We start from the raw sequence: 57,671 nt of genomic DNA, 5'->3' as shown, positions 1-57,671 counted from the left end.
TCGGACTTGACGGTGGGGACGCCCACGCGGTCGCCCCAGGTGGCCAGCTGCTCGGCGGCGGCTGCGCGGAAGGTATCTGCGGCGCCAAGGAGGACGTCCTTGTTCTCGGCAACCAGCACGCGTGCCATCTTGCCGATCGTGGTGGTCTTGCCGACGCCGTTGACGCCAACCACCATGATCACGTTGGGGCGGTCTGCGTGGCGGACGGGGATGAAGTTGCGGTCCATGGTCGGGTCAACCAGCTTGATGAGCTCCTCACGCAGCATGTCGTGCACGCGCTGGGGGTCTCGGCTGCCTTCAACCTTGACGCGCTCGCGCAGGGCATCCACCAGTTCGAGGGTCGGTTCGGTTCCCAAGTCGGCCAGGAGCAAGGTCTCTTCGATTTCGTCCCAGACGTCTTCATCAATCTTGTCTTGGCTCAACAGGGCCAGCAGGCCCTTGCCCAGGACGTTGTTTGACTTGGTCAGGCGGGCCCGCAGGCGTGCCAGGCGTCCCTGGACGGGCTCGGGGACATCGAAGGGGACGCGGACCTTGACGGCGGTTTCGTCGACAACCTCGGCCTCGGGGACTTCGGGGCTTTCAACCGGCGCCGCCATTTCGGGGGCTTCGGTGGACGGTGCATCCGTGGTGAGCGTGGGCGCTGGGTCGTTGGAGTCACGGGGACCGGTGTACGTTCCCTTGGGTGCCTTGCGGCCCCGGACGAGGAAGAAAGCAGCACCAATACCGATGACGGCAACCACTGCAACGAGGACAATGATCAAGTTAAGTTGTTCTGACACCTTCCTAGCTTCTCACAGACTAAACTTGTCTTACTTATGCCTAAGAATGCCTCGACCTCCAATTTCCCGGAAAAGTCGGTTAATACCGACTCCGGAAAACTGCCGTCGGTACCCCGTGAAATCCGCGTGCTTGTTGCGGCCGCCTTCGTCGTCGCGCTGGGATTCGGGCTCATTGCGCCGATCCTGCCGCAATTTGCCACGAGCTTTAACGTCGGTGTTGCGGCCGCCAGCGTCATCGTCAGCATCTTTGCCTTTGCGCGCCTGATTTTCGCCCCGGTCAGCGGTCGGCTCACCGACTGGCTGGGCGAGCCGACCGTGTATGTCACTGGGGTGCTGATCGTTGCCGCCTCGACAATCCTGTGTGGCTTTGCCCAGTCCTACACCCAGCTGCTCATCTTCCGCGGCCTCGGCGGCCTAGGCTCGACCATGTTCACGGTCTCGGCCATGGCATTGATTGCCCGCATGTCGCCGCCGCAAATCCGAGGCCGCATCGCCGGGTTGTACTCCGGCTCGTTCCTGCTCGGAAATGTAGCAGGGCCGGTGCTAGGGTCCCTGGCCGCGGGCATGGGGTTCCGGATCCCGTTCTTCATTTACGGTGGCGCACTCGTTGTTGCAGCCTCGATTGTCTACTTCTCCCTTTCCCATTCGCGACGGGCAACCGTGAAAAGCGCGACAGAGGAAGCGGCTCCCGCGGTGGATCGCATTCCTTTGTCCGAGGCGTGGGGCGCGGCGTCCTTCAAGGCCGCCTTGGTCTCAGGATTCACCAATGGCTGGATGGCCTTTGGCGTCCGGATGTCCTTGATTCCACTCTTTGCCGTTGCAGCCTTCTCTTCGAAGGGGACGCTGTTGGCGGGTCTGGCGCTGGCAATCTTTGCCGTGGGCAATGGTGCCGCCCTGACCGTCGCGGGGAAGCTCACCGATACCTACGGACGCCGCCTTCCGATCCTTGTGGGATTGGCCATTGCCTCACTCTCCACCGCGGCGATTGGCTGGGTGGATAACATCCCCCTCTTCATCGCCTTGTCGATTATTGGCGGCATCGGAACCGGACTGATGGGCCCGGCCCAGCAGGCAGCCATTGCCGACGTGGTCGGACAGGGCCGCAACGGCGGAAAGGTCATGGCCACCTTCCAGATGGCCACCGACTTCGGTTCCATCATTGGACCGATTCTTGCCGGGTTCATCGCCGACCGGGCCGGCTTTGGGTGGGCCTTCACGGTCAGTGGGGCCCTGGGCCTGCTTGGCGTCATCGCGTGGCTGCCGGTCAAGGAGAAGCGCGAGCCTGCCACCCAGGAATCCGCGGGGCAATAGTCCCGGTCCGGCCTCGTGCCGGATCCCCCTTAACGTACTGTGCCCCTCACCGGTCGTCTCCGGGAGGGGCACACTAGGTTGGTGGCAACCGGAGGTGGTTACCGCAGGGCGGAGATCTCGGCGCGGTACTCGGCGCGCAGCGGGCCCTCGGCGGGAGCCACCGGCAGGGCGTCGCGCAACAGGTCCAAGTCGATGCGCAGTTCAGGAAGGGTGGCGTGGGCGCCGAAGACGGCAAGGTCGGTGGTGGCCAGGTCTTCCTTGGAGATCTGCACGCGGCTGACGGCTTCGCGGTCAAGGCAGGTGAAGAAGTCCTCGAACTTGAAGTCCTTGCCGCCGAGCTGGTGGTCGGTCACGTCCAGCCAGACCCACGGCACCCCGTAGGCCTGGGCCACGATGAGCCCGTGCAGCGAGCTGGAGACCACGGCGCTGGCCCCGGCCAGCTGCTCGACGACAGTCTTGACGTCGCCGCGTACATCGACGAGACGCCCGTCGATTCCCTGCTGGTCGAGCTGCGGCAGGTGCACGTAGTGCGGGACCACCGCAACCTGTCCGTGTGGGGTGCCGGTCGGCCGGATGATGTCGGGCAACAGCAGTGCCGGGTCCCCGTACACCTCCGGGACGTCCCAGCCGAGGGACTCCTGCAGCTCGCGACGGGTGTCCTTGCCTCTCACGGCGTGAATCTTGACACCTTTGAGTGCCGAGCGCACCTCGATCTCCTTGGCGGTCAGCGGCCGCATCAGGCCGCTGCCCCAGACATCGACGTTGTTGCGGGTGACTCTGTGCAGGATCGAGCCGACGCTGTACAGCACCCGGCCGCCGACCCCGGGCCGGTCCGACTGCACGGGCTGGCGCCCGGTGTACGCCTGGACGAGCTGCGGTCCGATCCAGTCACCGAAGTTGAACTTGGCCGAGTACCAGTGCATGGCCACGGTGCTTCCCGGGGCGAAGTCGCCGGCTTCTTCCTGGCGGCGCAGGGCCAGTGCTGTCCCGGCGGCCCGCACGATGGCCTCGGCCAGAAGGCCGCCGGGCACGCCGTGTTCCATTACGTGCATCGGGTTGCCTGCCGCGTCGAAGCCCACGGACACCTTGGTGGTGAACACGTCGTTGAGCCACTTGAGGGCTGCGGCGTTCAGGGCGACGAAACCGACCATGTAGCCGGTGGCGTCCGGTACTGCACGCACCGCGACCGTGGAACCGAGGATCGGCAGCGTCGCCCGCACGGCGTCCTCGCCGGTGGTGAAGCTGGTGAAGAGCCGTTCCGCGTCAGGCCTGTTGGCCAATTCCGATACCAGCAGTCGCATCGTTCCAGCATTCATCAAGATAAGTTCTTTCGCCCGGGGTGTCCGTGGACCGCATCGCGGTCCACGCGTTCAATCGGAAGCCGCCCGCGGCGGCCCCGGGTGACCAGCCTACCAACAGGCCGACGGGGAGCAGGACAGGGAACCGTCAGCCGGCCTTGCGCACATCGATGCTGAAGAACCCGTGCGCCGTGCGGTAATAGCGCACCTTGTTGGAGTCCGTCGCAGGGGTTTCGCCATCCATCGCGACGCGCCGCAGGTCGGTGGCGTCGGTGTTGTAGGAAAGCCACACGTTGCCCAGGCGCTGCAGTGACGCTGCCATCGCGGCACCGTCCAGCTCGGCGTGCAGCAGCCCGTCTTCCCCGCCGGCCTCCAGTGGAACGCCGGTCTTCTGGCCACTGTCGCGATCCTCGATGACCAGTTCGCGCGCCGTGCGGTCCGTCGCGTAGCTTCGCACCTGGATCCGGACCCCGGACCCGGAAGGATCCAGGGTGACCAAATCCGGATTCCGGCCATTGTCGACGTCGGCCTCGGCCAATAGAACCAGCTCGTCTAGCCGCCCTGCGCGGATCGCGGCGACCCGTACCCGATGCACGCCGTCAAACAGGCCCGTGGTGTCCCCCGGCAGGAACCGGTCCAGCAGCTGCGCATGCGCACCCATCCACTGGCCGCGGCCCTCGTCGTCGTAGTCCAGGAACCGCTTGCCCTCGTAGAAACGCAGGCCCTTGCGGATGAACAGGGCGGCCACCAGCTGCCGTGCGCGCTCAGCGTCTGTCACGTGTTCGGTCACGATCCGGGCGATCTCGGTCAGCGAGCCTACATAACCAAGCGGCTCGATGAGCCGGATGCTGATGTTTTGCCCGTCGCTGCGCGAACGTGCCTGGTAGTAGTCGTAGTCGGCGAGGATCGAGATGCGCCCGGCAGCCATGTAAGCCTCGGTGACGGCCATGCCGTCCTCCAGTCGCACCGGCTCCTCCTTGAAGCGGATCCCTTGCTCGAGCATGAGCGAGCGGCGGATGAGCTTGATGGGGTTCAGCGAGCGCAGCGCGACCTCCAACGGGGTGTCCAGCCGCGTGGCCCGGTAGAGACCGGACATGACCTTGCGTCCGCCCAGACCCACCATCTTGGGAATCAGGATGTCCACGTCATGGCGTTGCGCATACTCGGCCATGCGGCGCAGCGCCTCGCGCCCCAACACGTCGTCGCCGTCGCAGAAGAAGACGTAATCACCACGGGCCACATCGACCCCGACGTTGCGCGGCTTGCCCGGCCACCCGCTATTGGCCTGGTGGACCACGCGGAAGTTCGCGTTGCGCTTGGCGTACACGTCCAGGATCTCACCGCTATAGTCGGTCGAGCCGTCATTGACAGCGATGACCTCGAAGCGGTTCTTGTCCATGTCCTGGGCCTCGAGCGAGTTCAGCAACTCGGTCAGGTACGGCATGGTGTTGTAGACCGGGATGATGACGCTGATAACGCAGCTGTCCGTCTCGGCCGGAGCCACGGATTCCGTTGCGGCCGGAGCCACGGAATCGGTCGCCCGGGCCGGAGTGGATGGAGGATCCACCTCGGGGTTCACCATGGCCTTGGTGTCGCTGGCTCTCGACGAATTCCTGCCAAAACCGAACAAGCCCATGCCCACCCTTTAACGTATAAATCGAAGATTGACAAGCATCATATCAGTTCGGCTTCGTGTGCCAGGCGGTCGATGCGCTGGCTAATCACCATGGAAACGCCGTCTCCGCGCATGGTGACCCCGTAAAGCGCATCTGCCACTTCCATGGTGCGCTTTTGGTGCGTGATCACAATCAGCTGGCTCGATTCGCGCAGCTCCTCGAAGATCGTGATCAATCGGCCCAGGTTGGTGTCGTCCAGGGCGGCTTCCACCTCATCCATGACGTAGAAGGGGGAAGGCCGGGCCTTGAAGATGGCCACCAGCAGCGCGACCGCGGTCAGCGACCTCTCGCCGCCGGAGAGCAAGGAAAGGCGCTTGATCTTTTTTCCTGCAGGACGTGCCTCCACCTCGATGCCGGTGGTCAGCATGTTCTCCGGATCGGTGAGGACCAGGCGCCCCTCTCCCCCGGGGAACAGCCGCCCGAACACCCGCTCGAATTGTGCAGCGGTGTCGGTGTAGGCCTCCGTGAAGGCATGTTCAACACGAGCGTCGACGTCCTTGATGATGTCGAGCAGGTCTTTGCGGCTTTTCTTCAGATCCTCGAGCTGCGAGGTCAGGAACTGGTGCCGTTCCTCAAGGGCGGCAAACTCTTCCAACGCCAGCGGGTTCACCCGGCCCAAGGCCGAAAGATCCCGTTCGGCCCGCTTCAGCCGTTTTTCCTGGTCGACCCGGTCGAAGGGAATTCCTTCTGGAATGACATTGCCGTCGCCATCGACTTCCTGGCGGAGGGCTGCCCATTTGTCGTCTTCGGCCGCCTGCTGCGGCACCGGCAGGTGCGGACCGAAGTTCTCAATGAGGTGCTCGCTGGTCAACCCGAGTTCCTCGATGGATCGGTTTTCCAGCGTTTCAATGCGCATGCGCTGTTCGGCCCGCGCCATCTCATCGCGGTGCACCGAGTTGGTCAGTTCCGCCAGCTCATGGCCCAACTTGTCGACACTGCCACGGACTACGGACAGCTCTGCTTCCAGTTCCTCGCGACGTGCCTGGAATTGTTCCCGTTCCCGGTCGGCCAGCTCGATGGAAATGTCCATGAAGGACACAACTCGCTCGACCTTGGCCGAGACCTCGCGGGCCGCAATTGCCTGCTTGCGGCGGATCTCGGCCCGGCGTTGTGCCTCGGCACGGGCGCGGCGTTCGGTCTCCGCCGCGCGCTTCAGCGACTCGACACGGCCACGCAGCCCGTTGGCGCGTTCCTCCGCGCTGCGCAGGGCCAAGCGGGCGTCCAGCTCCTTTTGCCGGGCGGTTGAGGCGGCCGCGGCCAGTTCGTCGCGCCTGTCGGTCTCGGGTTCGTGGTCCTCGGGTGCTTCCTGGGCCATGTCGAGGCGTTCGATGAGCTCGGCGAGCTTCTCCTGCTCCACCTCCAGCTTCTCCTGGGCAACGGCAATCTGCTGTTCGAGGCGCTCGCGTTCCTCATGACCTTGGCGCAGCAGGGATCCCAGCTGTTCCATTCGCTGGGACACGGCCGAGATCCTGGCATCCGAGTCGTGCAATCGGCTCAGTGCCGCGTCGGCCGCCTCCTCGGCGGTCATGAGCCGGGCGGTGAGGTCGGCTGCTTCCAGCCTCAGGGAGGCGAGGCTCGCTTCGACCGCAGCCAGTTCGGCTTCGGTTTCGGTGATCGCAGCATTCTGTTCGATCAACGAAGGGGCTGCGGTGGTGCCGCCGCTTGCAGAACCCGCGGTGAGAATGTCTCCGGCCAATGTCACGGCCCGGGCATTCGCATCCAGGGAGAGGACCTGCCGAGCCTCGGCGAGGTCCGTGGCAACCACCGTGCTGCCCAGCAGATGCGCCAGCGTGCCGCGCAATGCTTCCGGTACGCTGATGACTTCCAGCACGTGCTTCCCGAGGTGCGCCGTGGATTTGTCGTGGGCAGCAGCGTCAAGATTTCCACTGATCAAATGGACTCGTCCGCCGTCGGATTCCCGGAGCCCGCCAAGGATCGCCAGCGCATGGTCCAGTTCCTGGACGGCAATGGCTTCCGCAATCGGACCCAAGGCGGCTGCAACGGCAACTTCAAATCCCGGTTCGACTTCCAGGTGTTGAGAGAGGCGACCCAACAGGCCCTCATGCCCGCCGGCAAGGATGTCTTCCGAGGCATCCTTGCGGACAGCTCCCTCGCGCAAGGCCTCAAGTCTTCCGCGCAGGGAACCCAGCTGTGTTGCAAGTTCTTGTTCGGTCTTGCGCTGGCTATCCATCGTCGCAACCAAGGCCTCGTGGCGGTCGGCAGCATGTTCGTAGGCCGTATCCAGATCTTCCTCGCCATCCTGGACGGAAGCGGCCTGCTGCTCCAGGGCGGCAAACTCGTTGGCGGTGCCTTCGCGGCGTGCCGCCCAGCCCTGAAGGGACTCGCGCAGCCGACCCAGTTCCCCCTCGGCGGCCTCGACCTTGCTGCGCGAGGCGCCCACCTGGCCGGCGAGCCGGGCGAGCCCTTCCCTGCGGTCCGCTGCCACCCGCAATTCGTTGGTCAGGCGCTGCTGCTCGGCATGGGCGGCTGCCTCGGCGTCCGACTTGGCCTCGAGAGCCACTTCAAGCAGGTCTTGGCGCATCTCGAGGTTTTCCTCGAGTTCCTCCAGCTCGTCATGCAGCCGCTCTGCCTGGGCCTCCAGCCGGTCGGGGTCGCGGCTCGGGTCGAATTCAACGGTGTCGGTTCCGAGCAGGCGGGAGCGTTCGGCCGACAGCGCGCCCAGGGACCGGAATCGCTCGCGCGTCGAGGTCAGCCCAAACCAAAGATCCCGCGCCTTGTTCAGGGCCGGGGTGGCGTGTGCCGCGGCCACCTCAAGCTTGGTCAGTTCGGCCCGGGTCTCCTCAAGCCGCCCCTGGACCACGTGCTGGGAAGCCCGCTGTGCCGCCTCGTCCGCAATGTCCTTGTCCAGGGCACTGCGCAGGGTCACCAGGTCATCGGCCATGAGCCTGGATTTGGCGTCCCGTACCTCGAATTGGACGCTCTGCGCGCGGCGGGCGATCTTGGCCTGTTTGCCCAGCGGCGTGAGCTGGCGGCGGATTTCGCTGGTCAGGTCCTCGAGCCGGTTCAGGTTGCCCTGCATGGCGTCGAGCTTTCGTACGGTCTTTTCCTTGCGCCTGCGGTGCTTGAGCACCCCGGCGGCCTCTTCGATGAAGCCGCGGCGGTCCTCGGGTGTGGCGTGCAGGATCCGGTCGAGCTGTCCTTGGCCGACGATCACGTGCATTTCCCGGCCCAGGCCGGAGTCGGAGAGGAGCTCCTGGATGTCCAGGAGCCTGCAGGAATTGCCATTGATGGCGTATTCGGAGCCGCCCGCGCGAAACAACGTCCTGGAGATGGTGACTTCGGCGTATTCGATGGGCAGCGCGCCGTCGCTGTTGTCGATCGTCAGTGAGACGTGGGCGCGGCCAAGCGGGGCGCGGCCGGAGGTGCCCGCGAAGATGACATCTTCCATCTTCCCGCCACGCAGGGTCTTAGCGCCCTGCTCCCCCATGACCCAGGCCAGTGCGTCAACAACGTTTGACTTGCCCGAACCGTTGGGACCGACCACTGCGGTGACACCCGGTTCGAATTCGAAGGTCGTTGCCGAGGCAAACGACTTGAATCCGCGAACGGTGAGTGTTTTCAAATGCACGTGGAAGCGTCCTGGGTTTTTGGTGGCTAAAGTGGTCGGTGGGCTGGCCTCCATCCTATCGAGTCGCCTTGGCTCAATGGCGTAGGTCAAGCCCGGCAGACAGGTATTTTCATCAAGAATGCTAGGAGAAGACCCCTTGAAGAGTCTTTTGGCCATTGATTCATGGCCTTCGACACACGCGGCCTCGGCCGTGGTTGCTGCTGACGGCGCCGTCCTGGGCTCACACGGCGATGCGGATCATCGCTTTGCTCTGGCCTCGGTCACCAAGCTGCTCAGCACCTACGCATTCCTGGTGGCGTTGGAGGAGGGTGCATTCGAGCTGGACACCCCGGCCGGCCCCGAGGGTTCCACTGTCAAACACCTCTTGGCACACACCTCCGGCTACGATTTTGCCGAACGCAAGGTGCGCTTTGCCCCCGGTGACCGGCGGTTGTATTCGAATGTCGGCTTTGAGGTCCTTGCCGAGACCCTGGAGGAGGCCACGGAGATGAGCTTCGCGGACTACCTGGGTGAAGCGGTCCTGCAGCCCCTGGGCATGACATCCACGTCGCTGGATGGCAGTGCTGCCGCGGACGGCGTCTCCACGCTCGGGGATCTCGTGACGTTCGCGACCGAATTACAGAGCCCCACGTTGCTGGACGTGCAAACCCATTCCCAGGCCACGCACGTGGTGTACCCGGATCTCCCCGGGATCCTCCCCGGCTACGGACGTCAAACGAACAACACCTGGGGCCTGGGGTTTGAAATCCGTTCCGAAAAGTCTCCGCACTGGACCGGCCTGCTGAACTCACCGGAGACCTACGGGCACTTTGGCCAGGCGGGCACTTTCCTCTGGGTTGACCCGGTATTGGGTGCCGCGTGCGTGACGCTGACCGACAAGCCCTTTGGCCCATGGGCAGTCGAAACGTGGACGCCGTTCAACGACACGGTGGTTTCGGAGATCCAGGGCCGGTAGCGACTAGGTCCCGCTGGGCCAATCAACTCAGCGGGGCTTGCGCTGGCACCTGGGGCAGCTGTACGAGGAGCGCCCCATGAAGGGATCCCGACGGATCACCGAGACCAGACCTTCCTCGGCGCAGCGGTGGCAGTCCTTGCCTTCGCGGCCATAGGCGTTGAGGGACCTGTCAAAGTACCCGGAGGCACCATTGACGTTCACATAGAGCGCATCGAAGCTGGTGCCGCCGGCATCCAGCGCGCGGCCCATGACATCAACGAGGGCGGCGTGAAGTCGGGCCACGTCCGGGCGCCGGATTGTGGCGGTGGAGCGCAGCCCGTGGAGCTTGGCGGCCCAAAGTGCTTCGTCGGCATAGATGTTACCGACACCTGAAATGACCTGCTGGTCGAGGATGCCACGCTTGAGTTGTGTGTTTTTCTTGCGCAAGGCCAGGTAGAGGGCTGCCGGTGTGGAAGCCGGATCCAGGACGTCTCGGGCAATGTGCGCCGCGGCCGCCGGTATCCAGGGAAGTTCGGCACCTACGCCGCCGGGAAATTGGTCGTCGGTGGGCACCAGGTGCGAGAGAAACATGCCGCCAAAGATTCTTTGGTCAATGAAGCGCAATTGGTTGGGCTTGTTGGCCTCGGGAGAAAGCTCAAGGCGGACCTTTAGGTGCTTCTCATCCGGGGCGGCGGGCTCCTCCACCAACAGCTGTCCACTCATGCCCAAGTGGGCCACCAGTGCGCTCGGCGTGGGCAGTCCGTCCAGGAGCATCCACAGGAACTTCCCGCGGCGCACGGCCGCGCCAATGCGGGTGTGGGCGAGGCTTGCGGCGAAGTCAGCCGGGCCCTCGAGGTGCCGGCGAACCGATCGCGGATCAACGACCTGGACCGATTCGACGGTGCGGCCTACGACCCAGTCGTCCAGGCCTCGTCGAACCACCTCGACTTCCGGCAGTTCAGGCATGGCTTACTTGGCCTTGGACGTGTCGTCCTGCGGGCTAACCATTTTCCAGGTCACCGCCGCTGATTCCTGTTCGGCTTCCTTCTTCGAAGGACCGCTTCCCTGGCCATAGGGGGTGCCGCCAATATGAAGCACGGCCACGTAGGTGCGTGCGTGGTCCGGGCCGGAACCCGTGACGCGGTATTCGATGGTTCCCAGCTTCTTGGCCGCGGCAATCTCCTGGATGGCGGTCTTCCAGTCGGTGCCGGCTCCCAATACGTCCACGTCGTGCAGCAGCGGCAGGATCAGGCGCATGACCATTGCCCGGGCCACTTCAATCCCGTGGTTCAGGAAGGTCGCACCAATAAGGGACTCCATGGTGTCGGCAAGTATGGATGACTTGTCCTTGCCATTTGTCAGGATTTCTCCCTGGCCCAGCAGGATGAATTCGCCCACGCCAAGGGAACGTGCGATGCCCGCCAGGGCACGGGTGCTGACCACGGCTGAACGACGCTTGGCCAGATCGCCTTCGGGCAAGGTCGGGTAATTCTTGTAGAGGTGGTCGGTGACGGCATAGCCGAGGACCGAGTCACCCAGGAATTCCAGGCGTTCGTTGGTGGGGATGCCACCGTGCTCGTAGGCGTAGGAACGGTGTGTGAGTGCAAGACGAAGCGTCTCGGGGTCAATAGTGACCCCGAGACGCTCCAAAAGCTCTTCTGTTGAAGGCATCAGACAGACTTACGCGTCTGCGACCTTGCGACCCTTGTATTCAAGGAACAACTCGGTGCCTGCGGAATCCGTAACGACCTTGGCCTGGTGCGGCAGGCTGTAGGTGACCTGACCGTTTTCCATGGTCTTCACCAGGGTAGGCGCGGTTGCCTTCCACTGGGCGCGACGGGCGCGAGTGTTTGAGCGGGACATCTTCCTCTTCGGGACAGCCACGGCTACTTCTCTTCTCTCTCGACTGAATGTGTACTCTGTGTCGCGTCCTCTGCGACGATGTCGGTCAGCCCGGCAAGCGCTGCCCAACGAGGATCCAAGACCTCATGGTGATGCTCAGGATCCTCATTCAGGCTTTTTCCACATTCGGAGCAAAGCCCTGCACAGTCTTCCCGGCATACCGGTTGGAACGGCAGTGCGGTCACCACTGCATTCCGGAGCACCGGTTCGAGATCGATACGATCATCTACAACCTGGTACTGGTCAAGCTCTTCTTCTTCGGTGAACTCGTGTAAGCCCTCGTAGTAGAAGAGTTCTTGAATGTCGGCATCGAAGTCATACGCGATGGCTTCCAAGCACCGTCCGCATTCACCGTTGATCTCAACAGTGGCGGTTCCGGAAACCAGAATGCCCTCGTGCACGGCTTCGAATCGCAGATCCAGATCAACTTCTGATCCTTCACGGACTCCGATGAGTGCCACACCAATTTCAGCGGGTGCGGCGACCACCTCATCAAGGGTCGTCATGTTTCCTGGGCTTCGCCCAAGATCCTTGGTTAAGAAAACCATGGGCGAACTGCGATCGATGCCGTGTGACGACGAACGATCTGAACGCTTTTCGCTAATGATGACTCCTGTAGAACATAGACCGACATTACATCCTAGCGCGGTTTGCGACGGGAGCCAAAACCACTGCGGATCGAGCGTTGCGTCACAGGCATGCCGCCGAAAATCTCATCGACCACCCTGCCCGCGGATTCACCATCGTCGTGGGGCGCAAATCTTGCGATGAACCCGTCGCTGGGTCCGGATTCCTCAAGCTCACCGTCGAGGGCGCCTCTGAGGGCCCGCCAAAGCTGGTCCTCGTCGGTGACGATGGGTCCCGGGAGTTCTTTCTCGTAGTCCATGTAGAAGCCCCGCAGGTTATCGCGGTAGTTTTCAAGATCGTAGGCGAAAAAGAGGATCGGCCTGCGCAAGAGCGCGAAATCAAAGAAGACGGACGAGTAGTCGGTGATCAGGACATCGCTTGCGAGGTAGAGATCTTGGATCTCGGGGTAGGCCGAAACGTTGACGATCCTCCCCCGAAGTTCCTCGGGAATCTGCAGCCCGGAACTGACCAAGACATGCATCCGCAGCAGCAATACGGTGTCTTCCCCGAAGCGCTCGTTGAATGACTCGAGAGCAAAGGGGAGCTCAAAGGTAAACCGGCCCTTGCCATTGCTGGCATCATCCCGGAACGTGGGCGCGTAGAGTACAACCTTGTGGCCTTCGGGGATCCCCAAGGTGGTCTTGATCTCCCGGGCCCGGACCCCCGCCTCCGGCCGGAGCAAGGGGTCGTTCCGCGGGTACCCGAGTTCCAGAACCGGGCCTTGGTACGCGAAGGCGCTGCGCATCGCCTCCGTTGCGTAGGGGCTTGGAGACAAGAGGTGGGTCCACTGTCCGATGGCGCGCGTGACGCGGTCCAGATAGCCTTCGTCGCGCCCGTGGATGTCGTCAATGTCGTTGAGCATGCGCTTGAGCGGCGTTCCGTGCCAGGTCTGGACATAGACGCCGTTCTTACGCCGCGTCATGTAAGAGGGCAGGTTCTGATTCACCACCCAGTACTTGGCACGGGCCAGGTGCCAGAAGTACGCCGGCGACAGGCGCTTTACCGTGGTTGTGTTCGGATCGGTGAATGCATGCGTTCCGGTGTAGACCCAAACCTTCTTGCGCGGGTCCCCTCGCCGAACCAGTTCCTCATAGATATAGCGCGGAGAGTCCGCATATTGCTTGCCGAGGCCAGATTCGAAGACAACCAGGTCGTTGTCGGCGGGCAATCGGCTGGCAAGGACCTGCATGCGTTTCATCAGCGGAAAATAGAAGCGACTGTTCCGGAAGCGATTCTGTGCACGGTCGATCAATTCGCTGTCGCGCGGGCCCTTGATGTCCACCAGGGGCAGACGCATTTCCCTCACGGCCTCGAAGACCCGGGAGGAATGGGTGCGGTCCCGGGCCACGATGAACTTGGATGCACGGTCGCGATATGTGGTGTCCATCTGCATCTTGCGCCGCACCGACAAAGCCAGGGATTCCATCAATGCCTCCCGGGTGAAGGAAATCCGTCCCGGCAATTCGCGATCAAGGTCGAGGTGCGATCCCATTTTTCCCAGGAACCGGTCACGGTCAAACTGGAAGTAATGGACCGGCTTGTCAAGGAAGCTGAAGTCGAAGCCAACACTTGAGTAGTCGGTGACCATGGCCGCGCTCTGCTTCATCAGGAACTGGACATCGACTTCGCCCTGCTCCACGATTCGCACGGGAGCTCCCGCGAAGAAGGACCGAAGATGCTGCATGTTCGGGTGCAGACAGAAGATCAGTTCCAGCTCGTATTCACGCACCAGCTTGGCCAACTCAGGATCATGCAGGAACTCGTTCCACTGCTGGAAGTAGTCGGACTCGAGGAATGCCTCTTCGTTTTGGAGCCAGTCCCTCCACGTGGGAATGATGAGGACCTGCCGAGGTTCAACCAGAACGTCGGTGTTAAACAACGCGTCAAAGCGGGGCAGGCCGGTCACGACCACTTCGCCGGGCTCGTAGCCGAAGTCCTTGACGATGTAGGACTTTTCACGCTCCGATGAAACGCAGAAAAGGTCCGTCTGGAATCCGGCGGATTTCTTCCCGTAGTTCGGCACCATCCATTTGGTTCCCATGACGCCGTGCTGCAGGAAGACCTTCCCGGCACGGGACTTCGCCAGGAATGATGGATGCCGCGTTGGGTAAAGGTAGTCGGGGTGGTGCGATCCGATGATCCGGTCGGCGGCCAGCGCGATCTCGAAGTGTTCCTTTGACTGGTACCCGATAACGTTTCCGAGCTGACGGACGTTCTCGTACTCGGGCGAGGCCAGGTCAATGACGTAGTAGGCGTCGACCTCGGGATGGTTTTCGCGGACGTACCGGAAGAAGTGGTAGCCGTTGTCCTGGGCCTTGTACGGCAATTCACCGATCAGCCAGACCGGCTTGCGTCCGCGGCCGCCCAGCAGGTGCCTGGAAGGGCTGAAGTCCTTCAGGACCTTGAAGGAAGCTTCGTCAACCACCTCAAGAATCAAGGACGTGGCCTTGCCCTTGAAGGTGTAGTAGGGATTGACGACCAAGGTCTTGCCGTCGCGGGTGAAATCGCCCGCTCGCGTGGTGGCTCGAATGGCATACGGCGTTCTGGCCACGCGCACACGCTTCGGTTCTTCAACGCCCTCGATGGTGAACTCGAGGTGGAGGTCGAAGTTGTCTGCTGTCTCGATAATTTCCCAGTCCACGTCGGCAAGGGCGGCCTCCGCGGCCCACGTGTACCTGCCGAAACCATAACGCTGACGGGATTGTTCCTGCATCAGCCGAAGGTCCACCACGCCGCTGAATTCCTGGCCGCTTCGTCGCCCGAGGACCACCAGGCGGGCGGAAGCGAGGCGCGAACTCCTGCTGTAGGCGATGCCGGAAAGCCGAAGGTTGCCCGCAACGACCGAAATTGCGTCAGTGCGCAACGTGACGCTGTGCCGGATCTCGCGGTTCATGGCAATGACGAGTTCGCCACGCTTGTTGATGTAGGGACGTGCGATTCCGTCGCGCGCTTCGTGTCTCGCGAGAACGCCCAGGTCCGTGTCCGAGGCCCGTCCGACGACGCGGTGGAACCGTACCGGCTCCCCCACCTCGACCGAGCCCTCGTCCACGGACTCATTGACCTCGGCGCGCGTCAGGGTGCCTTCGGTTCCGGCAATCTCGATCGCTGCAACGCCGAGCGGAAGTGCGCCGACTTCGCCTTCATATTCGAGGCACACGCGAACCATGCCCTCGGCGGCCTCGTCGTCCGGTTCGTCCAAGAGCTCAGGGGCCTCTGCATTCCATCGCACGCACAGCAGCTCGAGGTCAATGGCACCGGAAGATGCGAAGGCATCAGGACCCGATTCCTCCAACGAGTCAATTGAGGAGCGTGTGATGACGGTTTTTCCGTAAAGCACACTCAGCCCCAGCGGCTTTTGGCTTGTTACGGCACTGACCTGAAGAAAACGCCCCTCCTGGCTGACCGTGAGGGAGACCGAACCCTTGAGGGTCCGGGTCTTCCGTCGTGCGTCCTTCCGGTGGAGGCCCTTTCCGTACAGGTCCTGGACCATGCTCGCCAAGGTCTTGGGTGTTTGCTTCACAAAGCAACCTTTCAATCTGGAAAATTCTCTGGGGCGGGGATCACGGTGCTCTGCAACCGTCCACGTACTTCGCTGCCAACAGGAGCCGGTTATGCGTGCCGTGCGTCAGTTGGCGGCCATGCGATCCTGGAAGGCTCTGTCATTCGGCCCGGCCTTCGGCATGTTGCCCGGCGACCGATTCAAAGGATGAAGGCCAGGGGAACACATGCTGCAGGAACTCCTGGACCGTCGAGGTGCGATCAACGTGTTGATGCTGGTTGACACTGACTTCATTGAGGCAGAACATCTGGGGACGCTTCTGCAGGAACAGCCTGGCCAGTTTGAGGTGCACATCCTCGGAGGCGAGATCGACGTATCGGTAGTCAATCTCACCGGGGAACGCCATGCCCAGTGCACAGCCGTAGTAATGCGCAAGTGCCGAGGGAATGGACAGGTCAGTCTCGCTTCGAAACCTTGCCCTGGCGGTCTGTCCGGTTTCCACCGGATGCTGCAGCGCGATGGTCCTCAACGTTGATTTGAGTTGGGCATGGGCCACGTGCTTGAACTTGTGGGCCGCTGATTTTCCAAACGCTGCTTCCAACAGCCGGTTGTTGTTCAGGGCAGCGATGTTCACCGGCAGGTTCTGGGTTTCTTCGAGATCGAATCGCCCCTCGGAGAGCGCGAACTTTGGGTAGCCCGTCGGTGTGTAGAAAACCTGCTGTCCCAGCAACCGGCCAAAGAAGACGTCGTCATTGACGTACAGGAAGCGTTCGGCCAGGTTGGGGATCCGGTGAAGTTGGGACTCTATGGCATGGGAGTTGAAGGTCGGGAGCCCGTCTTGGTCCTCAAAGATCTCCCTGTGGTCAATCAGCGAGATCCTCGGATTGGCCACGTTGAGCCATTCGGGGCGCTGTCCCGCCGTCACCACATAGATGTGGTTGACCCAGGGAAGGAACGCTTCGGCAGACCGCAGCGAATAGCGCAGTTCGTCATGCGAGGCGTACCTGGCCTGGTCGTCGGCGGTTGGCAGAAGCTCGCCTGACATCTGCGCCTGGGTTTCGCTTCGACGCTTTTGCCAGGCTTCGTCGGCACCGTCCACCCACGTATAGACGAGGTCTATGGGCTCGGAAATCTCGAGGACGTTCCGCACGGCCGGCGCCTTGCCATCGGGGACCACCAGCAGGCGCACCCCGATTGCTTCGACGAGGTCGTTGCGGCGACCTGTCTGGGCCTTTGTCGCGCAACTCCAGCCGGACACTGCCCCGGGCACCAGTGCATCCTTGGCGATCGGCACGAGGGCAAAGCCCTGGGCCTTCAACCCGGAATACAGCTTTGGTGCTTCACGCTCATCTACGTGGACCCGCGCAGTGTCACCTTGCCATTGGATTTGATATGCGGACCCCACCACGCTTCCTTCGAAGGCAATGGCCTGCAACCGCCTGAGGTCGGCAATCGAAGAAGCCGAAGCCGGAGTCTTGTTGTCAATGAGTTCGATGGCCCGTCGCCAGTAGCCGGGCGGAACCATGGCACCAACGCGGCCTTTCCAACCGGACTCAAGACTCATAGGCACATCCTTCAAGGTATCGCTTTCAACGTGCGCAGGTACGTTTGGCGCCCAACCAGTCTATTCATTTTCGCCGGGGAGTTCCGACATCCGGACGCCAGCGCTCCCCGGGGCGCACATAGGATGGTCTGGTGACCACCTTCGATGTCCTGTTGCGACAGTCCCAACTCATGTCCACGAAACTCCATGCCATGGCTGTGGAGAAAAGGGTCGCCAACGCTCTTCGGAACAACGCTCCCGGACCCACCGAGGCCGTTGATTTCGTGATCTTCTTCGCCGACGGGCCCGGCCAAAGCTACCAGCTGGAACAATGGATCGCCCCCTTCGAGGCCCTTCAGCGCAGCGGGCACGGCGTATGCCTGGTGGTCATGAATGCACTCACCGCCCGCCTCGTGGCCCAGCGGACCGGCCTGCCGATTCTTCTTTCGCGTTCCATGGAGCGCATCGAGGCCACCCTGGCAGTCTGGGGGACGTCCGGTGTTTTCTACGTGAACAACTCACAGGCCAATTTCACCATGCTGCGCATCAGCGGTCCGGCGCATGTGCACCTGAGCCACGGCGAGAGCGAAAAATCGTCGATGGTCTCCAACCAGCTCAAGGCCTATGATTTTGCCTTCATTGCCGGCCAAGCGGCCCGGACCCGAATCCTGGAGAGCATCCCCCGCTTTGATCCGGCCAAACTTGTCGAGATCGGCAGGCCACAGCTCGACGTCGCGGCGGCTGGGCCCGTGGAACCGCATCCCGCCCCGCGCATCAGGGTCCTGTACGCACCGACGTGGGAGGGCGACGGGAAGAACATGGCCTACACGTCCATCACCTCGGTCGGGGCCAGGCTTGTCGAGGCATTGCTGGCCGATGATCGCTTCACCCTGGTGTTTCGGCCACACCCCAAGACGGGCAGCTGGTCGGTAACCGCGCGGCAGGAACTTGCCCGCATTGAAAAGGCCCTCGAAGCCGCCACTAAGGATCAGGGCGCCGGGCACCGTGTCGAGGTGTCGGGCGATTCATCACGAAGCATCATGGACGCGGACGTCGTGGTGTGCGACATCTCGGCCATGGCAATGGATGCCATCGGACTGGACAAGCCGCTGCTGCTGCTGCACAGCACTGACACCCCGATGATCCACGAGCTGGCTCCTGAGCAATCGCTGTCCCTGGAACAGGCCGGCGCGCTGCTGCTCGAGGAACACGGACGGGAATTCCTCAGCACCGTCGCGAGCCTGGCTATGGCCATCCCATCCGAGCAGCAACGCTCGCTGCGCAGCAATGCGTTTGGCGATCCGGCATTGGGCCGGGCCACGGAGCGGTTCATCGCCGCTGCGATCGCCGTCACCGGCGCCGCCGAACGAGCCTAGTCCCCGGCCGGAGGCCGCCGACGCCCGAACGACGCGGTCTACTCCCCCACGCCCGGTCAAGGGCGACCCAGCAGGGATCCTGCTAGGTAATCTTCTCCAAAGCCTTGTCGAAATCCTTTTCCAGGAACGGAGCCAGGGTCTTGGCATAGGTAGCGGTGATATGGGATGCGTCGAAGTATACGACGACCCCTCCGATCACCGCGGGGCAGGTGCCGTCCTGGCAGAAATACCGAGTGGGGTCGATGACCGCGACGTCGTCGTACTCGCCCTGTCTTGCCTCATCCGCCAAGGGATCCATCCACTCCCATCTGTCGGTACTACCCGAACACTCTGCATTGGCGTCCGTTGCCGTGGCAACGCAATCAGGAATGTTCTGCAGCGTTGCGCCGGGGTACGGCGTGTCGCGGATGACCACGATCGGTGTATCGGAGGCGGTCCATTGACCCAGGTAATTCTCGTATCCACCGCGGGCCGGGCCCTCGGTCGTTGCAAAAGAATGCCCAACGACCGGAACCGATTGCCGCTCGGAGGTAACGATGAGATCGAACTGGCCCTGGGCTGTCTGGTCCAGGACCCATTTGCCATAGTCGGCGCAGCCCTGTGATTTGTCTTCGGCGTCGAACTTCAGCGCGGCGGCGGTCGGATTGCACCGCGACACCAGGAAGGTGGTGATGGTCCAGTCCTTTTCCGCAGCCATCTTTTCCAGTGCCGGAAGCCAATGCCCCGCGTGCGAGTTGCCTACCAACGCCACCTGAGTCTTGCCGGTGCCGTAGGTGCAAGTTGGCTTCTTCTCGAACGGTGCATTGGACCAGCATCCATCGACATAGGCGGCAGACTTGTCGGTTTTCGCAAGCGCCGGGGACAGGATGAGCTCCTGGTTCGCCTCGTATTGGCAATCGCCACTTAGGTCCGAGAGCGCCGCCGCGCCGAAGCAGGGAACTCCGCCGTTGAGCGCGGCCTTAAGGGAAACCGATGAGGTCTCCTCCCGCTTTTGGGCTTCTCCTGCGACACCCGCTGCGACCAGCGCGACGGAGGCCGTGGCGACCACAAGGAACCGCAGCGGCGTCACCATGGTCGAGACATCAAGCGTCTTGCGGAATGCGTCCTCGACATACTTCTTGGTGAGCATCGACAGCAGGATGGTTGCCAGGGCCACGGCCACAAGGTCGAATGCGCCCAGGGTGTCGGATACGAACGGCAGAAGGACGAGGATCGGCCAGTGCCACAGGTAGATCGAGTAGGAGTGGGCCCCCAAGAACTGGAAGGGCCTCGAGGCGAGCAATGCGGTTGGCGAGAATCGAGAGCTCGCCGCAGCCCAGATCACCAGCGCCGTCCCCACAACCGGCAGGGCCGCCTGGTAGCCGGGGAACGGCGTGGCCGAGTCGTAAGCGATGCCGGCGCCAATGATCCCGGCAAGGCCGACCCAGGCAATAGCGGCACCGGCCGGCGAGGAACTGAAACGCTGCCGCGGGGCGGGGACCAGCGCCACCACGGCGCCCAGGGCAAGTTCCCAGGCCCGGGTGAAGGTGGAGAAGTAGGCAACCCCGGGATCAACGGAGGTCAGGTAGATCGAATAGGCACAGGAAAGAGCGACAATCAGCGAAACACCAACAAGCACGAATCTCTTGGGTATGAGCTTCTTCCTGACCGCAAACCACCAGAGGGCGGCGATGCACAGAGGCCATACGAGGTAGAACTGTTCCTCGACCGCCAGCGACCAATAATGCTGGACGGCCGTGGGCGCGTTGTCCTCCGCCAAATAGTCCACGCTGGTGGCCAACAGGAACCAGTTCTGCGAGTAGAACGCAGAGGCAATCGCCTGGAACGTGTTGTCCCGCCAAAACGATTCCGGTGTCAGAACCCGAACCGCGATGACGGTAGTGAACAGCACCAGCATTGATGCCGGAATGAGCCGCTTGATGCGGCGCAGCCAGAAGGTCCCGAACTCCTTGGGCCTGCGGGGTGGATGCTTGATCAGGTGGGAGGTGATCAGGTAGCCGGAGATTACGAAGAATACGTCCACACCCACGAAGCCGCCGGTGATGCTCTGCGGCAGCAGGTGGTAGATGACCACGAGTCCAACGGCAATGGCGCGCAGGCCTTGGATGTCGAGCCTGAATTGTGTTCGCGTAATCGAGTTGCTCATGATCTCTCGTTGCCTAATTTTGATTCCTTGCTCTGTTGCGCGGCCATGGCCGCGGTTCTTGGAGTGGACGGCCGATTCGCCGCACGACAAAGCTGCGCTTCATCGTGCCCGGGTCTCGGGATCACTTGGTCTGGCTTCCGCAGGGACACGGTGGGCTGTCTCGACCGTGCCGGGATTCCGGGTGGCGGCCACGCGGATGGCCAGCGTCCACCCTCAGAGATCGCCGGCGGGTACGGGATGGGGGACCTGCGTCGGTCGCGCTCGTGGCACGTCAAATAAGCCCGGAAACACCGAGCTCATGGCGCGAAGGCGAAAATCCCCTAGCTCAGTTCCTTGACGATCTGGCTCAGGCTATCGAGGGTGTCCTTCAGCTTGGCGACGTGGCGTTCGTCGAAGGCGCTGAGCACCCGCTTCAATTCCGTGGTGGAGATGCCCGAGGTGCGCGGAAGGTAGACGACCTCGACCTCGTCGCCAAGGTCGTCGAACTTGCCTTTCCAGTCCTCGCCAATGCCGAAGACATTGACACCATACTTGGCAATGTCCAGGCGCTTCTGCGCCCAGTTGTCTTCCGGGATGGCTTCATCGACGTACTTGATCGCCCTGACGATTTCGATGCGTTGCTCGAAGGGAACAATCGGCTTCTTGCCCTTGATGGCATTGAATTCGTCGGTTGATACGCCGACTATCAATCGGTCGCCTTTTTCCTTGAGGCGCTTGAGGATGTTCAAGTGCCCAATGTGAAAAAGATCAAACGTGCCATAAGTCAGGACTGTTTTTGCCATGTTCAACTCCATTTACTGCTTTGCTGCGCGTGGTGACGCAGGGATCGAAGATCTTAGATTACGGGTGGTCTGCCGGCCAGCATCATTCGCAGGTGGGTGGACCACTTAAGTTTTCGCCGCGGCGTCGAGTACCAGGGGCTTTCCCGCCAGCCGGAGAGCCAGCCGCTGAAGTACTGCCGCACCGCGTTGGGGTTCTTGCGCAGGCGCATGGCTTCCACCAAGGCCCAGCTGGACACGTAGATCCAGCTAAAGGGCCAGCGCAGGTTGCGCTTGGCCAGCCATACGCGGTTGCGGGCATTGAGTCGGTAGAACTCCTCGTGCCGCCGTTGGTCGACCACCGGGTGGCCGATCCTCATGTCACCGGCATACCAGACGTGATGCCCGGTGTCCCAGACGCGCCAGGCAAGCTCAATTCCCTCATGGGCGTACCAGAAACCGCCGGCCCAGCCGCCGGTCTCGTCGAAGATGTGTCGGGGCATCAACAGGCAGGTTTCGCCCACGTGGAAGACGCGGCTAGATTCTCCGGCCGTGCGCTTGTTCAGTCGCGGGATCCATCGAGTGGGGTCGTCGTCGCTTGCCGGGTCGGTGATCCGCGGCTGGAGAAGTCCCATCCGTGGATGGCTTTCGAACCTGGATATTGCCTCTTCGAGGAAGTCCGAGTCCAGGAACCATGAATCGTCATCCAGGAAACACAGGTACTCCCCCTTGGCCAAGGGGACGCCCGCATTGCGGCCGGCCGGGATGCCAAGGTTGTGTTCCAGATAGTGGCCACGCACGCCTGCGGGAAGCCCGACCGGATCCCAGCCGTTGCCCACGACGACCACGTCCAGTTCGACCTCTTGTTGGCCCAGGAGGCTCTTCAAGGCGCGGTTCAGTTCCTGGGGACGATTGCCCATGGTCAGGACCACGACACCGACCGAGGGAAGATTGCCTTCTGGATTGGTCAAGGGATCACCGCAACCGCGATGAGGCCATGGTGGAGACAAAATGCCCGATGTTGACAAGGAACACGGCAGGCAACAGGATCCAGAGCATCCACTTTTCGGCAATGCCCGGAACGCCCACGATGGCGGAGACAATCGACAGCGCCAGGATGAGGAGGCTGAGCTCCACGGCATGGAGCATCTTGTGGAAGGGCAGGAAGCGGGCGGCGGAGCGCAGTTTCCCGACCAGGCTGGTCTGCGACACAGCACGGGCCTCCGCGGTGTCGGGAAGCTTGCCCAGGCCCGCCATGCTGCGGGCGGCGTGGACCATGAGGCTCTGCGAGCGGTTCAACACCAGCAGCACCGAAAGAACGGCGGCGATGAAAAGCGTGGGCCATGCCTGGGCGGCGTCGGCTCCCTGGGTCTGCAACTCGGCGAAGACGCGGTAACCCACGGCAATGGGGATCAAGGCCTCGGTGGTGTGGTGCCCCACCATGTCGATGAAGATGCCGCGCGGCGACTGGGTGCCTCGCCAGCGCGCCACTTCCCCGTCGCTGCAGTCAAAGTAGAGCTGCACCTGGGACAAGACCACTGCCAGCAACGGTCCCCACACACCCGGGATCAGCAGGGCGGCCGACATGAGCCAGCCCGCCAGGATCATGAGTCCGGTGACGCCGTTGGCGCTGATGCGTGTGCGCACCAGGACGGCGGTCAGGTAGATGGAGATGTGGCGCAGGTAGAGCTCCGCGGTCCAGTGCTCGGCGTTGCGCCGGGCCCTGACCTCCGGGGGCTGGCACACCGCGCGCAGCTGCTCGAGCGTCGGGTTGCTGGGGCGGATGGTTTCATTGTTCATGAACGTACCCGCCCCCTGTCCAAGGTGCCCTGGGCGCCACGCACACGTCCCTTGACGAAGCCAATGGCCCACGGGAAGTGGATGGACGGGAAAACTCCGAGCATCAAAAGTTTCTCCTTCAAGGTGGTGCGCTTGCCCGTCAATGTCGCAAAGACCACCAGTCCGGCGTATCCCACCGGTGCAAGCTTCAACAGGTTCAAGACCAAGCGCACGGCACCGGGTGCCTCCGAGGTAAGCCACGGATCGATCAACCAGGCAACGGCACCCAAGGTGGTCCCGACAACCATGAGCGGCGGCAGGTCGTGGCGGATCGATTTTCCGTCCGGATAGCGGCGCGACAACTCGCCCCGCCACACGCCGGAGGCATATGACTGCGCGGCAAGGTCCTTGTAGGTATCGCGGGGGTAGTAGGCGGTCTGGAGTTCGGGGTCGAACCAGACCTTGTGCCCGGCCTGGCGGATGCGCAGGCAGAGTTCCCAGTCCTGGGCGCGGTGCAGCGACTCGTCGTAGTATCCGACCTCGTCGAAAACCTCACGGCGGAAAATGCCCAGGTAGGCCGATTCGGCCGGGCCCTCCGGCGCACCGCTGTGATAGGCGGCGCCACCGAGTCCCCAAGGGGAATGGTAGGCAGCGGCAATCGCACGCTGAAGCGGATTCTTGCCCCGCGCATCCATGAGCCCGCCGACATCGTGGGCACCAACGCGGAACATGGTGTCCACGCCGCGCGCCGTGTAGGTGGGGGCCAATTCGCTGTGGGCATCCACGCGCACCACGATTGGGTATTGCGAGGCCTTGATGGCGAGGTTCAACCCGATGGGCGTGCGCCCCTGCGGATTGTGTACCAACTTGACGCGGTGATCCTCGGCTGCCAGCTCCGCGGCCACTTCATCCGTGGAGTCGATGCTGGGGCCCAGGGCCAGGACAATTTCCTTGTCCCCGGCGTAGTCCTGGCCAAGAACACTGGCCACCGCATCGCGGAGGTACCCGGCCTCGTTGAGAACGGGCATGACATAGGAAACGCCCAAGGCCTGCGCAGCAGTCACTTCTTTTTGGCCTTATAGGCATTGACGACGGTCTTGGCGTCCCCGTCCATCATCAGGACGCCCTTTTCAATCCAGATCACCCGGTTGCAGGTATCAAGGATCGATCCCATCGAGTGGGAAACCAAGAAGATCGTGCCGGCGTTTTCCCGGATCTCGCGGATCTTGGCCTCACTGCGCTTGCGGAAACGGGCGTCGCCGACGGCCAAGGCTTCATCGACGATCAGGATGTCGTGCTGTTTGGAGGCAGCGATGGCGAACTTCAATCGGGCAGACATGCCGGAGCTGTAGGTACGCATGGGAAGGTCAATGAACTCCTCGAGTTCAGCGAACTTGGTGATGTCTTCGCGCATCTCGTTGATTTCCTGGCGGTCGTACCCAAGTGCCAGACCACCAAGCATGATGTTCTTGTCACCGGAAAGATCCGGAATCAGCGCCGCGCCGACGCCCAACATATTCGGGCGTGACGAGGCATAGACGGAACCCTCCGCCGGGCTGGTAAGGCCCGTAATCGTGCGCATGAGCGTCGACTTGCCTGAACCGTTCGAACCGATCACGCCGATCGACTCGTTCTCATAGGCAACGAAGGACACGCCCTTGACCGCGTGGACTTCCCGGATGCCGCGAGTCGATGACTGCAGCAGGCGTTTAGCCCCCGCGGCGCCAACTGACTTGCCACTCGAATAGACCTGGTACTTGACATGGAGGTTATCGACGATGACAACCGGCGTACGCGCCTCGTCCACCGCAACCGCCGCGCTGGCCGGTGGGGCTTCGGGCACCACATCGTACACAGGCTTGGGTTCGAACTTGCCATGCAAGCGTGGGTTGATCAGATCATCAAAATTAGTCAACTCGACCATAACGCTCCTCCGCAGCCCAGAAATAGATGGTGCCGCCAACCAAGGCTGCTACAGCCCAGACAGATAAGACGATCCAATAGAACGGTGGATACTCCACACCGTTCATGATGGAACCACGGGCAATTTGCAGGGCCTGGTAGATCGGATGGAAATCAAACATAAGGACCAGCGCAGGGAATGCATTCAAGATGCGGTCGACCCCAAAAAGCACTCCCGAGGTGTAAAACAGGATTCTGGTGATCAACGGCAGAATCTGCGTGAAGTCGCGTATGTGAACCGTGAGTCGCGCGCAAATCAGTGCCATACCGGTATTGAACATCGTGAATAGGACCAGCAGCGGAATCATCAGGAGCCAGCTCCATTTTGGGGTGGTCCCCAAAATCATGCAGTAAATAAACATGACCCCAAGCATCGGGACCAGCGTCAGGAACTGTTGCATTACGGCTGAGATCGGCAACGTAATACGCGGGAAAGATAGGGACTGCACTAACGAGGCGCTTCCGGTAATCGCCTTTGCACCCGAAGTCAGGGAGCCGGTGAAGAACTCGAATAGGAACACACCGATCACCACGTAGACAGGAAAATCTGCCGGTTTGTTCCCACCTTGAAGGATCCCGAAGATGAACCCGTACATCAGGGCGTTCATGGTCGGCTTGATGACAACCCAAAGCATGCCCAGGCGGTTACGCTGGTTGGTCGCCTGCAGTCGGCTTCTGGCAAGTTCAAACGCGAAGTCACGTCTGGCCCACGCCTGTTTCAGATAGCTCACCAGGTCCGGACGAGCACCAACCCTATTCAGGCCGTACTGCGCCGCATATTCGGCAGCTGTCATAATTCTCGTTACCTCGTTGATCACGGTTTACTCGCCCGCTGTCGCTGACGAACCTAATGAAGTCTAGTAGATACGCATGCCGCTGGCCGGTTTGCATCCGACGACAGGGCAATGTGTGATCTATGTATCAATTGTCACTGGCTCAAATCTGCACTGTTCAAGTAGGTCTTGAAGGTGTCGGTGCGAAGCGCCTTGCCGATGTCGACAAGCGCTTGTTCATCCCGCTCAACAATGGACTGCCCGTCGGGCGAGGTCCCGATACCTGCCGTCGGCAACGTGAACATCTTGATCCCGGACGAGCGCAGGTCCTTCAACTGAAGACCAATCCCCGCAGCGGTGGCAGCATCCAACCCGTCGTCGAGAGCCAGATATGGCGAGACCTTGTCAATGACTTCAAAGACCGTCGCCGGATTGGTCAGTGTGTCCTTGGACAGCAGCTCGTCCATTACCGCCTTGATGAACTTCTGCTGGTTACGCACGCGCTGATAGTCGCCATCAACGAACGGCTTACGTTCGCGGACAAACCTCAATGCCTTGTTGCCTTCGAGAACTATGTCGCCAACCGGGTAGTGATGCTTCTTGCTGTCGGTCGAGTCGAACTCAATGTCGTTGTTCACGGTAACGCCACCCAGTGCCGTGGTCAGGTCCTTGAATCCTTCAAAGTCAACCATCGCTACATGGTCGATCTTGGTATCGAGCATCCCTTCAACGGTCTGAACGACCAGGGGTACACCGCCCAGTGCCATCGCCGAGTTGATCTTGTGGCTGCCATATCCAGGAATGTCCGTGTAGAGGTCGCGCATGATTGACATCACGTAGACGCCCTTCCGGTCCTCCGGGATATGCATCAGCATCATCGAGTCGGACCGCTGGTCGGTTCCGCCGGCCTGAAGCAAGTCCGAGGTCTCGGTGCCATCCGCGCCGTGGTCAACGCCTAACAACAAGAAGTTCAGGGATCCGTCGTCAGGGTTCTTGACCGGACGGTCCTGCTCGTCCGGAAAGGCTTCGCCGATGACTCGGGTCTTCGAATTGAACGTCTCGGCCAGATTAGCTACATACGTACTGGCAACCACCGCTGCCACGAGGACGACCGCAATCGTGCTTAGCAGCACGAAGAGGCCCCTACGTTTCTTGGGCCGAGCGAGGCGACGAGGTACGTATTCGCCTGGGAATTCCTTTTTATTACTCAATCAACGTCTCCATAAGACCAGAACGAGAAGTCTCGGACGACGCGAGGCAAAGTTTCGGTCGACAACTTTCGAACAAACTCAGGCAAGGCTAACTAGCGACCCTGTGAGGATGCTGGGTTAGCCTTGCCGATTACAGAAATTCTAGCGCCCTGCGACGAATTCCTTCAGCCACGGCAGGAGGTCCGGGCCCAGGTCCTCACGTTCGCACGCCAAGGAAATAACGGCCTGGATGTAACTCAGCTTGTCACCGGTGTCATAGCGACGCCCGCGGAAAACAACGGCGTGGACTCCACTGCCCGGGCCATCGGCCGCGGCCAGCGTTTCGAGGGCGTCGGTCAGCTGAATTTCGTTTCCTCGTCCCGGCTTGGTTTCTTCGAGCACCTCGAAGACCCGAGGGTGCAGGACATAACGGCCAATGACTGCCAAATTCGAGGGTGCATCCTCCACTGCCGGCTTTTCCACCAACCCGTTGACCTTGACGTAGCTCTCACCATCAACAGCCGAGACATCTGCACAACCATAGGCACTGATCTGCTCGGGTTCAACTTCCATCACGGCTATGACGGATCCGCCGGTCTTTTCTTGTACGTCAATCATGATCGAGAGCAGTTCATCGCGTTCGTCAATAAGATCGTCACCAAGTAAAACGGCGAACGCCTCGTTACCAACGTGCTGTTTCGCGCAGAGGACCGCGTGGCCCAGACCCTTGGGATCGCGCTGCCGAATGTAATGTATTTCACCAAGATCGGTGGCTTCCTGGACCCGGCGTAGCTTTTCGGTGTCACCCTTGGCCTCGAGCGTGGCCTCCATTGAAGGAACCCGGTCGAAGTGGTCTTCAAGCGCGCGCTTGCTGCGGCCCGTAATCATGAGGACATCGGTGAGCCCGGCCCTCGCGGCTTCGGCCACAACGTACTGGATGGCCGGTTGGTCGACAACCGGCAGCATTTCCTTGGGCATGGCCTTGGTCGCCGGCAAGAATCTAGTTCCCAAACCTGCCGCAGGGATAACGGCCTTAATTACACGCCTACTTTGAGTCATGGCTCGACTTTACGTCATGGAATGCACAAACCTCGAACCCGATTACGACTCCTGCGAGGCACTTCGCAGTCTCTTAAGGACCGTCCGCGGCAGGTAATCCGCAACATCGCCGCCGAGTGACTGGACTTCCTTCAGCAAGGAAGATGACAGGTGCATATAGCGGTTGTCGGCCGCAAGGAATACGGTTTCCACGCCGGTCAGGTGACGGTTCATCACAGCCATCGGGGTTTCGTATTGGTAGTCGACCGTGGAACGCAGGCCCTTGACGATGGCGTCGGCACCATGCAACTTGCAGAAGTCGGCAAGCAGGCCGTCGCCCATGGGTTCGACACTGACTCCCCTCAGTCCCCCGATGGTTTCCCGCACCATTTCCAGACGTTCGTCTGGTTCGAAGCGATACTTCTTGGCATAATTCGTTGACACCGCCACGATGACTTCATCAAAAAGGTTGCTGGCACGGGCAATGATCTCAACATGACCATTATGGATGGGGTCAAAGGACCCTGGGCAGACGGCTCGACGCATACCCTGAAATCTACCAACTCGACTTCGGGCTCGAGGGCTCCGTTCGGGTTGATGACTCAACGTGTCGTATTTCGGCCCGCTAACCCACGAATAACTGGCCCGCGAGATAATGGACCATGTCCACATTCGATTTTCCTTGGCAGCGCATGGCTGCCGGCGCCAATTTGCTTTCCCCCAACGGTGATCTCGGGGTCACCATCTTTGAAGAAATCACCACCCTCGCAGTGAAGCACCAGGCCATCAATTTGGGGCAGGGGTTCCCGGATACCGATGGTCCAAAGGTATATAAGGACATGGCTGCCCAAGGAATATCCGGGGACCTAAACCAATACGCCCCGGGTTCAGGAATCCTTCCCCTGCGCAAGGCAATCGCGGATCACCAGAAGCGTTTCTACGGGCTAGACGTAAATCCGGAAAACGAAGTGGTTGTCACTACGGGTGCCACCGAAGCCATCGCTGCGGCCATACTCGCATTCGTTGGGCCCGGAGACGAGGTCATTACCTTCGAACCGTTCTACGACTCCTATGGGGCAACCATCGGATTGGCCGGCGGCGTCCACAAAACCGTGACCCTGAACGCGCCGGATTTCCAGCCGGATATCAACGACCTGCGCGCTGCATTCAACGAGCGCACGCGCATGATTGTGCTCAACAATCCCCACAACCCGACGGGCACAACCTTTGGCAAAGAAGCGCTTGCTGAAATCGTTGCGTTAGCGACCGAGCATGGCTGCCTCGTCGTCTCCGACGAGGTCTATGAACACCTGACCTTCGGCGTTGCCCACATACCCATTGCCACGCTGCCTGGAGCGTGGGAGCGCACCATCACGATTTCCTCGGTGGGCAAGACCTTTTCGTTTACTGGCTGGAAGGTCGGCTGGGCCACCGGGCCGGCCAACCTCGTGGCGGCCGTACGTACAGTCAAGCAGTTCCTGAGTTACTCCTCCGGCACGGCCTTCCAGCCCGCGGTCGCGGCGGCTTTGGGTTCCGAGACCGGCTTCTTCACCGGCTTTGCCAAGGATCTTGGCAAACGTAGCGAGGTGCTGGCCAAGGGTCTTGAGGCTGCCGGCATGACGGTCTACCGGCCGCGGGGCACCTACTTCATCGTTGCCGACGTTGCCCCCCTTGGTTTTGACAATGCCTTGGATCTGGCCCGCCGGATGCCTGAATTGATAGGCGTCGCCGGCATTCCGTTGTCTGTCTTCTGCCACGCCGAGGGAGCCGAAAGAACACGAAGCTTGATGCGCTTTGCTTTTTGCAAGAAGCCGGAGCTGCTCACGGAAGCAGCCAACCGCCTGTCCCGCCTGTCCGCCAAAGTGGGTGGCTGATCGTGGTGAAACGGGCCAGCCGTTGGCTGAGCAACCTCGGGGCCCACGCCACCTTGGAGGAAGACGCCTTTGTTTCCGGCGCCTGGGTCCTGGCACTGGGAGGCGCCGAGCAATCACATGTGAACGTGGATCACCCTGAGGAAATCTTCTACGAGTATCTTCGGCGACTTGCCAACCATGTGGACGAACACGGGGAGGCCGGAAAGCCGCTGCGGGTCCTCCATCTGGGAGCCGGGGCATTGACCTTGGCACGCTATATCGAGCACAAGCGACCCGGGAGCGTTCAGGTAGCCGTAGACCTTGAGAGGGAATTGCTCGACTTTGTCCTCGACGCACTGCCCATGGGAGATGCCAGGAACCTCAGGACGATTATTGGGGATGCGAGAAACGTGCTGACCCATGAATTGGCCACCGAGCAGTTCGACATCATTGTCCTGGATATCTTTAGTGGCTCCGGTGCACCTGAGCACTTGACAGTCCCCGAATTTTACGCGGAAATGAACGCCCTCTTGCGACCCGACGGTCTCATCTTGGTCAACGTCGGTGATGATCCACCGTTTGCCTTTGCGGACAGCCAAATCGAGGCGATGACTGAAGTCTTTGCCACTGTCATTGCCAGTGCTCCCACCGAAATATTTTCCCGAAAATACCCGGGAAACATGATTCTGGCTGGCACCCAATCACGGCTCGACGTGGCCATGGTGGATCGATTGCGGGCCGCCGGCCCGCACCCGGGAACGGTGCTATTCGGCTCCGAGCTGGACGGGTTCGGCAAACCATAGGCGGGTTTCGCCGTATTTCTTGTCGGCAAACTTCTCCAACCCGTCCGGCCACGTGGGTTCGGCGGAGCGCGAGGATCGTTCGACAACAACAGTCGCCCCAACCTCGAGGACCAGCGCAACCTTTTCCAGGGTTTTGGCCAATTCCTCTTCCGTCAGCGGATAGGGCGGATCCATGAAAACCACGTCCCAGGTCCTTCCGGCGCTGCCGCCTGTGACCGGGGCGAATGAATCAAGGACTGAATCCACCGAGCCACGGCGGACGCTGACCAGTTCGTTGCGCAGCGCCTTGTTGACGAGGCCTGCATTGATCTGGCACACCGAGACGGCCTTGGGGGCAAGTTCCACCAACAGCACCGAGCGCGCTCCGCGACTCGCCGCTTCCAGGCCCAGCGAACCGGCGCCTGCATACAGGTCAAGGACCCGTGCGTTGGCAAGCACGTCATAGCTTTCGAGTCTCGAGAACAAGGCTTCCTTGACCCGGTCGGTGGTCGGCCGAGTGGAGTCCCCAGGAACGCTCTTGAGTGGAATGCCTCCGGCGGCGCCGGCAACGATGCGACTCATTGTGGATCTATCCCCTTTCCAGGAATGCTTGCATGTCTTCGTCTACCCATTCTTCAACGGCCGCTTGCAGCCCGGGATACGACGCCAGTCCGTCTACGCCATCAACAATGTTTTCGGCCGCTTCCCTGGCCCGGGCAATGAGTTTGGCATCCTTCATCACGCGCAAGACCTTCAGCGTGGAGCGGGAACCGGATTGGCTCGCCCCCAGGATGTCGCCTTCCCGGCGTTCGTTGAGATCCGATTCAGCCAGCAGGAATCCATCGGTGGTGGATTCCACTGCTCGCAGCCGCGTCACGGAAGGGTGCTCCGCATCCAGCCAGGTGGCCATCAGGCAGGTACCGGGCAACCCACCACGCCCAATGCGTCCACGCAACTGGTGCAACTGGGATATTCCGAAGTTTTCGGCATCAATGATCACCATCAGTGTGGCGTTGGGTACGTCAACACCAACTTCGATCACCGTGGTTGAGACAAGGATGGAGGCTCGTCCGCTGTCGAAGGCCCTCATGGCCTCCGCCTTTTCCTCGCTGGGCATACGTCCGTGCAAGGCTCGGATCTCCGTGTTGGCGAAGATGTCCATTGACTCTAGCAATTCCATCATCTTTTCAACGGTCATCGTTGCGGGCTTGGCCGCGCCGTCGTTGCCTGCTGCATGGGGGTCGGGTGCGAGGGGCATGGGCAGGAAGTCGTCTTCGACCGTCTTTTCGCTGATGCGGGGGCACACGACATAAACCTGGTGTCCCCTCGCCGCTTCCTCGGCTATCCGGGCAAAGAGCCGCTGCTGCATCGCGGGAAGCTGAAGGGGAACCAGATGCGTTGCAATAGGGGCACGCCCTGGAGGCAGCGTTCTCATGAGGCTTACTTCCAGATCGCCAAAGACGGTCATAGCCACGGTACGTGGAATAGGGGTCGCTGTCATGACGAGCATGTGTGGCGGGGTGTCGGCCTTGGACCGCAAGGCATCGCGCTGTTCGACGCCAAAGCGATGCTGCTCGTCCACCACCACCAGTCCGAGATCCACGAAGGTGACCATGTCGGAAAGAAGGGAGTGTGTCCCCACCAGGATGCCTGTCTCCCCGGAAGCCGCACCCAGAAGCACACGCTTGCGCCCCGAAGCCCCCGCGGAGCCTGTCAATAAATCAACGCGGGTGGCGCGCGGGTCGGATCCAAGTTCGCCACCTGCCCCCAGTGAGCCGAGGAGCTTCTTGATTGACTGGTAGTGCTGTTGGGCCAACACCTCGGTGGGTGCCAGCAGTGCCGTTTGCCCTCCCGAGTCAATGACCTGCAGCATGGCGCGCAATGCCACGAGGGTCTTGCCCGAACCGACCTCGCCTTGCAGCAGGCGGTTCATCGGATGGCCGCGCACCAGGTCCTCGGAGATTTCCATGCCGGCCAACACTTGGCCGTCGGTGAGGGTGAACGGAAGGGTTTTGTCGAATGCCGCCAAGAGTCCGTCGCCGGTGCCGTGACGGGCAATGGCGGGTTGTTGCATGCGGTGGACCCGCCGCTGAGCCAGCGCGAGCTGAAGCAGAAAGGCCTCTTCGAAGGCAAAACGTTTTCTTGCCGCATAGCCTTGGGCAACGGTTTGAGGTCTATGAATATTTTCATAGGCCAGGACCCTGCCCGGAATACGTTGGGATTTCAGGACTGATTCCGGAATGAATTCCTGGAATCCCGGGGCCCCTACGCCTGCCAAGGCGCGTTCCATGACTTCCCGAATCTTCTTGTTGGGAAACTTTGCGGTGGCCGGATATATGGGAATGGGCCGCGGATCGGCTTCCTCCGCAGTGTCGAGCAGTGAATACTCCGGGTGGGTCAGTTCCATGTGGTTGCGGTAGATGGTGACCTTGCCGCTGAACATGGCGGTGGACCCCACCTGCAGGTCCTTCTTCGCTTCATAGCCATTGAAGAAGGTCATCCGAAGCGTCGACTGCTCGGGACCAAGTGAGTCGCTGACAACCACCTCAAGCAGGAACCCCGAGCGTGAATGCATCCGCCGCTGGTTCACCGACATCACTTCGGCAACGATCGTGACGTCCTCCCCGACTGGCAACTCGGAAATCCTGGAGAGCTCCCCGATTTCCATGTAGCGGCGGGGAAAGTGCGAGAGCAGCTGGCCCACCGTGGAATATCCAAACGCCGTTTCCACCTTGCGTGCCGAAGCGGCGCCAAGGACAGTGTCGAGTGGCGTATCGCTGGAGAATTCCGGGCTAGCCGTCATGGGTGCATAGGTCGGTCACCGAAACGTTGACCGGGGCGCCGATGCTTCGAATGACGCTCAAGGCGCTTTCGGCCTCGGGCACATGTACGTGGACACGCCACCGGTAGCCGTCTTCGATGGCGTTGACCGGGCTCATGATGACGGAGTCGCCAATGGTGTCCAATTGTCCCCGCAAGGTTGCTGCACCCAACGCATCCAGGCTGATGGTGCACATGACTTCGACACCGGTGTCGTTGGAAACGTTTTGGTGGATATGCGGGTCTTGGACGTCATAGCCATGAAGTTTGGAGTATTCGTCGGGGTCAATGACCTGTCCCAAGAGGGCGCCACGAAGCTCGTCAAGGATGATCAACGTGCCCACCGCACCGGCATCAACAATATGGGCCTTGTGCAATAACCCGAGCTCGTTCTCCGTGGCAACCACGGCTTGCTTCGCTGCAGCGCACAAGGCGTCGAGCATCTCGACGAGCGCGGCCTTGCTCTCCGGTTCAAAGGCGCTGGCCCGGTGCGTTGCCCGGGCGGTGTTGGCAACGACCTCCATGACCGAGAGCATTGTCCCTGACACCGGGTCGCTGAGCGCAGACCACGCCCTGACCTTGCCGCGTTCCAGGGCAGTGGCCAACACCGGTGCCGTTATCCGCTCCACGCCGCACAGTGGTTCGGCCAGGCCTGCCATGAACACCGCAAGCAACGTACCGGAGTTTCCGCGTGCCGATTCCATCGCAGCACGAGACGCCATGGTGAGAAGCTCACCGATGTTTTCCGTTTCCAGCTTGGAAATGGCGTCGTGGGCGCTGCGTGCGGTGAGGTAGAGGTTGCTGCCGGTGTCCCCGTCAGCAACCGGGAAGATATTGATCGCATTGAGGCGGTCGCTATGGTTTCCCAGGCTCTTGACCATTCGGTCGAGCCACGTTGACATGGCCTTGGAATTGGCGTGGATTTTTTGGTTCATGGTGTGAGTGATCACTTGATCCTTAGAGACCGTTATCCTCTACAAATTGTCCCACCTTGTCCTGCTTCAAGGCCTCGGCGAAATCGGAAATCACGGCCATGTCAGGAATGACGATGGATTGGCCATCTGCGGAGCGTCCGGTTCCGCTATTGGGAAGCGTGAAGAAGGTCATGTCGCTGGAGCGGACATTGGCCATCGAGCTCCCCAAGGTTGCAACCTTCACGGCGTCCAGTGTCTCGTCAACTGCGACGTAGGGAGCGAATTCCTTGACGGTCTCGGAAATCTTTCCCGGATCGGTCAATGTTTCCTTGGACATCAGGGTGCTCATGATGGCCTTGACGAAAAGCTGCTGGTTGCGGACCCGCTGGTAGTCGCCGTCCGTGAACGCGTAACGTTCACGAACGAAGGCCAAGGCCTCTTCGCCGCCCAGGGTTTGCACGCCCTTGGGAAAGACGAACCCGTTCGTGAGATTCTGCTTAAAGGCTATGGGGTTGTTGATTTCCACCCCGCCGAGTGCGTCCGTCAGACCCTTGAATCCCTCAAAGTCAATGGAGGCGACGTGGTCGATGCGCGTGTCCAGCAACCCCTCGAGGGTTTGCACCGTCAGCGCAACTCCGCCGAAGGCAAAAGCAGCATTGATTTTTGCCTTGCCGTGGCCGGGGATATCCAGCCAGGTATCGCGCATGATCGAGGTGACGTACACGCCTTCACGATTGGCCGGAATGTGCACCAACATCATCGTGTCCGAACGGCCACCATTCGGCAGCACGGCAAATTCTTCGTCGCCTTGGTTCGTGGCACGGGTGTCGCTGCCCAGGAGCAGGATGTTCACTGCGTCCTTGGCGGCCTCGGCCTTTTGCGGACGCAGCGTCTCCTCGGGAAATGCATCAGGGAGCTTGGTGGTCCCGCTGTCGAAGCTGCGCGCCAGCGAGAACAGGTATCCTCCGGCCACAATCGCCGCAATCAAGACCAGTCCCACTGCACCCAGAAGTATCACCAGGCCGGTGCGTCTTTTCTTCTTCGGCTTTTCGTACCCGGTGTCCTCAAAGGACCCGTTCAAATGTGTCATTTATGCCTCTCAAGCAAATACTCCTTTACATCCTAGTCATGTCCCACGACCGGTAGGCTGTTTAAGTGCCAAGATTGATTTTTACCAACCCAGATTCCTTGAACTCACAGTCCTTTATCAGGGAAGTACCCCCGCACAAGGCGCGCCGCGTGAAATTCGCCACGACGGTCGCCGCATCCCTGGCGGGCTTGTTAGTCCTCTCGGGCTGCTCCCCGATCGCCAATGTCCAGCCGGCCGATGATGCGGGCAATCCCTTGTGTGCCGAAATGATGGTGGTGCTTCCCCCGGAAATTTCGGAGCAGCAGAAGCGCCAGACCAATAGCCAGGCCACTGCCGTCTGGGGAGACCCTGCACAGTTGGTGCTTCGTTGCGGGGTCACGCCCCCGCCCCCGTCCACCGATCCATGCGTCAGCGTCAACGGTGTTGACTGGCTGGCGAAGGAGGGCGAAGAGTCCTGGACGCTGACCACTTACGGCCGGACCCCGGCCACGGAGTTGGTCTTTGATCCCAACGTGATTCCTTCGAGCACCGTCCTGGCCACACTGTCTTCCGCAGCATCCAAGATCCCGTCGCAGCGGAGTTGTACAACGGTGAGCAAGACCGTGGATGTCCCCTAATCACGGCTACGGAAAACGAATGAGGGGTCCTTCGCCAAGCCAAAGCTCGGTGAAGGACCCCTCATTCGATGCGCGAGACGTTCCTAGCGCAGTCCGGTCTTACGGCTGAGTCCCAAGAGGATCAGTTCATCGATGAGGTCCGCATACTCAAGCCCTGTCTTGGACCACATGTGCGGGTACATGCTTGACGGCGTGAACCCGGGCATGGTGTTGATCTCGTTGATGATCCATTTGCCATCGGGTGTGTAGAAGAAGTCAACGCGTGAGAGTCCTTCGGCATTGACTGCATCAAAGGCTTCGGCAGCCAGTCGGCGCACCTCATCCGTGGCTTCGGAGTCAAGTGCTGCCGGGCAGCTGAGCTGGGCCGCTGCCCCGTCCACGTACTTGGCATCAAAGTCATAGAAGGTGTGGCCGGCATCATCAACAATGATTTCTCCGGGCATGGAAGCACGTGGCGGCAGCGAGCCGCGGCCCTCCAGGACGCCGCATTCGATTTCGCGGCCAACGATGCCCTGTTCCACGATCACCTTGGGATCGTGGATGCGTGCGGCCTCGATGGCAGCCGGGAGCGCGTCCGAGGTGTCCACGCGTGAAATGCCCACGGAGGATCCGGCACGGGCAGGCTTGACGAATAGCGGGTATTGAAGGCCTTCCACCGATTTCAGGCAAGCTGCCTGGTCTCGTTCCCAGTTCTTGTCCGGAATGACAACGTAGGGGCCCACTTCGAATCCGGCGGCCTCGAAGACCACCTTCATGAAGTGCTTGTCCATGCCAATGGCGCTGGCGGCAATGCCGGAACCCACGTACGGGACATCCACCATTTCCAGCATTCCCTGCAACGAGCCGTCCTCGCCGAAGGGGCCATGCAGAAGCGGGAACACCAGGTCGATGTCGCCCAGGCTCCGAACGGCGTGGCTGTCGTTCGAGGCAAGCAGTTCGTGGCTTCCCGGTTCACCGGTAAGGCGTAGGACCTCGGCACCGGCGGTCACCTCGGGTTTCTGGCTGTTGGCCAGAGACCAGGTGGTGACGTCCTGGTCCACCAGGGTCCAGGCACCGTCGCGGGTGATGCCCACGGGGACGACCTCGTACTTCTCTCGATCAATGGCCTCGAGGACGCCTGCAGCGGTGACGCAGCTGACGGGGTGCTCGGAGGAGCGGCCGCCAAAGAGCAGCATGACCCGGGGCTTGTGTGCGTTCACTTGACTCATTTGAGCTCACCTTCAGACTTTAATTGACGCCCCAACAGGCGTGCTCCCATGTTCTCCACGCTCAGCGTGCCTTCCAAAACCATGACAACTGCCTCGGTAATGGGTACTTCAACATTGTGGCGGGTCGCCAAATCCAAAACGGCCCGTCCCGATTTGATGCCCTCGGCCGTCTGTGACATGCGGTCGTTGACCTCGTCAAGATACAGGCCCTGGCCCAGCAGGCGACCCGCGGTGTTGTTGCGGGACAGCGAGGAGGAACAGGTGGCCACGAGGTCCCCAAGGCCGGCAAGGCCGGAAAGGGTTTCATAGCTTCCGCCCAGGGCCAGGGCAAGACGAGTGGTCTCGGCCAGGCCCCGGGTGATGATCGAGGACTTGGTGTTGTCTCCCATGCCCAGGCCGTCGCAGATGCCAACGGCCAAGGCAATGACGTTCTTGGCGATACCGCCGATTTCAACGCCAATGACGTCCGTATTGGTGTAGGGACGGAAGTAGTCCGTTGAGCACAGCGACGCGATCCAGGTGGCCGTGTCAAGATCCGAACTGGCGACCACGGAGGCGGTGGGCTGCTTACGGGCAATTTCCATGGCCAGGTTGGGGCCGGAAAGCACCGCAATGCGTTCGGGGGAAATTTCGACCTCGGCCGCTATCACTTCGCTCATGCGGGCATCGGTGTCCCGTTCAAGACCCTTCATCAGGGACATGAGGACGGCGTTTGGTTCAAGGAAATCCTTGAAGGAATGCAGCTGTTCGCGCAGGCTTTGGGCCGGCACCGCCAGGACCACCAGTTCGGCACCCGAAAGGACCTCGGCGGTGTTCGACGATGAAGTGATGTTGGAGGGCAGCACCGTTTCGCGCAGGTAGCGGGAGTTGGTGTGGCGAGTGTTGATCTCTGCCGCCACCTCGTCGCGGCGTGCCCAGACCATGATCTCGGTCCCGGCCTCGGCACCGGAGTCGGCCAGGACCTTGGCAAAGGTGGTGCCCCAGCTTCCGGCACCCATCACCGCGATTTTCCTTGGAGCGGGCCTCATGATTCGTTTTCCTTCGGTTGCTTCGATGACGAACCGTTCTCAAAATTGCGCCCCTGGGCTGCCTGGCCGTGGTTGGCCGGATCCCACAAGACCGCCGGTGCCTTTTCTCCGCGCAGGACGGCAACGTCATTGGTGATGGCACGCATGATGCGTTCGGTGGCCTCGGTGAGAACCGTCCGCGTCAACGGGATATCCCGCAGGTCATCGAGATCCACGGGGTCACCGGCAATGACCGTCACATGGCGGCGCGGAAAGAGCTTGATCCCCTTGGCATAGCGGGGAAACAAGTCCTGGGCTCCCCAGTGTGCCATGGGAATCACCGGGGCTCCGGTCTGCAGCGCCAACCGGGCTGCACCGGTGTGGCCGCGCATGGGCCACAGGTCCGGGTCCCTGGTCAAGGTGCCCTCGGCGTAAATAATGATGACCCCGTTGGCGTCAAGGACCTCCCGCGCGGTTTTCAGCGACTGGGACGCCCCGGCGGACGTACGGGCAACGGGAACCTGTCCCGTTCGACGCAAGAGGGTGCCGAGCACAGGGACCTTGAACAGGGATTCCTTGGCCAGGTAACGCGGGTAGCGCTTGGAGCTATAGATCGCATGGCCGACAACCAAGGGATCAATTTCGGTCACGTGGTTGGGGCAGAGGATGAACCCGCCGCTGGGCAGCTTGTCGAAGTCCCGCCACGTTCGACCGATCATTAGATTCATGACTGGCCGAACGATTCCGGCCGCTATGGCAAACGCGGTTTTTGTACCGCGAGATTCTTTCATGCAGGTCAGCCTATGCGGATCAGGAGATTTCGTTCATCTCGACGCGCGCACCCAAGTCAGTGAGCTTGTCCATGAACTTCTCGTAGCCCCGGTTGATCAGTTCGATCCCGGTGACGTGGCTGGTGCCTTCGGCGGCAAGGGCGGCAATCAGGTGGGAGAATCCGCCGCGCAGGTCGGGGATGTCAATGTCCGCTCCGGTCAGCGGGGTCGGCCCGGTGATGACGGCGGAGTGTTGGAAGTTGCGCTGGCCGAATCGGCAGGGGATGGCGCCGAGGCATTCGCTGTGCAGCTGGACCTTCGCGCCCATTTCCACCAAGGCGTTGGTGAATCCGAAACGATTCTCATACACGGTCTCGTGGATGATGGAAACGCCGGTGGCCTGGGTAAGTGCCACGACCAGCGGCTGCTGCCAGTCGGTCATGAAACCGGGGTGGACATCCGTTTCAAGGATCAAGGGCTTGAGGTCCCCGCCCGGATGGAAGAAGCGGATTCCGCCGTCAGTGACTTCAAACTCGCCACCAATCTGGCGGTAGGTGTGAAGGAACGCCGTGAGGTCGCGCTGGGCAGCGCCCTCAACGTAAATGTCGCCCTTGGTGACCAAGGCGGCAGAGGCCCAGGACGCGGACTCGTTGCGGTCCGGCAGGGCCTTGTGGTTGTAGCCGCTCAGGCTCTCGACACCGATGATGCGAATGACCCGGTCGCGGCCAACCGTGATAATGGCACCCATTTTTTGGAGCAGGGAGATCAGGTCAAGGATTTCCGGCTCAATGGCAGCGTTCTCGACCTCTGTGGTTCCCTTGGCACGCACGGCGGTCAGCAGCACCTGTTCGGTGGCGCCAACGCTCGGGTACGGAAGGGAGATCTTGGCACCGGTCAGGCCGTGGGGTGCACGGATGCTGGTGCCCAGGGGGCCGGCCTTGTCGATTACGGCACCGAAGTGGCGCAGCACGTCCAGGTGGAAATCAATCGGTCGGTCACCGATCTTGCAGCCGCCAAGGTTCGGAATCAGGGCCTCGCCGAGGCTGTGGAGCAGCGGGCCGCAGAAGAGGATGGGGATGCGCGAGTCGCCGGCGTGGGTGTCGATCTCGTTGCTGGTGGCGGTCTTGGTACCACTGGGGTCCATGGTCAAATCGCCGGTGGCCTCGTCCTTGGTGACGGTGACGCCGTGGATCTTCAGGAGGCTAGTGACAACGGCCACGTCCTTGATTTCAGGAACATTGCGCAAGACAGAGGGCGAATCCCCCAAGAGAGCAGCAACCATGGCCTTGGGAACCAGGTTCTTGGCACCCCTGACGGTCACTTTTCCCTTGAGTGGCACGCCACCATGAATCGTTAGGACTTTCGCCATGAACTTGAGTACCTCACCAAAATTGTTAGGCCTTCGAAACCGAAGGAAAGACTTAGCAAGCATACAGCCCCCGACATTGTCGGGGGCCGCATGGATAATGTAACGCTGGTCGCGCCGCCAGGAACCCTGCCTGCTTTTTTCCCGGGAATCCGGGAGTGATCAGCGACTACGGACGGCCCCGTTCCAACGTTAAGCGGTCAGCTAAGGCCTAGGAATAGCGGGCCGGAAGCGTGGTCGGCTTGAAGGCCGGACGCTCGGATTCAAAGGCCGTAATCTCATCCTCGTGCTGGAGCGTCAGGCCGATGTCATCCAGGCCCTCCATGAGCCGCCAGCGGGTGTAGTCATCAATCTCGAACGGGGCAATGATGGAACCGCACGTGACGCTGCGGGCCTCGAGGTCCACGGTGACTTCCGTCCCCGGGTGGTTCTCGATTTCCTTCCAGATCAGCTCAATGTCACTCTGTGCCACCTCGGCGGCAACCAGTCCCTGCTTGCCCGAGTTGCCGCGGAAGATATCGGCAAAGCGCGAGGAAAGGACGGCCTTGAAACCATAATCCTTCAGCGCCCAAACGGCGTGTTCGCGCGAGGAACCCGTTCCGAAGTCGGGACCCGCCACCAGGACGGAGCCCGTGGTGAATGGTTCCTGGTTCAGAATGAAGTTTTGGTCCTTGCGCCAGCCGGCAAAGAGGGCATCCTCGAACCCGGTGCGGGTAATGCGCTTGAGGTAGACGGCCGGGATGATCTGGTCCGTGTCCACATTGCTTTGGCGCAGCGGGACGCCGATTCCGGTATGGGTGGTGATTTTCTCCATGATGAATCCTTAGGCTACTTTTGCGGCGGAGGAAGGGGCATCCAGATCGGACACCGAGGACAGGGTCCCGCGGATCGCCGTCGCGGCGGCGACGATCGGGGAGACCAGGTGGGTGCGTCCGCCCTTGCCCTGGCGCCCCTCGAAGTTGCGGTTCGAGGTGGAGGCGCAGCGTTCGCCCTCGGCGAGCTGGTCCGGGTTCATGCCCAGGCACATGGAGCACCCGGCAAATCGCCATTCCGCACCGAATTCCTTGAAGATCTTGTCTAAGCCCTCGGCCTCGGCCTCGAGGCGGACGCGTGCCGATCCCGGGACCACGATCATTCGGATGTCGGGGTCCTTTTCCTGCCCCTGGATGATGCTTGCGGCGGCGCGCAGGTCTTCCATGCGGCTATTGGTGCAGGAACCCAGGAAGACCGTGTCCACGCGGATCTCCTTCATGGGGGTCCCGGCCACCAGCCCCATGTAGTCAAGTGCTCGCTCGCACGCGGCGCGTGCATTTTCGTCCTCGAAGTCCTCGGGTGCCGGAACCTTGTCGGAAAGCGAAACGCCCTGGCCGGGGTTGGTGCCCCAGGTGACGAAAGGCTCCAATTCATTGGCATCGAGGAACACCTCGGCGTCAAAACCTGCGCCCTCGTCGGTGGCAAGCGTGTCCCATTCGGCCACGGCAGCATCCCAGTTGGCACCCTGCGGCGCGTGCGGACGGCCATTGATGTATTCGTAGGTGATGGCATCCGGGGCAATCATGCCGGCGCGGGCGCCGGCTTCGATCGACATGTTGCAGATGGTCATGCGGGCATCCATGGACAGCGCACGGATGGCCGAGCCGCGGTATTCCAGGACGTAGCCCTGGCCTCCGCCGGTGCCGATCTTGGCAATGACCGCCAGGATGATGTCCTTTGCCGTCACGCCCGGCTTCAGCGTTCCCTCGACATTGATGGCCATGGTCTTGAACGGCTTCAAGGAAAGCGACTGGGTCGCCATGACGTGTTCGACCTCGGAGGTGCCAATGCCGAATGCAAGGGCGCCGAAGGCTCCATGGGTCGAGGTGTGGGAATCGCCGCAGACCACGGTCATGCCCGGCTGGGTCAGGCCCAGCTGGGGGCCTACCACGTGGACGATCCCCTGTTCCTTGTCACCCAGCGAGTGCAGGCGGACTCCGAACTCGGCACAGTTCTTGCGCAGGGTCTCGATCTGCATGCGGCTGGTCAGATCCGCAATCGGCTTGTCGATTTCCAGCGTCGGGGTGTTGTGGTCCTCGGTGGCAATCGTCAGGTCCGGCCGGCGCAGCGGGCGCCCGGTCAGGCGAAGGCCCTCGAAGGCCTGCGGCGACGTCACCTCGTGGATCAGGTGCAGGTCGATATAGATCAGGTCTGGCTGGCGCGCGCCGCCTGCTCCCTCACCCTTTCGAACGACGTGTGCGTTCCATACTTTTTCGGCCAGCGTCTGTGCTGCCTGGTGTGCGGCCATAACCGACTCCCTCGCTTGATAAAAGTCCTATGTCTCAACTGTTCCACCCGCGCACACGTAATATCCAGTAAGCAGATTTGCATCTCAAATAGTGAGATAGCAATATCAAACTATGGACACATCAAGTGGCGTTGGCGTCATCGACAAAGCGGCCCTCATCCTCAATGCCCTTGAGGCCGGACCCACTTCCCTGGCCCAGCTGGTCTCCCTGACAAAGATCTCACGGCCCACCGTGCACCGCCTGGCCCAAGCACTCGTGCACCACCGGCTCGTGGGCAAGGACATCCATGGGCGCTTCGTCCTCGGCGGGCGCCTGGTGGAACTTGCTTCGGCGGCCGGCGAGGACCGACTGATTGCCGCGGCCGGCCCGCTGCTGATCCAATTGCGCGATTCCACTGGCGAAAGCACCCAGGTGTTCCGTCGGCAGGGCGACTACCGTGTCTGTGTGGCCTCGGCCGAGCGCCCCGTGGGTTTGAGGGACACCATCCCCGTGGGAACCCAGCTATCCATGAAGGCCGGCTCCGCCGCACAGGTCCTGCTGGCGTGGGAGGACCACGAGCGACTGCTGGATGGGCTGCACGGCGCGCGTTTCACGCCCACCATTCTGGCTGGAGTCAGGCGGCGAGGCTGGGCCCAAAGCCTGGGCGAGCGCGAACCGGGTGTTGCCTCGGTCTCGGCTCCAGTGCGCGGCCCCTCCGGACGTGTCATCGCTGCAGTGTCGATGTCGGGCCCCATTGAACGCCTCTCGCGTCAGCCGGGCAAGGCGCACCAGGAAGTCGTCGTCCAGACCGCCAATGCCTTGAGCGAAGCCTTGAGGAAAACCGGGGACTAGAAGGAAGGCGATTCTCCATGTGTGGTTCCGGTCGCACTGCTCAGTTGGACCTCGTTGTGAAGAATCGGGGAATCGCTTCCCCTAGCCTTCGAAGTGGTCAAACCCCTTGTCTGTCTGAGGCATCTTGCCATCCAAGAGAATTCCAGAACGCGGCTTGCCGCCAACGGGCTCCTTGACCATGCCGACGGCGCGGAAACCCTCCGGCAGGTCATCCGCGCTCGGGAATGTGGCCAACAGCCCGTGGTCTTCCCCGCCGCCGAGAACCCACTCCAAGGGATCTTTCCGCAGCCTTGCAGCAGCCGGGGACAGACGTTGCGCGTCTGCTTCCATGGTCCGGCTGTCAAAATCAATGACAACCCCACTGGAAATCGCCATGCGGCGACCGTCCTTGAGCAGCCCGTCGGAGAGGTCCATCATGGCCGTGGCCCCGGCGCGGGCGGCCCCGGGTCCGGCCGCCAGCGGCGGGGCGGGACGCCGCTGGCCGAAGACCAGGACCTGCTCGTCCGCGGTCCACCCCAGATGTGAAATCGATGAATCCAAGAGCGCCAGACCCGCAGCTGCCACGCCCAGGGCTCCGCTCACAGCGACCACGTCACCCGGCCTTGCCCCGCTGCGAAGGACTGGATGGTCGGTGGCAAGTGTTCCGGTGACTGCCGCAGTGATGGACACCTCGCTCCCCCGGCCCAGGTCTCCCCCGCATATGGCACAGAAGGTGGCGCCCAGTTCGCGGACCGCGGCACTAAAACCATCCGCCAAGTCTTCCACCCACGAAATCGGGGTGGTGTGCGGCAGCGTCAGCGAAATCACCGCGGACGTCGCGATGGCACCCATGGCGTTGATGTCGGAGAGGTTCTGGGCGGCAGACTTCCACCCGACGTCAAAGCCGCTGCTTTGAAATCCGCTTGGCCAGCGCAACCTGAAGTCCTGGTTCTCCACGAGCGTGTCCACGGTGATCACGAACTTGCCGCCGGGGGCGGCAATCAAGGCAGCATCATCTCCCGGGCCGAGCAAGGCCGAGGCGCCCTGGAGGCGCGGCAATATCCTGGCCAGGAGCCCGCTTTCGCCAAGATTTCCTACGGTCAAAAGATCAGCTGCGGGCACGTTGCAAGGCTCCAATGAAAAGGTTGTGTCTGGTTATTTCCGCACCCACCGGTTCAATGACCGATCGCTCCGCCACTGCGCCGATCGAGGCATGTAGCGCACGTTTGGCCTTGCGGGCGCGCCCGGCGGCCCCGATACGGGCGATGAGTCCTGTGACAATCCCCAGAACGATTCCCAATAATATGCCAATGACGAGCATTAGTGTGGGGACCGGGAAGCCTTCGACCTTGGGAGCTTCGGGCAAGGTGAATTGCAGGTATTGGGCACCGAACAAGGTACCCAGCCAGAGTGCCCCGGCAAGGGCGGCGACCAACGATATCCACTGGATGACGGAGACCACCGGCCACCACCAGGCCCCGGTTGTTGCACCGATATTCGTGTTGGCGATGGCTTGGTCCAACTCGTCGGGGAGCTTCGCCCCGCCGGCGCGCGCCGCCCGCCGAATCGATCCCTGCCAGGTTTCGGGCGCTCCGGCGCTTGCCTCATCTGCGTAGCGCCTGACCGCGGAATCGGCTTGGGCCTTTTGCGCTGCACCGGGGGCCGGCAGGGAGGTTCGGTTGAGCTTCGGGTTGACATCCGTGCTCTTGAGATTGAGCCGGCGCAACGGGTCGGGGCGTACCTTGGCCAACCAACGGGTCAGCGGCCAGCCCGTTTTCCTGTGGGCATCCAGCCGGTAGGAAGTGCGCACGGCACCCACCACGGTATCCACGCCCGCGGCCGCGGCAAGCTCCCCGGTCAGCGCCTTCTTGGCAGGCGCCCCGGGCAACCTGAGTTCCTCTTCCCGTGATCCCTCCGCCATCCGTCCCGCGATGGTTGCCACGTCGGCCGTGAGTCGGTTGGTGGCAGCACCGCGCTGGGTTACGACCCGCGCAATCTCCTGGCGCAGTGAGTCCAGGCCTTCGCCGGTCATCGCTGAGACGCCAAGTATTCTTGGGCTGGCCAAGCCGTCTGCCAGCAGGATGGAACGCAACGAATCCATGACGGGTTCACGCTGGTTCTCCCTGAGCTTGTCGATCTGGTTCAGGACCACCAAGGTAACCGAGCCGTGGGTTGCCAGCGGCCTGATGAAGTCATGGTGGACGGCGGCGTCCGCATACTTTTGGGGATCCAGGACCCAAATCAAGACGTCCACCTGGCCAGCCAGCTTGGTCGCGATCTCGCGATTTGCCGCGACCGTGGAATCGAAGTCCGGAAGGTCCAAAAGGATCAGTCCGCTGGCTTCCTTTTCCGATCCAAAGAATCCCTTTTTTTCCAGACGCAAGGGGGCGTCAAGGACGTGACGTTGCTGCACGCCCAACCAATCGAGCAACGGGTCCGAGCCGGCCCGTCCCCAGATTCCTGCCAGGGGTTGGCTGGTCGTCGGCCGGGTTGCCGCGGTTCGCGCGAGGTCTTGGCCCACCACCGCATTGAACAGGGAGGACTTTCCGCTGCCTGTCGCACCAAAAAAGCCGACCACTGTGTGCTCCGCCGAGAGCGTCCTGCGGGTCGAGGAGCGTTCAAGGATCTGCCACGAAGCTTCACTCACCGCCGGGTCAATGCGGTCGGCGCCCAGCTCGGTGGCTTCCTTGAGTGCTTCGAGCCTAAGTTCAAGCGGGCTCACGGTTGTGGTTTGACGGCGGCGGCTCATGCACCTTGCTCCCGGGCCAGTCGGCGTATGGCTGCCGAATTCTGTTTCATGCGGTTTGCGTCCTGTGCGGTGGGAATGTTTTCGAGTCGAGAGGTGAAACGCTGCTTTTCCGTCTCCAGGAGATCCGTGCACCGGGCTGCCAGGGAATCCTTCGCATGCTTGGTGAGCCTGCGGACCGCGTCCTCGCCAAAGATTGCCTCGAGCAATTTTTGGCCGACCACGGCGGAGCCGCCGGCGATTCCGACTTCAAGCCCCGTCAATCCGGCGGTAGAGGCAAAGACAACCACCATCAGGGCCACGGCGACGCCATTGACGCCAAAGGAGACCATGCGTGCGGTCATGCGTTTGTTCGCTCCTTCGGTACGGATGATGTCCATCAGATCACCCTGCCAGGCACGGACCTGCTCCGCGACTTGGTCGGAGAATCCGGGAGACAGGGAACCAAGGTTGGCGGGACCCACCAATGCCTTGCCCGCGGGGTCTGCGCGCCATCTTTCCTCGGTGGTTTCGCTGGCCTTTGCGGCCTGGTCCACCACCACCGCGTGCAGGCCGCTCTCGATGGCCTCCTCCACCTGGCCCACAGGCTTGGGCTTGCCGGTAAAGAAGGCACCGATCCTGTCGCGCAGGCGGCCAATGCCGGATTCCAGTGAGCGGAAGAATTCCCCGGTGCCGACAAAGTCTTGCCAACGTGCCAGGACCTCGCCTCGCAGGAGGGTTCCGTCCTGCACGCTGGCCAGGATTCCGGCATGGGCCTGCTCAAAGGCCTCATCGGCGTATTGGGCCAGCCGGGTTCCACTGGTCCCTTGCTCCCCCATGGCCGAGGCAATGCCATCGCTGCGATCCGCGAGCTGGCCAAGCACCCCCGCCAGGGTTTGGCGGGCAATCGCGGCCCGCGATTCGGCATTGGCAGCCAACCCGCCCAGCCAGGCCTTAAGCGGTGCAACGGCGGTTGCCGGCAACATGTCCATTTCGTCAAGGTCCACTTCGGGAACCACAAAGAGTTCGGCGCCGCCCAGCCCTTCGCGTTGGAGCATGCCCCGCAGGTCGGTGGCTATCTCGTCCTCGACTCCCGGTGGTACGCGGTCCAAGACCACTGCCACGGTGATGTTGCGTCCCGCGGCCTCGGAGAGCAGTTTCCAGGGAACTGCGTCCGCGTATCGATTGGCGGTGGTGACAAAGATCCAGAGATCGGCCGCGGCCAGCAGCTGGCCGGCCAGACGGCGATTTTCATCCGAGATGGAATCCACGTCCGGTGCGTCCAGGATGGCCATGCCACGGGGAACCGCGTCATCCTGCAACAGGATGATCGATTCTGTCACGGCGGCATCCGGTGTGGCACCGACCTGCGCCGCGGGAATCGCTTGGTTCCGACGGACGGCGGTTCCGGTGATGCGCCGCAGGCCCGGGAGGATCCTGTCGTTCTCCAGCCATGCCCGATCCAGTTCGTGGTGCAGGAGGATGGGTTGGCGGGTGGTGGGCCGGATGGCGCCGACGCGGGTGACGGGGTGGCCGACGATTGCGTTGACCAGGGTGGACTTCCCAGCCCCGGTCGAGCCGCCCACCACGGCCAGCAGCGGCGCGTCCAGGCTGCGGTAACGCGGCAGGATGTAGTCGTCGAGTTGTTCCACGGCGGTCCGGGCGTTTTCGCGTGCTTGGGCGACGCCGGCGATATCCAACGGCAGGATGCTGCCCGAAAGATCCGTGCGGACGTCGGTGAGCAGGTTGATGGCTTCCATGTCGGCCGGTACGGCCGAGAGTGGTGGCGAACCTTTGGGTTCAGCGCCATTGCTAGTAGTCACCACTACATCATGCCAAAGACTTTGGCTTTTTATTCGCAAGCTTGCCCAAGATCTCAAGGGCGAATTGAAAAATGGCCGTTAACGACAAATGGCTCCAAACTAGGTTTGGAACCATTTGTGTTGGTGACCCCAGCGGGATTCGAACCCGCGTTACCGCCGTGAGAGGGCAGCGTACTAGGCCGCTATACGATGGGGCCGCATAGCTGCAACGTTTTAGGACTGTTACCGTCCGATTCAATTGAATCGTGACCCCAGCGGGATTCGAACCCGCGTTACCGCCGTGAGAGGGCAGCGTACTAGGCCGCTATACGATGGGGCCGTATGCTTTGCGTGGAGGACTTTCGCCCTCCACGCAAACCGGTCCTCGCTTTCGCGAAGACCGTGACGCTGGGGTACCAGGACTCGAACCTAGAATGTTGGTACCAGAAACCAGTGTGTTGCCAATTACACCATACCCCACAGCGTTGATTTGCTCTCCGGCTTTCTTTTCGAAAGCTTTCGTGCGCCTCAGCACGAGAAATAACTATACCGGCGGATCTGCATAAAGTACAAATCGGGGGTTCACTAGGTTCCTAGCGGGACAAAAACCCCGGGTTTCCGGCGATTATTGCGGCCAATGAGCCAAGATTTTGCAATATTTCAGCCGACACGGTTTTGTGATCTGGCGCACGATCCAAAAGGATTCCTTGCAGCCCCGCGTCCTTGGCACCCTGGACATCATTGACCGGGTTGTCCCCCACGTAGAGGGTGGCGCCAAGGGTGGTGCCAAGCAGCCGGCAGCCGGCATGGAAGGGGCGCGAATCCGGCTTCGGCGCACCCGCGGTATCCGAACCCACGAGCACCGAGATCCGGCCAAGGCCCGAAAGCTGCAACTTTTTGCGTTGGTAACTCTCCACGTTGTTGCTGACCGCCCCGTAAGGAATGGACATGGCATCAAGTGCGTCAAGGCAGTCGTGGACGTCGGGGAAAGGCGCCCACATGCCTTGCACCACCTCTTCGTAGCGGGCGCTCCACACTCCAAGCGCCTCTGCCGGCGGTGCTTCCAATCCAACGAGCCCGTAGGCACGCCGGATTCGTTCGGCACGTTGGCCCAGGAATGTCAGCTCCCCCGCCATATAGCGCTCGTACGCGCCGGCACCGTCATCTGCATAGTCCCGGGCCACGTGTTCACGCATGGTTGCGGGAACGTCACCGAAGTCCTCGGCCGTGAGGTGGTGAAAGCCCTTCATGGAGGCGGAGTTCAGATCCACCAGGGTGTCATCAATATCAAACAGAACGCCCTCAACCCGGGCCACGGAAGATGCTCCGTGCGTTGGGTTGAGGGCGCTGGTCGCGTTGTCCACGATTCTGGTTTGCTCCTGGTTACCGGGTGGCCCGGAAGGCGCGCACGCGGTTCAGCGAGGATTCCTTGCCCAGGATCACCATGGACTCGAACAACGGCGGGGAGATCCGCTTGCCTGACACCGCGGTGCGGATCGGGCCGAACGCATGGCGCGGCTTGATGCCGAGCCCCTCAACCAATGAGGACTTCAAGACGTCCTGGATGGTCTCGGCATCCCACTGGTTCGCTGCCTCGAGCGCGGCGAGGCCGGCATCAAGGACCTCGGCGGTGTTCTCCGGCAGGCCCTTCAAGGCATCGGCGGCCGGCTCAATGGCCGAGTCCTCGGTGAACAGGAACTCGAGCATTTCCGGCGCCTCGCCCAGCAGCGTGATCCGTTCCTGGACCAGCGGGGCGGCCTCGGTAAGGATCTCGTTCTGGCGCTCGGTCAGCTGCTCCCCCACTAGGCCGTGGGCCCGGAGATACGGGACCAGCCGTTCGCGGAAGTCCGCGGCATCCAGCATGCGAACGTGGGTGCCGTTGATGGCCTCGGCCTTCTTGATGTCAAAGCGTGCCGGGTTGGAAAGCACGTTGTGGACGTCAAATGCCTCGATGAGCTGGTCCCGGGTGAAGATGTCTTCATCGGCGCTGAGTGACCAGCCGAGCAGGGACAGGTAGTTCAGCAGGCCCTCGGGAATGAATCCACGGTCCCGGTGAAGGAAGAGGCTCGATTCGGGGTCGCGCTTCGATAGCTTCTTGTTTCCCTGGCCCATCACATAAGGCAAGTGACCAAAGAGAGGCATGTACTGGGCTACATCGATATCGATCAACGCACGGTACAAGGCAATCTGGCGGGGGGTCGAGGAGAGCAGGTCCTCGCCGCGCAGCACGTGGGTGATCCCCATCAGCGCATCATCGACGGGGTTCACCAGCGTGTAGAGCGGCTGGCCGTTGGCGCGCACCACCACGAAGTCTGGCACGGTGCCGGCCTTGAAGGTGATTTCCCCGCGGACCAGGTCGGTGAAGGTCAGGTCCTCATCCGGCATGCGCACGCGGAGCACCGGCTCACGGCCTTCGGCGCGGTAGGCGGCGATCTGCTCTTCACTGAGGTCACGGTCATAGCCGTCATAGCCCAGCTTCGGGTCCCGGCCGGCAGCCTTGTGGCGGTCTTCGACTTCTTCGGGGGTGGAGAAGGATTCGTAGACGTGCCCGCCGGCACGGAGCTTGGCGATGACGTCCTGGTAGATGTCGCCGCGCTGGGACTGGCGGTACGGTTCGTGCGGTCCGCCGACGTTGACACCCTCATCCCAGGTGATCCCGAGCCAGTCCAAGGCGTCAAGCAATTGGTGGTAGCTTTCCTCGGAGTCGCGCTTGGCGTCGGTGTCTTCAATGCGGAAGATCATCTTTCCGCCGGTGTGGCGCGCATAGGCCCAGTTGAACAGGGCGGTGCGAATCAGGCCTACGTGCGGTGTGCCGGTCGGAGACGGGCAGAAGCGTACGCGGACGGGGGTTTCATCGGTCACGGTGGGAATGAGGGATACATCAGTCATGATGTGACCATTCTATGTCCCCGCACCTGATCAACCGGCAAGCGCGTTGCCGTCGCGCGCGGTCGGAGCTGGTTAAGCGCCATTGGCCCCGGATACCGGGGCCAATCGCAATGAAAAAGAAGAGACCAGTGATCTAGCGGCGGAAGGTGTTGCTCAGGGTTCCGATTCCCTCGATCTCGACCTCCACGCGCTGCCCCTCGGTCACCAGACCGACTCCCGCCGGGGTGCCGGTGAGGATCACATCACCCGGAAGCAAAGTGAAGGCCGCCGATGCATAGGCAACCAGGTCGTTGATGCCCCAGGCCATTTCGGAGGTGTTGCCGTCCTGGACGACGGTTCCATCGAGGCGGGTGGTCAGTTGGGTGTCCTCGTGGTCCAATTCTGTCTGGATCCATGGTCCCAGCGGGCAAGAACCGTCCCAGCCCTTGGCACGGGCCCACTGGCCATCGGTCCTCTGCGCGTCACGTGCGGTGAGGTCATTGGCGATCGTGTAGCCGAAGATCACGTCCTGGGCTTTCTCTGCCGGGACGTCCTTGCAGATCCTTCCAATGACAACGGCAAGCTCGCCCTCGTAGGAAATTTCCTCGGAGAAGCTCGGCAAGGTGATTGGGTCACCGGATCCGACGACTGCCGTGTTGGGCTTCAGGAACATCAAGGGCTCCGCCGGCACCTCATTGCCCAGTTCGGCTGCGTGGTCGGCGTAAGTACGTCCGAAGCACACCACCTTGGAGCGGGGAATGATCGGGGCAAGCAACCGGACATCCTCAAGCTTGTGCTTGACGCCGGTTGGCTTGATTCCTTGGAAGAAGGGGTCACCGGAAATGACGATGACCTCGTCATCTTCCACGACGCCGTACATGGGGTCACTGTCAACGACAAAACGAGCAATACGCATGGTTTATAGCTTAGTGGCTTCGTTGGATCCGGCTGCGCGTTTCGGCTTCGGCCCCTTGCCCACTTCTTCCTCGGATTGTTCTTCGGCCTGCGGCCGTACTGGGTCCGTGTCCGGATATCCGGTGGGGTTGGATGATTGCCACCGCCACATGTCCTCGACCATCTGCTCAAGGCCGCGCTCGGCCTTCCAGCCAATTTCCTCGCGGGCCAACGCCGGATCCGCGTAGCTCGCAGCCACATCACCCGGGCGGCGGTCCACGATCTCATAGGGGATCTGGCGCTCGGAGGTTCGGGCGAAGGCCTGGATGACCTCGAGCACCGAGGAGCCATGTCCCGTGCCCAGGTTCCAGGCATGCAATCCCCCATGGTCCTGCAGGTATACAAGTGCGGCCAGGTGCCCGGCGCCGAGATCCACGACATGGATGTAGTCGCGCACCCCGGTCCCGTCGGGCGTCGCGTAGTCCCCGCCGAACACCTTGACTTGCTCACGAATTCCCACCGCCACCTGCGCAATGTACGGCATCAGGTTGTTGGGGATGCCCCGCGGGTCCTCGCCAATCCGGCCGGACTCATGGGATCCCACCGGGTTGAAATAGCGAAGCTTCGCAATGGACCACCGTGGGTCGGAGGCCGCGAGATCGTCCAGCATGCCCTCAATGTGGAGCTTGGTCCGGCCGTAGGGGTTGGTGGCCGACAATGCCGTCGATTCGGTGATCGGGAGTTCAAGGGTTTCCCCGTACACCGTCGCCGAGGAGCTGAAGACCAAGGTCCGAACGCCTCGGGCTTCCATGGCCTCGAGCAGGTTCAGCGTCCCGGTGACGTTGTTGCGGTAATACTTCAGTGGTTGGGAAACGGATTCTCCCACCGCCTTGAGCCCCGCAAAGTGGATGACCGCTTCGGGCCTGGCCGCCTCGAACACTTCCTGCAATCGGTGCTCGTCCAGCAAGTCACCGACATGCAATTGTGCATTATGGCCAGTGAGTTCCGCGACCCGGAGCAGGGCCTCGGGCGAGGAATTGCTTAGGTTGTCGAATACGTGGACCTCGTGGCCCTCTTCCAAGAGAAGCAAGACCGTGTGGGATCCAATGTAGCCGGCACCGCCGGTGACCAGAATGCGCATGCAATCCATTCTATGGAACGGAGCGCCGTACATGCGTCTCAAACAGCGATGGGGTGGGTTTCTTTTCGAATCCCACCCCATCGCAAACGTTTCTCGCTTACGCGAGTCGTTCCAGCCAACCGTGGCGATCCTCGACAACACCGGTTTGAATACCGAGCAGTTCTTCGCGCAGTGCCATGGTCACTTCGCCCGCAGGCGCTTCCGGGTCGCCGATGTGTTCGTCGCCGTTCTTCAGCACCCCAATCGGGGTGATGACGGCGGCGGTGCCGCAAGCAAAGACTTCCTGGATGTCCCCATTGGCTATGCCCTGGCGCCATTCACCCAACGTAATGGTGCGTTCTTCAACTTCAAGCCCGCGGTCAATGGCCAGCTGAATGATCGAGGAGCGGGTGATACCTTCAAGGATGGTTCCGGTCAGGCGCGGGGTGACAAGCTTGCCGCCCTTCATGACAAAGAAGACATTCATGCCACCGAGCTCTTCCACAGCCTCGTCGTTGAACGGATCGAGGAAGAGAACCTGCTTGCAGCCGTTTTGTTCGGCCTCCAGCTGCGCAACCAGGGAAGCAGCGTAGTTGCCGCCGCACTTGGCCGCACCGGTGCCACCGCGGCCGGCGCGCGCGTAGTTGTGCGACACCCAGATACCCACCGGCTTCAGTTCTCCGCCGAAGTAATTGCCGGCAGGGGACGCGATGACACGGTAGGAAACCTTGCGAGCCGCACGAACGCCCAGGAAGGCTTCCGTGGCAATCATGAAGGGACGGAGGTAGAGCGCCTCACCGTCACCGCTTGGGACCCACTGGACATCCGCCTTCACCAGGCAGCGCAGCGACTCAACGAACGCTTCCTCGTCCAGTTGCGGAAGAGCCAAACGTTCGGCGGATCGATTCAGTCGGGCGGCGTTTGCGTGCGGACGGAACGTCCAGACACTTCCATCCTCATGGCGATAGGCCTTCAGGCCTTCGAAGATTTCCTGGCCGTAGTGCAGGACCGACGCCGCCGGATCCATGGCAATGGGACCGTAGGGTTCAATGCGCGCGTTACTCCAGGTTCCCTCCGGGCCTTCGCCATCGGCCGCCCAGTCGACGACTGCGGTGTGGTCAGTGAAGAAATCCCCAAAACCTGGGTTGGCCAAAATGCTGGCGCGTTCCTGATCGCTTTTACGGTGAGTTGAGAGATCTTCAATGAATTCCATGATGCCGTCAGGCTTCCTCTTCGACAGGGTGTTGCGGTGGCAAGCGAGCAAGGGCTTGCCACCCTAAGAATTGGTTCCTAAATGAACCTAGGCACCAGCTTAAGCCAGAGCGGCAACGATTGCATCGCCGATCTCCGTGGTGCTACGTGGATCGGTCATTTCATCGCGCGAAGCAATGTCGCTTTCCACCGCCACTTCAACCCGTCGGGCCGCCTCCGGCAGGCCGACATGGTCAAGCAAGAGTGCCACCGAAAGGATTGCCGCAGTCGGGTCCGCCTTTTGCTGACCGGCAATATCCGGGGCCGAACCGTGAACCGGTTCAAACATTGAAGGTGCGGTGCGGTCCATGTTGATGTTCCCGGAAGCCGCCAGGCCAATGCCACCGGTGATGGCGCCTGCCTGGTCGGTGAGGATGTCACCGAAGAGGTTGTCGGTGACGATGACATCAAAACGGGAGGGATTGGTCGTCATGAAGATCGTCGCAGCATCCACGTGCAGGTAGTCGTGGGTGACATCCGGGAACTCGACTGCCACTGCCTCGACGGCCCGGCGCCACAGGTGGCCGGCGAAAACCAGCACGTTGTGCTTGTGGACCAAGGTCACATGCTTGCGGGTTCGTTCGTTGGCACGGCGGAAGGCGTCGCGTACAACTCGCTCGACACCGTGGGCAGTATTGATGGAAACTTCGGTGGCGATTTCATGGGGAGTACCCACGCGCAGCGCTCCGCCGTTTCCGACATAGGGGCCCTCAGTGCCTTCGCGGACCACGATGAAGTCAATTTCACCGGGGTTTGCCAGCGGGCTCGGGACACCCGGGTAGAGCTTGGAGGGGCGCAGGTTCACGAAATGGTCGAGGCTGAAGCGCAGCTTCAGGAGCATTTCGCGCTCGATCAGTCCCGACGGAATGCGGGTGTCCCCCGGCGCCGCACCGACGGCGCCGAAAAGGATCGCGTCATGGCCGCGGAGCGCGGTGAGCGTCTCCTCCGGAAGGGTCTCCCCCGTCTCCAGCCAGTGCTCTGCACCGAGCTTGTAGTCGGTCAGTACCAATTGCACGTTCGATTCTTCGGTTGCCTTCTTCAGGACCTTTACGGCCTCGGCAATTACTTCAGGACCAATGCCATCACCTGGAATGACGGCAATATTCAAGGATTCGCTCATGACACATGAGTTTATCGACTCGTATCATTATGTGAGCAACCCGTCTCATATTGTGAACGATTCGATCGCCCTGCCAGATCTCATGCCTTGGCATGATGTTTGCACTGGGTCCGCACCGTAGGCTACTCATGGAAGAAACAGTCCCGTTGCCAACGCAGGAATCAATGACGCCACACCGCACCATAGATAAGTGGATTCGCGAGAATCCAAACAAGGTCGATCTCATTCTCGGTCTCGGGATTTGGCTCGTCTTCGGACTCTTTGCCGGAATCATGTTGGGGGTTTCAGGAAACGGCTGGACGCAAGCCTTCCTGGGTTCGGTTCAAACGCTTCCACTCATCTGGCGGCGGCGACGGCCCGGACTGGCCGCAGGATTCATTGTCCTCGCGCATCTCATCCAGATTGCCCTCACAAGCGAATTATTGCCTTCCCAGATTGCCGTACCAATTACGGTCTTTTCATTGGCGGCATACGGCAAACGTTGGCAATCCTTCGCGGGGCTTGGCGCGGGTTTCCTTGGCGCCGTGCTCGCCAGCGTTCGCATAGGTGCTTGGGCCGGCGGCAACTCGTCTGAAGGCACGGTGCGCAATTTCATCGGTCTTGGACTCTTGGTGTTGGTGGCGTGGACTTTTGGGGATTTGGCCCGGACCCGGCGGCTTGCCTTGCAAACACTTGAGGACCGCGCGCGGAGGCTCGAAATTGAACGGGAGCAGGAACGCGCGTTGGCTGCCGCCGATGAACGCAGCCATATCGCCCGCGAGATGCACGACATTGTTGCCCATTCCCTGTCGGTCATCATCACGCAATCCGACGGGGCCCGATATGCCAGTGAACACGACCCGGAGATTGCCCGAGAAACCCTTGCCACCATTTCCCGGACGGGGCGCAGCTCGCTGCGAGAGATGCGCCGGCTGTTGGGCGTGCTGCGCAGCGACGATGAGGCTTCCACGCGGCCGCTCCCGACGCTCTTGGATGTTCCCGCGCTACTGGACGCCACGCGCATGAGCGGCCTGGCAATCAACTTTACGCAGGAAGGGTCCGCCCGACGTGAACTTCCTGCCGGGGCCGAGCTCACTGCGTACAGGGCCCTGCAGGAGGCTCTGACCAATGTGCTCAAGCATGCTGGGCCCGAAGCCGTGGCCAGCATGAGGCTGGGCTGGGGCAACCGCGGACTGCAGCTTATCGTTTCTGACAATGGTCGAGGCGCCGGGGTCCTCGGCAACTCCGAATCGGGCCAGGGCCTACGGGGCATGGCCGAACGAGTTGCCCTCTACGATGGTCAAGTTGAAGCAGGACCCAGGGCCGGCGGCGGCTTCCACGTTGCCGTATTCATCCCCTACACCGAGGACTAAAAATCTTGCCCAAAGAAAATCCCATCCGAGTCGCCCTCGTCGATGACCAGCTACTGGTTCGAAGTGGTTTCAGGATGCTTATCAATTCCCAGGCGGACCTCCATGTGGTGGCCGAAGCATCCAATGGGCGTGAGGCCATCACTTCCCATGCATTGGCAACAGCCGATGTAATTCTCATGGACGTTCGCATGCCCGAAATGAATGGGATTGAGACCACCGAGCATTTGCTTTCGAAGCAATCCACGGTTGCTCCCGGCCCCAGGGTCATTGTCTTGACCACGTTCGACCTTGATGAATACGCGATGGCTGCCATTCAGGCCGGTGCCAGCGGTTTCCTGCTCAAGGATGCCCCGCCGGAAGAACTTCTGGAATCGATCCGCACCGTCCACCGAGGGGACGCCGTCATCGCACCGTCCACCACACGGCGGCTCCTTGACCACGTTGCGCCGATGCTTCGACGCTCCATGCTTCCGGACGGTGTCCATGTCAAGGCCGTGCAGTCATTGACACGTCGAGAACGCGAAGTTTTCGAGCTCATTGCCAACGGACGCTCCAATCCGGAAATTGCGGCGGGGCTGTTCCTTTCCGAAGCAACGGTCAAGACACACGTGGGACATATCCTTGCCAAGCTCAATGCCCGAGATCGCGTGCAAGCGGTGGTCATTGCTTACGAGACCGGAATAGTCACGCCATAGTTTTCACTCATGACTGATGAAACGAATCTCCCCACTCGCGGGCCAGAACGACAATTGCGATGTTTTCCGCATAAGTGAAGGCCGGCTCAACAACTATAAGTTTGAGAGCCCGCCGTGAATTAGATATTGCAATCTAGATTGGTTG

48 protein-coding genes and 3 tRNA genes (1 of these 51 running past the window's edge) are annotated in these 57,671 nt (G+C 61.5%); 9 read left to right on the top strand and 42 right to left on the bottom strand.

The genetic code is table 11. The annotated features are described in order from the left end of the window. Positions 1-779 carry the 5' portion of a signal recognition particle-docking protein FtsY gene (ftsY, locus tag ACLQ7E_RS09720; RefSeq protein ID WP_411732379.1) on the bottom strand. Its footprint begins 418 nt before the window's first position, so only the first 779 of its 1,197 coding nucleotides appear in the window; it begins with the start codon at positions 777-779; the stop codon falls past the left edge of the window. A gap of 36 nt (positions 780-815) precedes the next feature. Between ftsY and ACLQ7E_RS09715 the strand changes: the two genes are divergently transcribed. Further along, entirely contained in the window at positions 816-2,090 is a 1,275-nt protein-coding gene (locus ACLQ7E_RS09715) for an MFS transporter (protein ID WP_411732378.1), read from the top strand. Between the two features lie 98 nt (positions 2,091-2,188). Here ACLQ7E_RS09715 and ACLQ7E_RS09710 read toward each other — a convergent pair whose 3' ends face one another. The 3 genes from ACLQ7E_RS09710 to smc all read right to left on the bottom strand — a co-directional run bounded on the left by ACLQ7E_RS09710 (position 2,189) and on the right by smc (position 8,653). Further along, positions 2,189-3,406: a polysaccharide pyruvyl transferase family protein gene (locus ACLQ7E_RS09710; RefSeq protein ID WP_411732377.1), complete on the bottom strand. Its 1,218-nt coding sequence runs from the start codon at positions 3,404-3,406 to the stop codon at positions 2,189-2,191. A gap of 130 nt (positions 3,407-3,536) precedes the next feature. Then, the gene (locus ACLQ7E_RS09705) at positions 3,537-5,024 is read right to left on the bottom strand and encodes a glycosyltransferase family 2 protein (protein WP_411732376.1); all 1,488 of its coding nucleotides are present in this window, start codon (positions 5,022-5,024) and stop codon (positions 3,537-3,539) included. A 38-nt stretch (positions 5,025-5,062) separates the two neighbouring features. Then, entirely contained in the window at positions 5,063-8,653 is a 3,591-nt protein-coding gene (gene smc / locus ACLQ7E_RS09700; RefSeq protein WP_411732375.1) for a chromosome segregation protein SMC, read from the bottom strand. Positions 8,654-8,789: 136 nt separating this feature from the next. Here smc and ACLQ7E_RS09695 point away from each other — a divergent pair, with 136 nt between their 5' ends. After that, positions 8,790-9,608 carry a serine hydrolase domain-containing protein gene (locus ACLQ7E_RS09695; RefSeq protein WP_411732374.1) on the top strand — a complete coding sequence of 273 codons (819 nt, stop codon included), beginning with the start codon at positions 8,790-8,792 and terminating at the stop codon, positions 9,606-9,608. 27 nt (positions 9,609-9,635) lie between these two features. On the opposite strand, the gene mutM is transcribed toward ACLQ7E_RS09695, so the two are convergent. The 6 genes from mutM to ACLQ7E_RS09665 all read right to left on the bottom strand — a co-directional run bounded on the left by mutM (position 9,636) and on the right by ACLQ7E_RS09665 (position 17,179). Beyond that, complete coding sequence (gene mutM, locus ACLQ7E_RS09690; protein WP_411732373.1) at positions 9,636-10,553, bottom strand: bifunctional DNA-formamidopyrimidine glycosylase/DNA-(apurinic or apyrimidinic site) lyase; 918 nt, start codon at positions 10,551-10,553, stop codon at positions 9,636-9,638. 3 nt (positions 10,554-10,556) lie between these two features. Further along, the gene (gene rnc / locus ACLQ7E_RS09685; RefSeq protein ID WP_411732372.1) at positions 10,557-11,258 is read right to left on the bottom strand and encodes a ribonuclease III; all 702 of its coding nucleotides are present in this window, start codon (positions 11,256-11,258) and stop codon (positions 10,557-10,559) included. A 9-nt stretch (positions 11,259-11,267) separates the two neighbouring features. Next, the gene (gene rpmF, locus ACLQ7E_RS09680; RefSeq protein ID WP_132357988.1) at positions 11,268-11,471 is read right to left on the bottom strand and encodes a 50S ribosomal protein L32; all 204 of its coding nucleotides are present in this window, start codon (positions 11,469-11,471) and stop codon (positions 11,268-11,270) included. A 2-nt stretch (positions 11,472-11,473) separates the two neighbouring features. Continuing rightward, complete coding sequence (locus ACLQ7E_RS09675; RefSeq protein ID WP_411732371.1) at positions 11,474-12,037, bottom strand: YceD family protein; 564 nt, start codon at positions 12,035-12,037, stop codon at positions 11,474-11,476. 92 nt (positions 12,038-12,129) lie between these two features. Beyond that, complete coding sequence (locus ACLQ7E_RS09670; protein WP_411732370.1) at positions 12,130-15,636, bottom strand: CDP-glycerol glycerophosphotransferase family protein; 3,507 nt, start codon at positions 15,634-15,636, stop codon at positions 12,130-12,132. Between the two features lie 139 nt (positions 15,637-15,775). Continuing rightward, positions 15,776-17,179: a stealth conserved region 3 domain-containing protein gene (locus tag ACLQ7E_RS09665; RefSeq protein WP_411732369.1), complete on the bottom strand. Its 1,404-nt coding sequence runs from the start codon at positions 17,177-17,179 to the stop codon at positions 15,776-15,778. Between the two features lie 131 nt (positions 17,180-17,310). Between ACLQ7E_RS09665 and ACLQ7E_RS09660 the strand changes: the two genes are divergently transcribed. Then, positions 17,311-18,534 (top strand): CDP-glycerol glycerophosphotransferase family protein, encoded by a 1,224-nt coding sequence (locus ACLQ7E_RS09660; RefSeq protein WP_411732368.1) that lies wholly within the window; start codon positions 17,311-17,313, stop codon positions 18,532-18,534. 82 nt (positions 18,535-18,616) lie between these two features. Here ACLQ7E_RS09660 and ACLQ7E_RS09655 read toward each other — a convergent pair whose 3' ends face one another. The 10 genes from ACLQ7E_RS09655 to coaD form a co-directional block, all read right to left on the bottom strand. After that, on the bottom strand, positions 18,617-20,680 hold the full coding sequence (locus tag ACLQ7E_RS09655; RefSeq protein WP_411732367.1) for an acyltransferase family protein: 2,064 nt from the start codon (positions 20,678-20,680) through the stop codon (positions 18,617-18,619). Positions 20,681-21,000: 320 nt separating this feature from the next. Continuing rightward, positions 21,001-21,462, bottom strand: coding sequence for an adenylyltransferase/cytidyltransferase family protein (locus ACLQ7E_RS09650; protein WP_411732366.1), 462 nt, complete (start codon positions 21,460-21,462; stop codon positions 21,001-21,003). Between the two features lie 53 nt (positions 21,463-21,515). Beyond that, positions 21,516-22,358, bottom strand: coding sequence for a glycosyltransferase family 2 protein (locus ACLQ7E_RS09645; RefSeq protein ID WP_411732462.1), 843 nt, complete (start codon positions 22,356-22,358; stop codon positions 21,516-21,518). 55 nt (positions 22,359-22,413) lie between these two features. Continuing rightward, positions 22,414-23,238, bottom strand: coding sequence for a CDP-alcohol phosphatidyltransferase family protein (locus ACLQ7E_RS09640; RefSeq protein ID WP_411732365.1), 825 nt, complete (start codon positions 23,236-23,238; stop codon positions 22,414-22,416). Next, complete coding sequence (locus tag ACLQ7E_RS09635) at positions 23,235-24,281, bottom strand: glycosyltransferase family 2 protein (RefSeq protein ID WP_411732364.1); 1,047 nt, start codon at positions 24,279-24,281, stop codon at positions 23,235-23,237. The genes ACLQ7E_RS09640 and ACLQ7E_RS09635 overlap by 4 nt, the downstream gene beginning before the upstream one ends. Beyond that, positions 24,278-25,141: an ABC transporter ATP-binding protein gene (locus tag ACLQ7E_RS09630; protein WP_411732363.1), complete on the bottom strand. Its 864-nt coding sequence runs from the start codon at positions 25,139-25,141 to the stop codon at positions 24,278-24,280. The genes ACLQ7E_RS09635 and ACLQ7E_RS09630 overlap by 4 nt, the downstream gene beginning before the upstream one ends. Continuing rightward, entirely contained in the window at positions 25,125-25,973 is an 849-nt protein-coding gene (locus ACLQ7E_RS09625; protein ID WP_411732362.1) for an ABC transporter permease, read from the bottom strand. Before ACLQ7E_RS09625 ends, ACLQ7E_RS09630 begins: the two co-directional genes overlap by 17 nt. A 134-nt stretch (positions 25,974-26,107) precedes the next feature. Then, positions 26,108-27,163: an LCP family protein gene (locus ACLQ7E_RS09620; protein ID WP_411732361.1), complete on the bottom strand. Its 1,056-nt coding sequence runs from the start codon at positions 27,161-27,163 to the stop codon at positions 26,108-26,110. Positions 27,164-27,304: 141 nt separating this feature from the next. Further along, the gene (gene galU, locus ACLQ7E_RS09615) at positions 27,305-28,201 is read right to left on the bottom strand and encodes a UTP--glucose-1-phosphate uridylyltransferase GalU (protein WP_411732360.1); all 897 of its coding nucleotides are present in this window, start codon (positions 28,199-28,201) and stop codon (positions 27,305-27,307) included. A gap of 42 nt (positions 28,202-28,243) precedes the next feature. Next, positions 28,244-28,726 carry a pantetheine-phosphate adenylyltransferase gene (coaD, locus tag ACLQ7E_RS09610; protein WP_411732359.1) on the bottom strand — a complete coding sequence of 161 codons (483 nt, stop codon included), beginning with the start codon at positions 28,724-28,726 and terminating at the stop codon, positions 28,244-28,246. A 116-nt stretch (positions 28,727-28,842) separates the two neighbouring features. On the opposite strand from coaD, the gene ACLQ7E_RS09605 reads away from it, so the two are divergent. Then, positions 28,843-30,054: an aminotransferase class I/II-fold pyridoxal phosphate-dependent enzyme gene (locus ACLQ7E_RS09605; RefSeq protein ID WP_411732358.1), complete on the top strand. Its 1,212-nt coding sequence runs from the start codon at positions 28,843-28,845 to the stop codon at positions 30,052-30,054. A gap of 5 nt (positions 30,055-30,059) precedes the next feature. Continuing rightward, positions 30,060-30,836, top strand: a complete 777-nt coding sequence (locus ACLQ7E_RS09600) for a spermidine synthase (protein WP_411732357.1) — start codon at positions 30,060-30,062, stop codon at positions 30,834-30,836. On the opposite strand, the gene rsmD is transcribed toward ACLQ7E_RS09600, so the two are convergent. Genes rsmD through ACLQ7E_RS09580 form a run of 4 tightly spaced genes read right to left on the bottom strand, consistent with a single transcriptional unit; the run spans position 30,798 to position 35,639 of the window. Next, positions 30,798-31,397, bottom strand: coding sequence for a 16S rRNA (guanine(966)-N(2))-methyltransferase RsmD (gene rsmD / locus ACLQ7E_RS09595; protein ID WP_411732356.1), 600 nt, complete (start codon positions 31,395-31,397; stop codon positions 30,798-30,800). The two genes, ACLQ7E_RS09600 and rsmD, sit on opposite strands and share 39 nt — an antisense overlap. Before the next feature lie 7 nt (positions 31,398-31,404). Continuing rightward, the gene (locus tag ACLQ7E_RS09590; RefSeq protein ID WP_411732355.1) at positions 31,405-33,618 is read right to left on the bottom strand and encodes an ATP-dependent DNA helicase RecG; all 2,214 of its coding nucleotides are present in this window, start codon (positions 33,616-33,618) and stop codon (positions 31,405-31,407) included. Then, complete coding sequence (locus ACLQ7E_RS09585) at positions 33,608-34,585, bottom strand: DAK2 domain-containing protein (protein WP_411732354.1); 978 nt, start codon at positions 34,583-34,585, stop codon at positions 33,608-33,610. The genes ACLQ7E_RS09590 and ACLQ7E_RS09585 overlap by 11 nt, the downstream gene beginning before the upstream one ends. A 7-nt stretch (positions 34,586-34,592) precedes the next feature. Continuing rightward, positions 34,593-35,639, bottom strand: coding sequence for an LCP family protein (locus ACLQ7E_RS09580; RefSeq protein ID WP_411732353.1), 1,047 nt, complete (start codon positions 35,637-35,639; stop codon positions 34,593-34,595). A 149-nt stretch (positions 35,640-35,788) separates the two neighbouring features. On the opposite strand from ACLQ7E_RS09580, the gene ACLQ7E_RS09575 reads away from it, so the two are divergent. Beyond that, a complete protein-coding gene (locus tag ACLQ7E_RS09575; protein WP_411732352.1) occupies positions 35,789-36,256 on the top strand; it encodes a DUF3515 family protein in 468 nt (155 codons plus the stop codon). Between the two features lie 83 nt (positions 36,257-36,339). Here the strand turns inward: ACLQ7E_RS09575 and ACLQ7E_RS09570 are convergent, their stop codons facing one another. From ACLQ7E_RS09570 to leuC, 6 genes are all read right to left on the bottom strand, one after another. After that, positions 36,340-37,464, bottom strand: coding sequence for a D-alanine--D-alanine ligase family protein (locus ACLQ7E_RS09570; RefSeq protein ID WP_411732351.1), 1,125 nt, complete (start codon positions 37,462-37,464; stop codon positions 36,340-36,342). Then, on the bottom strand, positions 37,461-38,492 hold the full coding sequence (locus ACLQ7E_RS09565; protein WP_411732350.1) for an NAD(P)H-dependent glycerol-3-phosphate dehydrogenase: 1,032 nt from the start codon (positions 38,490-38,492) through the stop codon (positions 37,461-37,463). Before ACLQ7E_RS09565 ends, ACLQ7E_RS09570 begins: the two co-directional genes overlap by 4 nt. Continuing rightward, positions 38,489-39,262 (bottom strand): lysophospholipid acyltransferase family protein, encoded by a 774-nt coding sequence (locus tag ACLQ7E_RS09560; protein WP_411732349.1) that lies wholly within the window; start codon positions 39,260-39,262, stop codon positions 38,489-38,491. The genes ACLQ7E_RS09565 and ACLQ7E_RS09560 overlap by 4 nt, the downstream gene beginning before the upstream one ends. A gap of 19 nt (positions 39,263-39,281) precedes the next feature. Next, positions 39,282-40,610: a UDP-N-acetylglucosamine 1-carboxyvinyltransferase gene (gene murA / locus ACLQ7E_RS09555; RefSeq protein ID WP_411732348.1), complete on the bottom strand. Its 1,329-nt coding sequence runs from the start codon at positions 40,608-40,610 to the stop codon at positions 39,282-39,284. 208 nt (positions 40,611-40,818) lie between these two features. Further along, a complete protein-coding gene (gene leuD, locus ACLQ7E_RS09550; protein WP_411732347.1) occupies positions 40,819-41,421 on the bottom strand; it encodes a 3-isopropylmalate dehydratase small subunit in 603 nt (200 codons plus the stop codon). A 9-nt stretch (positions 41,422-41,430) separates the two neighbouring features. After that, complete coding sequence (gene leuC / locus ACLQ7E_RS09545) at positions 41,431-42,888, bottom strand: 3-isopropylmalate dehydratase large subunit (RefSeq protein ID WP_411732346.1); 1,458 nt, start codon at positions 42,886-42,888, stop codon at positions 41,431-41,433. 112 nt (positions 42,889-43,000) lie between these two features. On the opposite strand from leuC, the gene ACLQ7E_RS09540 reads away from it, so the two are divergent. Beyond that, entirely contained in the window at positions 43,001-43,720 is a 720-nt protein-coding gene (locus tag ACLQ7E_RS09540) for an IclR family transcriptional regulator (protein ID WP_217390441.1), read from the top strand. 81 nt (positions 43,721-43,801) lie between these two features. Here the strand turns inward: ACLQ7E_RS09540 and thiL are convergent, their stop codons facing one another. From thiL to ACLQ7E_RS09480, 12 genes are all read right to left on the bottom strand, one after another. Further along, positions 43,802-44,821 carry a thiamine-phosphate kinase gene (gene thiL, locus ACLQ7E_RS09535; protein ID WP_411732345.1) on the bottom strand — a complete coding sequence of 340 codons (1,020 nt, stop codon included), beginning with the start codon at positions 44,819-44,821 and terminating at the stop codon, positions 43,802-43,804. After that, positions 44,808-46,448 (bottom strand): GTPase, encoded by a 1,641-nt coding sequence (locus ACLQ7E_RS09530; protein ID WP_411732344.1) that lies wholly within the window; start codon positions 46,446-46,448, stop codon positions 44,808-44,810. Before ACLQ7E_RS09530 ends, thiL begins: the two co-directional genes overlap by 14 nt. Then, positions 46,445-48,184 (bottom strand): dynamin family protein, encoded by a 1,740-nt coding sequence (locus ACLQ7E_RS09525; protein ID WP_411732461.1) that lies wholly within the window; start codon positions 48,182-48,184, stop codon positions 46,445-46,447. Before ACLQ7E_RS09525 ends, ACLQ7E_RS09530 begins: the two co-directional genes overlap by 4 nt. A 184-nt stretch (positions 48,185-48,368) precedes the next feature. Continuing rightward, positions 48,369-48,444, bottom strand: a tRNA-Glu gene (locus ACLQ7E_RS09520). A gap of 49 nt (positions 48,445-48,493) precedes the next feature. After that, a tRNA-Glu gene (locus tag ACLQ7E_RS09515) sits at positions 48,494-48,566 on the bottom strand. A 68-nt stretch (positions 48,567-48,634) separates the two neighbouring features. Next, positions 48,635-48,706, bottom strand: a tRNA-Gln gene (locus tag ACLQ7E_RS09510). A 113-nt stretch (positions 48,707-48,819) separates the two neighbouring features. Beyond that, positions 48,820-49,590 (bottom strand): HAD family hydrolase, encoded by a 771-nt coding sequence (locus ACLQ7E_RS09505; RefSeq protein ID WP_411732343.1) that lies wholly within the window; start codon positions 49,588-49,590, stop codon positions 48,820-48,822. A gap of 19 nt (positions 49,591-49,609) precedes the next feature. Next, positions 49,610-51,115 (bottom strand): glutamate--tRNA ligase, encoded by a 1,506-nt coding sequence (gene gltX / locus ACLQ7E_RS09500; protein ID WP_411732342.1) that lies wholly within the window; start codon positions 51,113-51,115, stop codon positions 49,610-49,612. Positions 51,116-51,248: 133 nt separating this feature from the next. Beyond that, a complete protein-coding gene (locus ACLQ7E_RS09495; protein ID WP_411732341.1) occupies positions 51,249-52,010 on the bottom strand; it encodes a fumarylacetoacetate hydrolase family protein in 762 nt (253 codons plus the stop codon). 3 nt (positions 52,011-52,013) lie between these two features. Continuing rightward, a complete protein-coding gene (gene galE / locus ACLQ7E_RS09490; RefSeq protein WP_411732340.1) occupies positions 52,014-53,129 on the bottom strand; it encodes a UDP-glucose 4-epimerase GalE in 1,116 nt (371 codons plus the stop codon). 97 nt (positions 53,130-53,226) lie between these two features. Then, positions 53,227-54,321 carry a branched-chain amino acid aminotransferase gene (locus ACLQ7E_RS09485; protein ID WP_411732339.1) on the bottom strand — a complete coding sequence of 365 codons (1,095 nt, stop codon included), beginning with the start codon at positions 54,319-54,321 and terminating at the stop codon, positions 53,227-53,229. Positions 54,322-54,420: 99 nt separating this feature from the next. Beyond that, complete coding sequence (locus ACLQ7E_RS09480) at positions 54,421-55,479, bottom strand: 3-isopropylmalate dehydrogenase (RefSeq protein ID WP_411732338.1); 1,059 nt, start codon at positions 55,477-55,479, stop codon at positions 54,421-54,423. A 164-nt stretch (positions 55,480-55,643) separates the two neighbouring features. Between ACLQ7E_RS09480 and ACLQ7E_RS09475 the strand changes: the two genes are divergently transcribed. Together ACLQ7E_RS09475 and ACLQ7E_RS09470 are read left to right on the top strand one after the other, a co-directional pair. Beyond that, on the top strand, positions 55,644-56,831 hold the full coding sequence (locus ACLQ7E_RS09475) for a sensor histidine kinase (protein WP_411732460.1): 1,188 nt from the start codon (positions 55,644-55,646) through the stop codon (positions 56,829-56,831). A gap of 5 nt (positions 56,832-56,836) precedes the next feature. Beyond that, positions 56,837-57,526, top strand: a complete 690-nt coding sequence (locus ACLQ7E_RS09470; RefSeq protein ID WP_411732337.1) for a response regulator — start codon at positions 56,837-56,839, stop codon at positions 57,524-57,526. Positions 57,527-57,671: the final 145 nt, after the last annotated feature.

This window comes from Paeniglutamicibacter sp., from assembly GCF_046714615.1.
In the GTDB taxonomy this organism is placed as follows: Bacteria; Actinomycetota; Actinomycetes; order Actinomycetales; family Micrococcaceae; genus Paeniglutamicibacter.
Note: the sequence above shows the minus strand (reverse complement) of the source record. Positions and strands in the feature narration are given on the sequence as shown.

Bases quoted from the DNA above. Each gene is read 5' to 3' on its own strand.
- ACLQ7E_RS09655 (WP_411732367.1), bottom strand. From the start codon at position 20,680: ATGAGCAACTCGATTACGCGAACACAATTCAGGCTCGACATCCAAGGC.
- murA (WP_411732348.1), bottom strand. From the start codon at position 40,610: ATGGCGAAAGTCCTAACGATTCATGGTGGCGTGCCACTCAAGGGAAAA.
- rsmD (WP_411732356.1), bottom strand. From the start codon at position 31,397: ATGAGTCGCATCGTTGCCGGCGCCGCCGGAGGCATTCCACTCAAGAGC.
- ACLQ7E_RS09565 (WP_411732350.1), bottom strand. From the start codon at position 38,492: ATGAGGCCCGCTCCAAGGAAAATCGCGGTGATGGGTGCCGGAAGCTGG.
- leuC (WP_411732346.1), bottom strand. From the start codon at position 42,888: ATGGCCGCACACCAGGCAGCACAGACGCTGGCCGAAAAAGTATGGAAC.
- ACLQ7E_RS09570 (WP_411732351.1), bottom strand. From the start codon at position 37,464: ATGAGTCAAGTGAACGCACACAAGCCCCGGGTCATGCTGCTCTTTGGC.
- ACLQ7E_RS09485 (WP_411732339.1), bottom strand. From the start codon at position 54,321: ATGGAATTCATTGAAGATCTCTCAACTCACCGTAAAAGCGATCAGGAA.
- ACLQ7E_RS09625 (WP_411732362.1), bottom strand. From the start codon at position 25,973: ATGACAGCTGCCGAATATGCGGCGCAGTACGGCCTGAATAGGGTTGGT.
- ACLQ7E_RS09580 (WP_411732353.1), bottom strand. From the start codon at position 35,639: ATGACACATTTGAACGGGTCCTTTGAGGACACCGGGTACGAAAAGCCG.
- gltX (WP_411732342.1), bottom strand. From the start codon at position 51,115: ATGACTGATGTATCCCTCATTCCCACCGTGACCGATGAAACCCCCGTC.
- ACLQ7E_RS09525 (WP_411732461.1), bottom strand. From the start codon at position 48,184: ATGGAAGCCATCAACCTGCTCACCGACGTCCGCACGGATCTTTCGGGC.
- ACLQ7E_RS09630 (WP_411732363.1), bottom strand. From the start codon at position 25,141: ATGGTCGAGTTGACTAATTTTGATGATCTGATCAACCCACGCTTGCAT.
- ACLQ7E_RS09475 (WP_411732460.1), top strand. From the start codon at position 55,644: ATGACGCCACACCGCACCATAGATAAGTGGATTCGCGAGAATCCAAAC.
- ACLQ7E_RS09705 (WP_411732376.1), bottom strand. From the start codon at position 5,024: ATGGGCTTGTTCGGTTTTGGCAGGAATTCGTCGAGAGCCAGCGACACC.
- ACLQ7E_RS09480 (WP_411732338.1), bottom strand. From the start codon at position 55,479: ATGAGCGAATCCTTGAATATTGCCGTCATTCCAGGTGATGGCATTGGT.
- mutM (WP_411732373.1), bottom strand. From the start codon at position 10,553: ATGCCTGAACTGCCGGAAGTCGAGGTGGTTCGACGAGGCCTGGACGAC.
- ACLQ7E_RS09640 (WP_411732365.1), bottom strand. From the start codon at position 23,238: ATGAACAATGAAACCATCCGCCCCAGCAACCCGACGCTCGAGCAGCTG.
- ACLQ7E_RS09605 (WP_411732358.1), top strand. From the start codon at position 28,843: ATGTCCACATTCGATTTTCCTTGGCAGCGCATGGCTGCCGGCGCCAAT.
- leuD (WP_411732347.1), bottom strand. From the start codon at position 41,421: ATGGAGAAAATCACCACCCATACCGGAATCGGCGTCCCGCTGCGCCAA.
- galU (WP_411732360.1), bottom strand. From the start codon at position 28,201: ATGACTCAAAGTAGGCGTGTAATTAAGGCCGTTATCCCTGCGGCAGGT.
- galE (WP_411732340.1), bottom strand. From the start codon at position 53,129: ATGCGCATTCTGGTCACCGGCGGTGCCGGCTACATTGGATCCCACACG.
- ACLQ7E_RS09665 (WP_411732369.1), bottom strand. From the start codon at position 17,179: ATGAGTCTTGAGTCCGGTTGGAAAGGCCGCGTTGGTGCCATGGTTCCG.
- ACLQ7E_RS09650 (WP_411732366.1), bottom strand. From the start codon at position 21,462: ATGGCAAAAACAGTCCTGACTTATGGCACGTTTGATCTTTTTCACATT.
- ACLQ7E_RS09675 (WP_411732371.1), bottom strand. From the start codon at position 12,037: ATGGTTTTCTTAACCAAGGATCTTGGGCGAAGCCCAGGAAACATGACG.
- ACLQ7E_RS09560 (WP_411732349.1), bottom strand. From the start codon at position 39,262: ATGAAAGAATCTCGCGGTACAAAAACCGCGTTTGCCATAGCGGCCGGA.
- ACLQ7E_RS09645 (WP_411732462.1), bottom strand. From the start codon at position 22,358: ATGGGCAATCGTCCCCAGGAACTGAACCGCGCCTTGAAGAGCCTCCTG.
- ACLQ7E_RS09530 (WP_411732344.1), bottom strand. From the start codon at position 46,448: ATGAGCCGCCGCCGTCAAACCACAACCGTGAGCCCGCTTGAACTTAGG.
- ACLQ7E_RS09710 (WP_411732377.1), bottom strand. From the start codon at position 3,406: ATGAATGCTGGAACGATGCGACTGCTGGTATCGGAATTGGCCAACAGG.
- ACLQ7E_RS09495 (WP_411732341.1), bottom strand. From the start codon at position 52,010: ATGCGTATTGCTCGTTTTGTCGTTGACAGTGACCCCATGTACGGCGTC.
- ACLQ7E_RS09590 (WP_411732355.1), bottom strand. From the start codon at position 33,618: ATGACGGCTAGCCCGGAATTCTCCAGCGATACGCCACTCGACACTGTC.
- ACLQ7E_RS09540 (WP_217390441.1), top strand. From the start codon at position 43,001: ATGGACACATCAAGTGGCGTTGGCGTCATCGACAAAGCGGCCCTCATC.
- rnc (WP_411732372.1), bottom strand. From the start codon at position 11,258: ATGCCTTCAACAGAAGAGCTTTTGGAGCGTCTCGGGGTCACTATTGAC.
- ACLQ7E_RS09715 (WP_411732378.1), top strand. From the start codon at position 816: ATGCCTAAGAATGCCTCGACCTCCAATTTCCCGGAAAAGTCGGTTAAT.
- coaD (WP_411732359.1), bottom strand. From the start codon at position 28,726: ATGCGTCGAGCCGTCTGCCCAGGGTCCTTTGACCCCATCCATAATGGT.